Raw genomic sequence first — 47,825 nt, forward strand, 5'->3', positions numbered from 1 at the left:
CTCGCCGCGGTCGTTGCGGTTGCCGCCGCCGTCGCGACCGCCGTATCCGCCCTCACGGCGGGGTCCGCGGTCACCGAACTTGCGGTCGCCGCCGCGGTCGCCGCGGGAGTAGGTGTCGCGCACCGGTTCTCCGCTGGGCGCCTTGGCGCCGGTGATGCTGGCCAGCTTCTCCGAACCCGGGGTCACGGGCACGGCGGTGGCGTCGACGCCCGCCATCCCGGTCAGGCGGCGGAACGTGCGCTTCTGGTTGGGGAGCACGATCGCGACGACGGTGCCCTTCTCGCCGGCCCGCGCGGTCCGGCCGGCCCGGTGCAGGTAGTCCTTGTGGTCGGCGGGCGGATCGACGTGCACGACCAGGTCGATGCCGTCGACGTGGATGCCGCGGGCGGCGACGTCCGTGGCGACGAGGACCGGGGTGCGGCCGTTCTTGAAGCGTTCGAGGACGCGGGTGCGCTGGTTCTGCGCCTTGCCGCCGTGCAGCGCCTCGGCGGCGATTCCCACCGCGCGGAGGCGGTCGGTGATGCCCTCGCAGCCGAGTTTGGTGCGGGCGAACATGATCGTGCGGCCTTCGCGGGCACCGATTTCGGCGAGGACGTTGTCCTTCTGGCCGCGGTCGACGAGCAGCACGTAGTGCTCCATCGTGTCGACGCTGGCGCGACCGTCCTCGGTGGAGTGCTGGACGTGGTCGGGCAGGAACTGGCGGACCAGCGACTGCACCTCACGGTCCAGGGTGGCCGAGAACAGCAGGCGCTGACCGTCGGCGGGGGTGTCGCCGAGGATGGACCGGACCTCGGGCAGGAAGCCCATGTCGGCCATCTGATCGGCCTCGTCGAGCGCGGTGATCTCGATGGAATCGAGGATGCAGGTGCCCTGACGCAGGTGGTCGCCGAGGCGGCCGGGGGTGGCGACGAGGATGTCGACACCGCGGCGCAGCTGGTCGACCTGCTTGGTGAAGGGGGTGCCGCCGACGGCGGGACGGACGGTCAGTCCCATGGCGCCCGCGTACGAGTTGAGGGAGTCGACCACCTGGAACGCGAGCTCACGGGTCGGAACCAGCACCAGTGCGCGGGGGCGCTTGGGTGCGGGCCGGTCCTCGTGGCGGGACAGGCGGGTGAGCATCGGCAGACCGAAGGCGAGGGTCTTGCCCGATCCGGTCTGTGCGCGGCCGAGCACGTTCTTGCCGGCGAGTGCGTCGGGCACGGCCAGCGCCTGGATCGGCGACGGGACGGTGATGGAGTTGCGGGCGAGGGCCTGCACCAGGGGTGCGGGCAGGCCGATCTCCGCGAACGTCACGGTGGCCGTGTCGGCCTCCGTGGCGATCGGAGCTGGGGTTTCGGTGTCGTTCTGCTCAATGGGGGCAGACGACGTCTGGACAGCGTTGGTCACGCAGATACCTCTCCGGGCATAGGGCGCGTCGCGGAGCGGGGGCTGTCATGCAGCACGCACAAAGGGACGAGCCAGGGCACATGTCACCTGGTCAATCCATTCGCGGAAGTGCGGGGAATTGGGCTGTGTGCCGTTTCAGTGTTGATGGGCCGCAGTGGCGACCGTGAACCAGTGTACGCGACGGGGCGCCCAGTTATCGAACCCGGCGGGATGTGAGCTGGGCGACTATACGGCGCTGAACAACCGGCTCAGTTCGGTGAGCCAGGGGACGGCGACGGCGATGGTCGGCACCACGAGGATGGCCACCGACGCGGCGTAGGCGGCGAGCGCGACCGGGGTGCCCGCCTCCGAGGACGCCAGCCGCTGCACCCGCAGCAGGGTGCTGGGACCGCCCGCGGCCATCGCGCCCTTCGGGGCGATCGACCCGGAACAGGCGACCAGCGCGCGGGCCAGCGCGGTCGGCCCGGTGGCGCGGACCGCGGAGTCGTCGGCCAGCATCTCGACCAGCAACTGCACCGATCCGAGCGCGGACTTGCTGCGCACCACGGTGGGGAAGGCGGCGTTGACGGCGGTGAAGGCCTCGAGGACGAGGTCGTGGCGGGCGCGCAAATGGGACCGCTCGTGGGTGAGGATCGCGGTGATCTCCGCGTCGTCGAGGTTGGTGAACGTGCCCTGGCTCAGCACCACCCGCTGGCGCAGACCGGGCAGGCAGTAGGCGATGGGCTCGGTGACGTCGAGGACACGCAGATCCGGTGTGCGGGCGAGGGGGGACGACGAGTCGCAGCGGTCGAGGAGGTCGACCAGCATGCGGTGCCGGGCGCGTCGGCGCCGGGTGCGGACCCCGACCTGCACGATCGCGAAGATCAGTTTGGCACCGACCAGCAGGGTGAGGGCGAACACCACCACGTAGAGCAGCCACAGGGGCAGGCCCAGCGCGTCGATCTCGGCTACCGGCGCCGTGGTGGGCCGCCCGTCCGGTCCGGGGACGAGGAGTTGGCTGGCGATCGCGAGCCCGGAACTGAACGCGGAAAGGACCGCGGCCAGGGCGATTGCCTGCCACAGCACGAGAGCTGCTCGGGGGGCGCGATGCGGCCATCGGGCACGGCTCAACAGCGCAGGGACAGGCCCTGCGAGAAGAAGTGCGAGTACTCCGAATACCAGCGCGGTGGTGGCGTCCATGTCCTACTCATCATGCATGACGAACGTCAGCCGGCGCGAACGGTTCCCGACTGATTGTCTCCGGCGGATCGTTCCTTGGCCTCGAGTGCGGCGAGGGCCTCGCGCAGCGCGTCGGCCTCGTCGGCGCCGACCTGGCCCACGAAGTGCACGAGTGCCGCGGCGCGGCTTCCGGACTTGTCGGCCTGCTGTAGGGCGTCCACCATCAGGCTCGCGACCAGTTCTTCGCGCTGGTGCACCGGCAGGTACCGGTGGGCGCGGTCGTCGCGCTGCTGAATGACGAGGTGCTTCTTCGCCAGCCTCTGGAGCACCGTCATGACAGTCGTGTACGCGAGTTCACGGCGCGCTGCCAGTGCCTCGTGTACCTGCCGTACCGTCTGCGGTTCCGATGTGGACCACAGGTGATCCATCACTGCGCGTTCGAGTTCGCCGAGTCCAGCCATAAACCGATTCTACGGATACGACGACGCAGATACGTACTACTGGTAGTAGTAAAACTGCGTCACGGCGTGTGGTATTGGCCATAGTTCGAACGGGTGGTTTACGGTCGGGTGGGTAGCGGCCGACCCGCCGGGCAAGCTTTCGTTCTCGACATCGCGGAGAGTGGGGACCTGGGGGATGAAGACCGACGACAGCGCGGCGACCGGGCACGGTACGGCGGCCAAGGTCAGGGGTCAGACGGGGCGGGCCGCGGACTGGGTGCGGGGAGCGCCGGTCAGTTTCTCGCTCCTGCTCGTGATCTGGATTCTCGCGATCGCCACGTCCAGCGTGATCGGCGGCCCGTCCCACGACCTGTCCCAGCACGTGGCGATCGGGATCCGGGCCTTCCAGAACGGCTCGGTGTGGACGCTGCTGACCGCCGGACTGTGGGGCGACGACGTCCTGGCCTACCTGTCGACCACCGTCCTCGTCCTCGTCGCCGCCGCACCGCTGGAACGTCGCATGGGTTCGGCGCGGTTCGCGCTGGCCGCCGTCGCCACCCAGGTGCTGGGCGGGTTGCTGGCGTTGTCGGTGGCCGCGGTCGCGAAGGTCGTCGACGCGAACTGGGGTTTCCGGTTGCACGTGGGCATGGCGGTGGGCCCCAGCACCTGGATCGTCGGCGCCGCGATGGTGGCCAGTTCGAACATGGGCACCCTGTGGCGGCGGCGGATCCGCGTCGGTGTCCTCGCGTTCACGATCACCCTGGCCCTGTTCAGTGGATCGCTGCAGGACGTGGTCCGGCTCGCCGCCGCCGTGGTGGGTCTGGTGATCGGCCGCTGGATCGTCGGCCGGTCGGCGCGCGGCGAACGGATCGCGGGCACCCAGCGCGAGGGCCGGGTGCTCGTCGCGATCGTGGTGGCGGCCAGTGCGATCGGCCCGATGATCGCCGCGCTGTCCGCGGAGGCGGTCGGCCCCCTCGCCGTGCTGCGCGACCTGTTCCGCGGCGTCCCCTACACCGCTGGCGAGGTGCGCGACCTGTGCGAGGTGTCGGCGACGGACCCCGAATGCCGTCGCGGGCTGCTCGAACTGCGCCTGTCCGGGGTCGGCCCGACCCTGCTGAGTCTGATGCCGTCCCTGTTCCTCCTCACCCTCAGCGACGGTCTCCGACGGGGCCGTCGCTTCGCGTGGGTCGCGTCCGTCGTCGCCCAGGCGATTCTGCTGGTGTTGTCGCTGCTCAACTTCGCGGTCCGGTTCGTCGATTCGCTCGACGAGGACTCCCTGTTCTACGGTCTGGCCGACCCGAACCTGTACCGGACGCTGGTGCCGTTCCTGACGCCGTTGGCGATCCTGATCGTGCTGCTCGCCACCCGGCGGTTCTTCGACGTCGCCGCCCCGGCCGGAACCTACCGCCGGCTGGCGATCGTGCTGGTGTCGCTCCTGGCCGGTCTCGCCGTCCTCTACGTGCTGGGCGGATTGTGGGCGCGGCACGGGTTCGACCCCCGGCCGGGATTCACGACGCTGCTGGCCGACTTCCCGGAGCGGCTGATCCCGCCCGTGTACCTGCAATGGCTCGACCCCCGGCTGCTGCCGGAGAGCATTCCCGCGACGCTGCTGTACGAGTGGACCGGGGTGGTGTTCTGGGTGGCCCTGTGCGCGCTGGTCGCGGCGACGTTCCTCAGTCCCGCCATCGGATCGGACTCGGCGGCCGCCGAACGCGCTCGGGCTCTGCTGAAGTCGGGGAGCGGAAGCCCGCTGTCCTGGATGACGACGTGGCGCGGCAACCACTACTGGTTCTCCGCCGACGGCACCGGCTACGTCGCGTACCGGGTCCTCGCCGGGGTCGCCCTCACGACCGGTGACCCGGTCGGCCCGCCGGACCGGTTGCGCGACAACGTCGAACACTTCGCCGAATTCGCCTCCGCCAACGGCTGGATTCCGTGCTTCTACTCGGTGACCGGTGAGGTCCGCGACGTCACGGACGCCCTCGGCTGGAGCGGGATCCAGGTCGCCGAGGAGACGGTGCTGGACCTGGGCCGGATCGCGTTCACCGGCAAGCGGTTCCAGGACGTCCGGACCGCCCTGAACAAGGCGAAGAAATCGGGGATCACCGCCGAATGGGTCAGCTTCCCCAGCGCCCCACGGTCGATCACCGACCAGATCACCGCGATCTCCGAGGAATGGGTGGCCGACAAGGGGATGCCCGAGATGGGGTTCACCCTCGGCGGACTCGACGAGGTCGACGATCCGGAGGTGCGCTGCCTGATCGCCGTCGACGAGGACCGCACCGTGCACGGCGTCACGTCCTGGCTGCCGGTGTACCAGGACGGCCGGGTGGTCGGCTGGACGCTGGACTTCATGCGGCGCCGCGCCGAGGGGTTCCGTCCGGCGATGGAGTTCCTCATCGCGTCCGCGGCGCTGAAACTGGAGGAGGAGGGGGCGCAGTTCCTGAGCCTGTCCGGCGCCCCTCTCGCCAAGGTCGAGCAACCGGACACCGACGCCGACGAGCGGGAGCAGTCGGAGTCGTCGAGCCTGTCGGCGGTGATGGACAGCGTGCTCGACCTGCTGGGCCGGACCCTGGAGCCGGTGTACGGGTTCCGGTCGCTGCTGGCGTTCAAGTCGAAGTTCCAGCCCCGGTACGTGGCGATGCACATGACGTTCGCCGACCCGGCCGCCCTGCCGAGCATTGGTAACGCCGTCGGCAGGGCGTACCTTCCGACGGTGTCGCTGGGGCAGAGCTTCCGGCTGGTGCGGACGATGATCGGCGGCCGCCGATGACCGGCTACTTCGTTGCCGGCCCGCCCACCGCGCCGTACACGTGGCGGGTGCCGATCGGCACCACCAGCGGGCGATCCGACACCGGGTCGGCGATGACCGCGGCTTCGAGTCCGAACACCTCGAGGAGGAGTTCGGCGGAGATGATGTCCTTCGGCGCCCCGGCCGCGACGATGGTGCCGTCCCGCATCACGATCAGCTGATCGCTGTAGCGGATCGCGAGGTTGAGGTCGTGGAGCACCATCACCACGGTGCGGCCCAGCTCCTCGTGCATCCGGTCCACCAGGTCGAGGACCTCGATCGAGTGCGCCAGGTCCAGGTAGGTGGTGGGCTCGTCGAGCAGGAGGATGTCGGTGCCCTGCGCGAGGGCCATCGAGATCCAGGCCCGCTGGCGCTGCCCGCCCGACAGCTGGTCGACGGGGCGGTCGGCGAGGTCGGACACCCCGGTCAGGGCGAGCGCCTCGGCGACCTCGCCCTCGTCGTCGGACGACCATTGCCGGAGCCACGACTGGTGCGGGTGCCGGCCGCGGGCCACCAGGTCGGCCACCGTCAACCCCTCCGGGGCGACCGGCGCCTGGGGGAGCATGCCCAGGGTGCGGGCGACGTCCTTGGTGCGCATCGAGCCGATCGCCTTGCCGTCCAGTAGCACCGAACCGTTGCGCGGTTTCAGCAGACGTCCCAGCGCGCGCAGCAGCGTGGACTTGCCGCAGCCGTTCGGGCCGATCACGGTGGTGATCACCCCGGTCTTCACCGCGAGGTCGAGGTTGTCGACGATGACCCGGTCGCCGTATCCGAGACTCAGGTGTTCGGCGATCAGTCGAGCGTCAGTCTGCACGGTCATGCCGAGACCTTCCGATTGTTGCGAACCAGCAGATACAGCAGGAATGGGCCGCCGAGTGCCGAGGTGACGATGCCGACGGGCAGTTCGACGGGCAGGATCGTGCGGGCAACCACATCACTGCCTACCACGAGCACGGCGCCGGTGAGTGCGGACGCGATGAGCGGCGGCCCGGCGGAACGCACCAGCCGCAGCGCCACCTGCGGTGCGGCGAGCGCGACGAAGCCGACCGGCCCCGCCGCCGCGGTCGCGATGCCGGCGAGCGCGACGGCCATGAGCAGCAGTCGCGCCTGCGACCACTGCAACCGCACCCCCAGTGACACGGCGTTGTCGTCGCCGAGCCGGAGGGCGCCCATCGTGAACGACGAGATCACCGCGTAGCCGCCGACGAGGACGACGGCGATCGTGACGGGCCACACCTGACTCCAGGCGGCGCCGTTGAGGGAGCCGTTGAGCCACACCTGCGCGCGGGAGGCGTCGTTGATGTCGGCGGAGATGAGCAGCCAGCCGGTGACCGCGATCAGCATGGCGTTGATTCCGATGCCGATCAGGATCAGCCGGTAGCCCTCCACCCCGCCGCGCCACGCGAGGAGGTAGATGATCAGCGCGGTGAGGAGCCCGCCGAACAGGGCCGCGAGGGGGATGCCCAGGGTGGCGAGGATGCCGACGAAGCTGCCGCCGCCGCCGAGGACGATCAGCGCGACCGCGGCGGCGCTGGCACCGGACGTGATGCCGAGGATGTCGGGGCTGGCCAGTGCGTTGCGGGCGATCGACTGGGTGATGGCGCCGGCCAGGCCGAGGGCCATGCCGATGAACACCCCGGTCAGCGACCGGGGCAGGCGGAGGTCCATGACGATGAAGTTCTGCGCCTTCGTGCCGCCGCCGAACAGCACCCGCGTGACCTCGGGGATGGACAGCGGGTAGTCGCCGCGGCCGATGTTGAGGCACAACACGAGGAACAGTGCCACCAGCAGTGCCATGTTGACGGCGATGCCGAGGGGGCGCAGGACGAGGGAGACCGGCCCGCGCCGGAACGCGGGGCGGCTCGGCACGCGGGCCGGAGGCGTCCCGACGTCGGGGCGCACGTCGTCTCGAGTGCTCACAGGCTTGCCAACTTTCTGCGCCGAACCAACGCGATGAAGAACGGTGCGCCGAACACGGCCAGCACGATTCCCACCTGCAACTCACCGGGCCGGACCACGACCCGTCCGATGACGTCGGCGGTCACGAGCATGACGCCGCCGAGAAGCCCGGCGTAGGGGACCAGCCAGCGGTAGTCGGGGCCGGTGATCGCCCGCGCGACGTGCGGGACCACCAGGCCGATGAACGCGATCGGACCGCAGGCCGCGGTGGCGGCGCCGGTCAGCAGGGTGATGGCGACGACGCCGAGGGCGCGGCTCGCCGCGATGTTGGTGCCCAGCGACCGCGCCACGTCCTCGCCCAGGCTCAGGACGTTCAGTCCCGGGGTGCTGACCAGGGCGAGGATCAGCCCGATGATCAGGAACGGCAGCACCTGCCACAGCACGTCGAAGCCGCGGCCGGCGACGGACCCGACCACCCAGAACCGGTAGGAGTCGAGGCTGGACTGGTCGACGATGATGATGGCGTTGGTCATCGCCTGCAGGAAGAACGCGACGGCGGCGCCGGCCAGGGCCAGACTCAGCGGACTCGCCGCGCCGTTCCCGATCGAGGACAGCCCGAACACGATCACAGACGCGGCGAACGACCCGGCGAACGCGAACCACAGGTATTCGCTCGGCGCGCTGAACCCGAACAGGTACATCGACAGCACGACGAGGAACGCGGCGCCGGCGTTGAGGCCGAGGAGTCCGGCGTCGGCGAGCGGGTTGCGGGTGTGCCCCTGGATGAGGGCGCCGGCGACACCGAGCGCCATCCCCACGACGAGCCCGAGCGCGGTGCGCGGACCGCGGAGCGTGCGGACGATGATGTCGGTCTGGGAGCCGTCGGGTTCGAACAGTGCGTGGAAGATCTCCGCGAACGACAGCGGCCGGGCCCCGACCGCCACGCTGGCGAGCAGCACCAGGCCGAGCAGGATCACGAGGACACCCAGCCCGACGAGCCGGCGGCGGCGGATCGCCGCGACGGACACGTCCTTCTCACGGACGGCGAATCCCTCGTCGCTGGCGGTGTTCTCGCGGACGACCTCGGTGCCGGACCGACGGAACAGCCGCTGCAGCGACCGTGTCGGTCCGATCGCGTCGTGCGTGTCGGTGTCGCGGGTGACGAGACCGACCCACCCCTTGCCCGAACTCTGCCCGGTGTTGCCTTCGCGGAATCCGCGGTTCCACAGGGCGAGGCCCAGCGCGATCGCGACGGCGGCTCCGCCGAACACGACCCGGTCCGCCTGTCCGCCGCCGTTGTCGTCGCGCAGGGAATCGACGATGTACCACCCGAGTACGAGTGGGATGGCCACTATCCCGAGGTCGAGCAGTCCCGCGAGTGCCCGCAGATACAGCGGGGCGGGACCGCGCGGAACGTCGCGCTTTCCATAGGGCTCGTCGGTCGGCAGGTGCGGGATGTCGCTGCCGAACTGTCTCGTCGTCGTCACTGGCGGTGAAAGCTCCTGACGTGTGTGCATGGGGACCGGATCTGCACCGAATTCAACTACTTAGGTTACGGAACCCTATCTCCGATGCCGCATCCGGCGGGGCATCCCCACCGCCGCGGTCGGCCGGGGTGCCTCACATCACATGATGTCAAGTCTTGATATTTGGTTAGGCTCACCTATGTTTGGTGATGTTCCACCCCGACCGATTGGAGTGCACGGTGACTTCGACCCTGTCCGCCCCCGCGACCGCACTGGACGTGTCCTGCACACGACTTCGCGCACTGAACACCGAATATCCGCGCATGTACGCGGTCGCGACGATGGCGGACGAGGGTAAACGCAGGTGGTGGTCGCTCGCCGACGACCTGGACGGCGACCGGGTGCCCCGGATGTGGGCGCGTTCGCTCGAGGACGTACCCGATCCGGACGTCGCCGCGATGCAGGTGGCCACCGCGCTGATCCACGCGGTGATCGGGCGCGTCACCGCGCTCGTCGTGCTCGAGGGCCGCGCCTGGGACCCCGGGCTCGAGAACCTGTGGATCCACATGGACAGCGACGAGGGAATCGACTGGGCGGGCGTCGCCGACGACACCATGCGCGTCCTGCCGGACGACCCCTACGCCGGGACGCCCCGGACAGTCACCGTGCCGTGCGAGCGGGCCCTGCTGCTGTGGACGGTGCACCGCAGTCTCACGTCCCTGCATGCGGTGTTCGACGCCATCGCCCGGTTGACGCCGATCGACGCGTCCCGTTTCTGGGGGCTCGTGGGGGAGGCCGTGCTCGGGGCCGCGACGTACGTGCCGATTCTTGCCGGCGGCGGCGAGGCCGCCGCGCAGCGCCGCGGCCAGGGGATCCTGGACGCCTTCGTGGCCGCCGGGGTGCCGGTCCGCTCGAAGTGCCGCGTGACGCGCCCGCATTGCGGCCGTCTCGGTCAGGCACGGAAGCGCTTGCTTAATTAGGGAAGCCTTGCCTATACTCGTCAGAGGCGAGTTGAGCAGGACCACAACCCGCCGAGAACCGAACTACCGGACCGCGACGGAGTCCTGAGGGCTGCAGAGACTCCCAGGTCCATCCCACGGCGGGCCTCACGCTGCACAGCGTGAGGCCCGCCGATCTTTTTTTGCCCCACCTGCTCGTCCTCCGGCCCGCCGTGTCGTGTAGGCAGGAGATCGGGTGCGCCGCGAGAGCGCACAGCGATCCGATGGAGAGTGTGATGGTGGGTTCCGGGGAACAGCAGGCATCGAACGGCGACGGCCAGGTCGACACCGCCGCATTGACCGAACAATTGGGCAAGGGATTCGACGCCCTCATCGGACTGGAATACACCGAACTGACTCCCGACCGCGTGCGGGCACGGTGGACGGTCACACCGGACCTGCAGCAGCCCGCCGGAATCCAGCACGGGGGCGTCTACTGCTCCGTCATCGAATCGGTGGCCAGCGCCGCGGGCACGGTGTGGCTCGGCGGACGCGGACACGTCGTCGGCGTCAACAACAACACCGACTTCCTCCGCGCGACCCGGGAGGGAACCCTCACCGCCGAGGCCAGCCCCGTCCACCGCGGCCGCACCCAGCAGCTGTGGGAGGTCCGGATCACCGACGAACAGGATCGGCTGGTCTCCAAGGGGCAGGTCCGGCTGGCGAACATCACCGACACCGGCCGCCTCGGACACTGAGGCGCCGCGACCACGACGGAGGGGACGGACCATCAGGTCCGTCCCCTCCGTCTTCACGTCACGCGCGACGCAACGTCACCCCGCGGCTTTCCGCTGCCCGCCGCCGGAAGGCTTCTCGGCGGCCTCTTTCTCCCGTTCGTGCCGCTCCAACTGCTCCATCGCGTTGCGGGCGAACACCCACTGCTCGGTGGACGCCATCTGCGCGCGTCCCCGACCGAGGAAAGTGACCGTCCACGACAACAGCGTGGACAGGCGGCTGCGGAACCCGACCAGGTACATGAGGTGGATCGCCAGCCAGGCCACCCACCCGATGAAGCCGCTGATCTCGAGCTTACCGACCTTCGCCACCGCACTGAACCGCGAGATGGTGGCCATGCTGCCCTTGTCGAAGTACTTGAACGGCGGCCGATCCTCCGGCTTCTGACCGCGCAGGCCCGCCGTGATCTGCTTGGCCGCGTACTTGCCGCCCTGCATCGCGACCTGCGCCAGACCCGGCAGCTTGTCGAGCGACATCATGTCCCCGATGACGAAGACGTCGGGGTGGCCCGGCACGGACAGGTCCGGCTTGACCAGCACCCGGCCGGCCCGGTCGATCTCGGCGTCGGACTGGTCCGCGATCTGCTTGCCCAGCGGGCTGGCCTGCACACCGGCCGACCACACCTTGCACTGCGACTCGATCCGTCGCTGGGTGCCGTCCTTGTCCTTGACGACGAGACCGTCCACGTCGACGTCGGTGACCATCGCGCCGAGCTGGATCTCGATTCCGAGTTTCTCCAGCTGCTCACGGGCCTTGCGGCTCAGCTTGCCGCCGTAGACGGGCAGGACGTCGTCGGCGCCGTCCAGCAGGATCACCCGGGCCTCGCGGGGATCGATGTTGCGGAACGCCCCCGACAGGGTGCGGCGCGACAGTTCCGCGATCTGGCCGGCGAGCTCCACGCCGGTCGGACCGGCGCCGACGACCACGAACGTCAGGAGCCGGGCCCGCTCGGCGGGATCGCTGGACAGCTCGGCCTGCTCGAAGGCGCCGAGGATCCGGCCGCGGAGCTCGAGTGCGTCGTCGATCGTCTTCATGCCCGGCGCGAACTCGGAGAAGTGATCGTTGCCGAAGTACGACTGGCCCGCGCCGGCCGCGACGATCAGGCTGTCGTACGGGGTGACCGTGGTGCGGTCCAGGAACCGGGAGGTGATCGTCTTCGCCTCGAGATCGATCTTCTCGACATCCCCGAGCAGCACCTGCGTGTTCTTCTGCTTCCGCAGCACCAGCCGGGTGGCGGGGGCGATGTCGCCGACGGAGAGGATGCCGGTCGCCACCTGATACAGCAACGGCTGGAACAGATGGTGGGTGGTGCGCGCGATCATGGTGATGTCGACATCGGCATTCTTCAGCGCCTGTGTGCCGAACAACCCACCGAAGCCGGATCCAATGACCACGACGCGATGGCGGCGTGACTCAACCGACTGGATACTCATTCCGTGCTCCTCGAAAAATAGGCGACTTCTGTCACGGTAGTCGCCTTGTTCCCGAGCGTCTCAGTAAGCGTTGCTTCGGCACGTCCGCACACCAGAATCGATCCAGAAACCGGACGGGGCCGACGATGCGCGAAGGCGGGCAGCTCCTCGGTGAGGAACTGCCCGCCTTCCGGTGCGTATGCGGCTATCTGGCCCCGCCGATCCGCTTCCTCCCCGAGGGGGTCTCGGTGGAGTCCGGCGGAATGAAATCCGACTTGATCGAGAACACGAACAGTGCCGTCACGCCCACCACGACGACAAGAATGGTGAGGACTACGACCACGTAGCCGAAACCGACACCGATTGCTGTCAAGTCCATCAGACCTACCTCCTCAGTCGCTGCTCACGCTACTGCGGAGGGTAGCCGCTGTCACCGCGTCGGCGGGGAAGAACGATTCGATGGCCAGCTCCGCGACCGTCACGTCGAGGGGAGTGCCGAACATCGTGGTGGTGCTCAGGAACGCCAGCTCCGTGTCGCGGTGCCGGACGCGCAACGGCACGACGAGCGACCCGGGCAGGTCGGCGCTGTCGACGGTGCCGCCGGGGTAGCCGTCCAATTCGCCGAACAGGTCACGGAGTCGGTCGTCGCCGGTGACCGCGATCTGATGACGCAACCGGTGCAGAACATGCCCGCGCCACAACGCCAGATCGAGGATCCGCGGGGCCATCCCGTTCGGGTGCAGGCTCAGCCGCAACACGTTCACCGGCGGTTCGAGCAGCACCGCCGCGCACCCCTCGGTCAGGATCGCCACCGCGTCGTTGGCGTCCACCATGTTCCAATGCCGGTCGATCGCCACCGCCGGGTACGGGGAATGCGCGGTGAGGATCTTCCCGATGGCGTCCGCGACCGACGCCATCGGGACGTCCGACAGTCGATGCTCGGGGAAGGCGGGCGCGAAACCGCCCGCGAGGAGCAGCGAATTGCGTTCTCGCAGCGGAATGTCGAGATGCTCGCTGAGCCGCAGCAGCATCGCCCGGGTGGGATTCGACCGCCCGGTCTCCAGGAAGCTGACGTGCCGCGCCGAGATGTCCGCCCGGTTCGCCAGTTCCAGCTGACTGAGCCGCCGGCGTTCCCGCCACGTCCGCAGGTGGACACCGACATGCGACGTTCGCCGATCGTCGAGGGTGGTCATGCGGTCAGCCTAGGGCGGCCGGAACGCCGCGACCATTACCTCCGACGTCATGGCGCGACGGTCAGGTGAGGTGGTCGAACTCCCCGGTCACCCACGCGCAGTGACGGCCGGCGGAGTACGCGAGCGCTGCGCGGCCCTCGCTGTCGATTGCGTTGTCGAAGTTGCCGATGATGCGGTCGAACTCGAGGTGCGACAACTGATCCGCGATGCGCCGCACCACCGCCGCGGACAGCGGCAGCCGGTTTGGGTACGACCGCAGGAAGGACACGGTGCGGCGGTCCGGGTTGGGGAACACGCCGTCGCCGGTGAGGAGGACGCCGCGCCCGTCCGCGCCGGCCCGCCAGTGCGCGACCGCGCTGCCGGGGAAGTGTCCACCGATCTGGTGCAGCGTGAGCCCCGGCGTCACCTCGTGGGTTCCGGACCAGAACTCGACCGGCCCGTCGGACCGCGCCAGCCACGAGCGGTCCGCCTCTGCCACCAAGATGGGCACGTCGCCGAGCGCCTTCGACCATTGCGTCTGGACGCCGAACATGTGCGGGTGGCTGCCGGCGACGGCGATCACCGGGCCGTGCGCGGTGACGGCGTCGACGGCCGCGGCGTCGACGAAGCCGATCGGATCCCACAGCAGCGACCCGGCGGGGGTGCGGACGACGAGCGATTGCTGACCGATCGCGGTCTTCGGGTGCACGTACAGGCCGAACAGTCCCGGCTCGATCTCGTGCTCGACCGCGCGGTACCCCGTACCGGCCAGCGTCTCCACGGTGGTCCACTCCTGCCCGCCGAGCGGAATGTACTGGCGTTCGTCCGCGCAGATCGCGCATTCGTCGGGGAGCGGGGTGTTCGGGTCCTGTTCGACACCGCACGTGGCACAGAGATGAAATAACACCCCTCGATCATGCATCGTCATGGGACGCCCAGGAGCCGCAATCCGGAAGCCGTGAGGGCCGCGGAGAGGACGATGACGACGAAAGGCGCCTTCCGCCAGGCGAGTAGGCCCGCGACGACGACGCCGGTGGGACGCGCCACTCCGGCGAGTTCGTGGCCTTCGGTGAGGGCCGTGGTGCCCACGAGGGCGGTGAGCAGGACCACCGCGGCGGTCGCCATGGTCCGCTCCACCCAGGGCCTCGTCGCGAGCCGGGTCCGTAGCATCGGGCCCGCGAAACGAAAGGCGAACGTGCCCGCGGCTAGGATCCCGACGGACCCGAGCAGGACGAGGTGCCCGGTCACCGCAGCACCGTCCGGCGCACACCCGCGAGCAGTCCCACCAGCGCCGCGAGCACCGGAAGTCCGGCGGGCAGCAGGGGAGTGGCCGCCAGGGCGACGGCACCGCCGATCAGCGCCGGCACCCACACCTCCCGGTCGCGTAGCGTCGGCAGTACCAGCGCCAGCAACACGGCGGGGAACATGGCGTCGAGTCCGAGGGCGGCGGGGTCGCCGATCGCGGTGCCCGCCACCGCGCCGAGCAGGGCGCCGAGCGGCCAGCACACCGCGATGCCCACCCCGCACGCCCAGTACGCGGCACGCCTGCGGTCCGGGTCCGGCTCACCGAGCGCGAACACGACCGATTCGTCGTTCATCAGGTGACTGCCGGCGACGCGGCGGAGTCCTCGCCCCAGCACGTCACCGACCGCCAGACCGAACGGCAGGTGGCGCGCATTCACCAGCAGTCCGGCGAGCGTCGCCGCGATCGGACTGCCGCCCGCCGCGACGATGCCGACGAACAGGAACTCCGCGGAACCGGCCAGGACCAGCACCGACAGCACGACGGGCAGCCAGGGGGCCAGCCCCGACCCGACGGCGATCGCGCCGTAGGACATGCCGACGAGGCCGTCGGCCATGCATACCAGGGCGATGTTCCGGAGGAGCCGCGTGCCGAGTGTTCGCTGTATCGAACGCATGACTTCTATACTGAACATCAGGCGAAGCGTTCGTCAAGTCGAACGCAACGACGGAAATAATGAACACGGCTTCGGAAAGGGAACCATGGAAGGGAAATCCCCGCTGGGATACATCGGACCCTCGCTGCGGCGCGAACGCGAACGGTCGGGCATGTCCCTGACCGAGGTCGCCCGCCGCGCCGGCGTCGCGAAATCCACCCTGTCCCAACTGGAATCGGGTGGCGGAAACCCGAGCGTCGAAACCCTGTGGGCCCTCTGCGTGGCACTGGACGTGCCGATGTCGCAACTCCTGGACCCGCCCCGGCCGCGCGTGCAGGTGATCCGGGCCGACGAGGGACCGGAACTGACCTCCGACCGGGCCGACTACCGCGCCACCCTCGTCGCGTCCTGCCCTCCGTCCGCCCGACGGGACCTGTATCGCCTCGCCGTCGAACCCGGCCCCGCGCGAGAATCCGAACCGCACATGCCCGGTGTGGTCGAACACGTCATCCTCAGTGCCGGGCGCGCACTCGTCGGCGTCGCCGGCGACCCCGTCGAACTCGGACCCGGCGATTACATCGCCTACCCCGGTGACATCGCACATGTGTTCGAGGCTCTGGAGCCGGGCACCCGCGCGGTGTTGGTGTCCGAGCACAACTGAGCGCGTTCGCGACTGTCTCTGTGGGCGGAGTGTCGATTCGGAAGGGTGACGTTCGTATAGGAGGTGAGAGTCGGCCACAGCACATTCCGCGGCGCCGACCCATCCGATCCGAGGAGGAACCGACATGACCCAGTACCTGTTGAGCGTGTACCAGCCCGACGGACCCGCACCCGAGCCGGACGTCCTCGCGAAGATCGGCGACGATCTCGCCGCCCTCAACCAGGAAATGGTGTCCGCCGGGGCGTGGGTGTTCAGCGGGGGACTCTGCGCCCCCACCACCGCGACCGTCCTGCGAGCCCGGGGCGGCGACGTGCTCGTCACCGACGGCCCCTACACGGAGGGGAAGGAGCATCTCGGCGGATTCACCATCGTCGACGCCCCGGACCTCGATGCGGCGCTCGAATGGGGTCGCAAACTGACCCGGGCCACCACGCTCCCCATCGAGGTCCGGCCGTTCGCGCACCACGACGGAGCCGGCAGCTGACGTGACCGCGTCCCCCGACATCGAACACGTGTTCCGCGAAGAGCACGGTCGAGCGGTGTCCGTCCTGGTCGGCGTCTTCGGTGACATCGACATCGCCGAGGAGGCCGTCCAGGACGCGTTCGCGGAGGCGGTGCAACGCTGGCCGTCGTCCGGACTGCCCCCGAGCCCGGCCGGATGGATCATCACCACCGCCCGGCGCCGCGCGATAGACCGGCTTCGCCGCGAGGCGTCCCGGCACGACCGGCACGCGCAGGCCGCTCTGCTGCTCGCCCGCGATGAACCAGGGGAGGAGGGAGCCGTGCCCGACGACCGGCTACGCCTGATCTTCACGTGCTGCCACCCGTCCCTGGCACCCGCCGCCCAGGTCGCCCTGACCCTCCGACTCCTCGGCGGACTCGGCACGGGGGAGATCGCGCGCGCATTCCTCGTGCCCGAGCCGACCATGGCGCAGCGCCTCGTCCGGGCCAAGGGGAAGATCCGGGACGCCCGCATCCCGTACCGGGTGCCGAACGAGGCCGAACTTCCCGACCGTCTCCGTGCCGTCCTGGCCGTCGTCTATCTGATCTTCAACGAGGGGTACACGGCGAGCTCCGGGGATCAGCTGACGCGTGCGGATCTGTGCGCCGAGGCCCTGCGCCTCGGCCGGCTTCTGACCGCGCTGATGCCCGACGAACCCGAGGCCACCGGACTGCTGGCGTTGATGGTGCTGATCGAGTCACGCAGAGCCGCACGCACCGACGGTGACGGAAGATTCGTGCTCCTCGCCGATCAGGACCGCACCCGGTGGGATCGCGCCCTCGTCGCCGAGGGGCAGTCGCTGGTGCGGGAATGCCTGCGACGGAACAGTCCCGGCCAGTATCAGATTCAGGCCGCGATCAACGCCGTCCACAGCGACGCGCCGACCGCCGACGACACCGACTGGGGGCAGATACTGCAGCTGTACGACCAGTTGCTGGCGGTCGCACCGAGTCCGGTGGTCGCGTTGAACCGGGCGGTCGCGGTGGCCGAGGTCAGCGGTGCGGCCGAGGGGCTGGCGCTCGTCGACCAACTCGCCCTGGACGAGTATCACCCGTACCACGCGGTCCGGGCCGACCTCCTGCGCCGCCTCGGGCGCACCGGCGACGCGGCCCGTGCGTACGACGCGGCGATCGCGCGCACCGAGAACGCCGCCGAGCGCGACTTCCTGCGCACGCAGCGCGATTCGCTGGGGTGACCGTGCGCCGATCAGAGACCGAGGCCGAGTCCGAGGCCGGGCGGCAGGCACACCGATCCGAAACAGGTTTCCGTGTGCACCGCGACGGGGAGGGGTTGCGCGGTACCGGGTTTCGCATAGGCGGTCTCCGGCAGCGGCGACGAACCCCACACCTCGTCGCCGGGACCCGCGTTCTCACGGCAGATCCAGTGGATCAGGTAGTCGCCGTCGGGCACCGCCTCGAACACGAATTCGCGCGGCCCCGGCCCGATCACCACATTGGAGGCGTGGAACACCGCGACAGACTCGGGGTTCACGATGTCGTCCGCCGCATGCAACCCACCCAATCCGCACACGATGTCGTCGCCGCTGTCGTTCGTGAGCGTCGTCGTGACGGTGCTGCCGGCCACCGCAGCCTTCAACGCCACGTCGGGCGGGTCTGCCGCGGCGGGGGCGGCAAGGAACACGGTCAGAGTGCCGCCGGCGATCAGTGAGACCGCGATCCGTGCCATGCGTGTCATCATCGGAACCTCCGCTTTCGGCGGGCTCACCCGGAATCATCGAGGTGATACCCGCCGGGCACGCCGATAAACGGCAGCGGTCGTCCCCGCCGGTCAGTCCTCGGGAAGAGCGGCAAAAGCCTTCTTCGTCTTCAGATACCAGCCCATCCCCGACACGGGACGCTTCCACCTGCCCTGCATGCTCTCCAGGGCGCTCCGATGCGTTTCATCACCCTGCGCGACCATGTCCTTCAGATGGCTGTCCTGCGCTTTGATGACCTCGTCCGCCTTGTCTCCGTGGAACGGGGCTTCGCACGGTCCACCCATTTGCTTGCACGTCATCGTCTTCATCTTCCGTCACGTCCCTTCAGTGATTCTCGGCTGTCTCGATTTCCTTGGAAGCGGATCCGGATCGGGTCACCTCCAGAACATCTGGGGCCCATCACCCCAGCTCGAGTTCCTGATTGTCACTCTAACGACGGCTCCGTGACCGGCGCTTCTCGATTCCTGATCGGTTCCTCCACGGCCACCGCCGGCAAGAAGATTCGACCGAGATGTCACATTGTGCCCCGGTCCGGTGTCTTCATGCCGACAGAACGCAATCGGAGGAGGAATCATGGCCGGCAACATCAGGATCCCGAAAGCTGAACTGACTGGCATCTACGGCGCGATCGTCAAGCGGATGTCCCGCAAGATGCTCGGCGAGGTGGCCGAGCCGGTCGAGGTGGCGTGGCACAACCGGAAGGTGCTGAACTTCAGCTTCAGCGTCGGCCGCCAGGTGCAGAAGTGGGATCAGTGTGATCACAACCTGAAGTCGTTTGCCCACATGGCGGTGGCCAGCATGGTCGGCTGCAGCTTCTGCCTGGACTACGGGTACTTCCAGGCCCACAACGAAGGGCTGGATCTGACCAAGGCACGCGAGGTGCCCCGCTGGCGCCAGTCGGACGCGTTCACACCGCTGGAGCGGGACGTGCTGGATTACGCCGAGGCGATGACACTGACTCCGCCGACGGTCACCGACGAACTGTCGGCCCGGCTGCTCGACGCGCTCGGCCCGGCCGCGCTGGTGGAACTGACCGCGTTCATCGCGGTCGCGAACCTCATGACCCGCACCAACACCGCGTTCGGCATCGAATCGCAGGGCTTCGCGACGGCGTGTGGCCTGAAGCCGCTGACCGTACCGGCAGGAGGGTCGGGGGCGACGGGTCAGTAGCTCCGTCCGACGATCGCGATCAGCTCGTCCGACGGAAACCCGGGACCGGGCACGGTGCCGTCCGGCGTCTGCAGGCACCGAACACTGACAGTGTGCTCGTTCAGCATCCGCTCGCCGTCCTCGCCGAGGAGACTCCACGGGACGCGCGCGAACCCGATCTTCGCCGCCTCCAGCACTTCCGAGACGGTGGTCGCGTCGACGGTGCGGTCGGAAAGCCGGGCCCGTGCACCCTCGATCATGTCGGCGTGGATTGATTCCAGCAGCGTCGGAACGGTCGCCGCGACCGCGTCGAGCGGCATGGAGGACTTCTCGCCGACGTCACGCCGGGCGATCGTGACGCGCCCCGTCTCGAGGTCCCGCGGTCCGACCTCGATCCGCAGCGGAACGCCCTTGAGTTCCCACTCCGTCGCCCGGCGACCGAACCCGTGATCGGTCCTGGTGTCCAGCCTGGCCCGAACCCCCGCAGCCGTCAGCGCGTCGAGCAGGCCGGACGCCGCCGTCATGACGCGTTCGTCGTCCCGGACCGCGATCACCACGGCCTGAACCGGGGCCACCCGGGGTGGGATGCGCAGCCCGTAGTCGTCGCCGTGCGACATGATCAGGCCACCGACCATCCGGGTGCTCGCACCCCACGACGTGGTCCAGCACGTTTGCGCCTGCCCCGCGGTGTCGGTGTAGGTGATGTCGAATGCGGTGGCGAAGTTCTGCCCGAGTTCGTGACTGGTGGCCATCTGCAGTGCCTTGCCGTCGCCCATCATCGCCTCGCACGTCATCGTGTTGACGGCGCCGGCGAACCGTTCCCTCCGTGTCTTGACTCCCACCAGAACCGGGATCGCCAGAACGTTCTGCAGGAAGTCGCGGTAGACGTCCAGATGAATCTGCACGGCGTAGGCGGCGGCGTCCTCGCGGGTGGCGTGCGCGGTGTGGCCTTCCTGCCACAGGAACTCCGTGGTGCGCAGGAACAGTCGCGGCCGCAACTCCCACCGCACCACGTTCGACCACTGGTTCAGCAACATCGGCAGGTCGCGGTGCGACTGCACCCACTTGGACATCAGCTCACCGAACATGGTCTCGCTGGTGGGGCGCACGACGAACGGCTCGGTCAGGTCCTTGCCGCCGGCGTGCGTGACGACCGCCAACTCCGGGCTGAATCCCTCGACGTGCTCGGCTTCACGCTGCAGGTACGACTGGGGGATGAACAGTGGCAGGTAGACGTTCTCGGCGCCGGTGGCCTTGATCCTCGCGTCGACCTCGCCCTGCATCCGCTCCCACAGCGCGTACGCGTACGGCCGAATCACCATCGTGCCGCGCACCGGCCCGTTGTCCGCGAGTTGCGCCTTCTCCAGCACGTCCTGGTACCAGCGCGGAAAGTCCTCCTGCCGGGAGGCGAGCACCTGAGGACGCTTGCCTGTCGTCATCGTGTCGATGCTACCGACACCGCCGCGGCAGATCCGGTCTCGCGGACGTTGGTCTGTGGGTCAGGAGGGCACCGTCACGCGACGGTGGCGGGTGCCCTGCGTCGGCGCGCGGAGGTGAGTCTGCGGCCGATGATCCCGTGCCGGGGCGCGAAGAGGTAGACCAGAGCGAACGCCGCGCCCTGGGCCAGGACGACCATGCCACCGCTGGCGGTGTCGATGTGGTAGCTCAGATACAGGCCGATGACGGCGCAGGCCGCCGAGACCACGGGGGCGATGATCAGCATCCGGTGGAAGCTGTCGGTCAGCAGATAGGCGGTGGCTCCGGGAATGATCAGCATGGCCACGACCAGGATGACCCCGACGGCCTGCAGGGCCACCACCGCGGTCAGCGCGAGAAGCCCCAGGAGTGCGGCACCGAGCAGGCGGGGATTCAAGCCGATGGCGTGGGCATGGGTGGGGTCGAACGCGTAGAGGGTGAAGTCGCGGCGTTTGACGATCAAGGCGACGAACACGACTGCCCCGAGGATCGCGATCTGGACGAGATCGGATCGGCTGACACCCAACAGGTTCCCGAAGATGATGTGATTGAGGTCGGTTTGGCTCGGGGTAACCGAGACGAGCACCAGGCCGAGGGCGAACAGGGTGGAGAACACGATTCCGATCGCGGCGTCCTCCTTGACGCGACTGGTGTCGCGGACCACGCCGATCAGTGCCACGGCCAGGAACCCGAAGATCACCGCGCCGATGGCGAACGGGGCGCCGACGATGTAGGCCAGGACCACACCGGGCAGGACGGCGTGCGAGACCGCATCCCCCATCAGTGACCAGCCGATCAGCACCAGCCAGCACGACAGCACGGCACAGACCACCGACGCGATCAGGGTGGTGATCAACGCGCGGACCATGAAGTCGTAGCGCAGCGGGTCGACGAAGAAGTCGATGACGTTCATTGATTCTCAGGTCCTTGTCATCACGTCGAGGCCGAAGGCCGATGCCAGGTTTTCGGGTTGCAGAACGACCGTCGGATCACCGTGCAGGAGGACCGTGCGCATCAGCAGGATCGCTTCGTCGGCCAATGTGGGCAGCGCGTGCAGGTCATGGGTGGAGACCAGGATTGCGGCGCCGGCGGCGGCGAGTTCACGCAGCAGCGCGGTGATGGTGGCTTCGGATCTCTTGTCGACCCCGGCGAACGGTTCGTCGAGCAGAAGAATGGTGGCGCCCTGGGCGATTCCCCGGGCAACGAATGTCCGCTTCTTCTGGCCGCCGGACAGTTGTCCGATCTGGCGGTCCGCCAGATCGGTGAGTTCGACGCGTTCGAGAGCGTGATCGACGGCGTCGCGATCGGCTTTGCGGGGACGCCTGGTCAGCCCCATGTGCCCGTAGCGGCCGGTCATCACCACATCGCGCACCGACAGCGGGAACGTCCAATCGACGTCTTCGCTCTGCGGAACGTAGCCCAGCACACCGGTCTTGCGTGCGGTGGCCGGCGCGTTGCCGTTGATGCGGACAGTGCCGGCGTCGGGTTTGACCGTGCCCATGATCGTCTTGAACAACGTGGATTTGCCGGACCCGTTCATGCCGACCAGACCGCACACGCGTCCGGGCCGGAGGGCGAGGGAGACCTGGTCGAGGGCGAGGACGTCACCGTAGCGGACGGTGACGTCCCGAACCTCCACGGCCGGCTCGGTGGTCATGATTGCGTCCCGTTCAGCGCGGACGTGAGGGTATCGGCGTCGTGCCGGATCAAGTCCAGGTACGTGGGCACCGGCCCGTCCTCCTCCGACAACGAATCGACGTAGAGGGTGCCACCGAAACGGGCGTTCGTCGCTTCCACGACGCGTTGCATCGGCGCGTCCGACACCGTGGATTCACAGAACACGGCAGGCACCCGGTTCTGCTTCACGAACTCGATGGTCGAGGTGATCTGCTGCGGCGTGGCCTGCTGTTCGGCGTTGACCGGCCAGATGTACTTCTCGGTCAACCCGGCATCGCGCGCCAGATAAGAAAACGCGCCCTCGCATGTGACCAGCGCCCGCTCGTTGACCGGCAGTGCGCCCAGCTCGGCAACCAACTCGTCCTGCACCTGCTGTAGCCGAGCCTTGTAGGCGTCGCCGTTGGCGCGGTAGTCGTCGGCATGTTCGGAATCGAGCTCGCTGAACGCGGTGACCATGTTGTCGACGTAGATCTGCACGTTCAACGGCGACATCCAGGCGTGCGGGTTCGGTTTGCCCGCGTAGGCGTCTTCCCCGATGGCGATCGGTTCGACACCGTTGCTGACGACCACGTGCTCGACGTCCACCCCATCGACGAATTGGGCGAACCATGCCTCGAGGTTCATCCCGTTGTCGAGAATCAGGTCGGCCTCGGCCGCCTTCTTGATGTCGCCCGGCGTGGGTTCGTATCCGTGAATTTCTGCCCCCGCCTTCGTGATCGACTCCACGGTCAGGTGCTCACCCCCGACGTTCCCGGCGATATCGGCGAGAACGGTGAAGGTGGTCAACACCACCGGTTTGCCGTCCGCCGGCCCGTCGACCGCGCCGCACCCCGACAGCATCAGCGCCGCCGCAATCGCCGTCAGCACCGCGGCACCAGCAGCCGGCGGTCGCCGAAACCCCACCTTGAAGCCTGTTGTTTTCACGGGCGAATCATAATGTTCGGCCTGCCGAAACCACAAGTGCGGATATTCGGTGTTCGGCACGGAGGAGGGGTCCAGACCTGTGCTCGCTCCGTAGACGCGGGATCCGGCGCACAGGGAGCGGCCTCGCAATATGATGAGCAATGACGAAAAACGACCCGGCTCGCCACCGGACATCGTCGTGAACGCGATCCCGCGAACGGTCCTGTTCGGGATCGTGGCGGCGCTGACACTCGTGTGGTCACCGTGCGCGGCGGCAGAAGCCGTACCCGATTCCGCCATTCGATACGTCGCCCTGGGGGATTCGCGTGCCACCGGGTCGCTCGACGATCCGCTGTCACTACGCGACGGCTGCTTCCGCACCTCCGACGGCTACCCACAGATCGTTGCCGACACCCTCCACGCGGGGTCGTTCGTCGACCGATCGTGTGCTGGAGCGAAGACCGAAAACATCACGGAAAAGCCGCAACTCACCATCACCGGACCGCAGCCACCACAGATCGACGCGCTCGCGCCGAACACGACGCTCGTCACCGTCAGCATCGGCGGAAACGACATCGCGTGGTCTTCACTGGTCGAGCCGTGCTACACGCTGATCCCGGCAGCCGACGCGAACTGCCGCTCCGACGCCACCACCGCGCGGCGCGTCGACGCCGCACTCGCCGCACTCGGCCCGAAGGTGTCCGCCACCCTGGCCGCGATCACCGCGAAAGCTCCCACCGCCACGGTGTTCCTGGTGGGGCACGGCGGCATCTTCGGCGACCACGGCTGCTGGCCGTACATCCCCACAAGCGACGCCGACGCCGCATGGGTCGTGCAGTTCTTCGTGAGAATGAACGACGTTCTCGCCGACGCGGCACGCACGAACGGCGCCCACTTCGTCGACGTTGCCGGTGCGGCGCGAGGACACGACGCGTGCGCCGGATCCGATCGACGGTGGTTCGAAGGCCTCCTTCCGCAATCGCTCGCGATGCCGCTGCACCCGAACCATTCCGGACTGACGGCGATGGCAGCGCTCGTCGTCGCCGCCTACCGGTAGGGGACCGGGCCCCTACCGCGGAACCCCCAGGGGGTGATCCTGCACCCCCAGGCGGGTGGAGAACGACCCCCTCGGGGCGGTGTCAGCGGGCCCGTTCCTCGCGAAAGCTGGTGTTCGTCCGCACGACGCGGAACCACACATCGGACAGGAGCAACGGAATGACTTCGAACAAGACCCGCACTGCGGCAGCGGCCGCAGCCGGCGTAGCCCTCGGCCTCGGCGCACTGATGGCGCAGGCCGCGACCGCCAACGCCGCACCCCCTCCGTATGCACCCACACCCGCAGTGATCTCCCAGCAGGACGGGCCGCTGTACCACCCGGCGAACTATCCCCTCGAACCCGACGACGGCGTGATCTCCCACTCCCTCGACCCCGACATGCCCTGGATGTGATCCACCCCGGCGCCGACGACGGAGGTATGCGCCACCGGCTCACCCGTGCAACGCCTGAGTGAGCCGCGCTGCCTGCCGGGTGAGGTGGTGGCATTCGGCGAGATTGGGGGCGGACCGGGCAGCGTCGGCATACAACCGCGCCGCGGTCGGAATGTCGCCCGCCTTCTCGTGGAGGTACGCCGAGGCGGCGGTGTGGCGGGGCACGCCAGGGTCCACCGTGGCCAAGGCCGCGAGACCGGCCGCGGGACCATCGGCCTCGCCGATCGCGACGGCCCGGTTGAGCTGCACGACCGGACTCCCGGTGAGCCGCAGAAGCTCGTCGTACCAGTCGACGATCTGCACCCAGTCGGTCTCCTCGGCGCGCGGCGCGTCGGCGTGCAGGGCCGCGATCGCCGCCTGTGCCTGGAACTCACCGAGCCGGTCCCGGCCCAGCGCTGCCTGCAAAACTGCAACGCCCTCGGCGATCAGCGCGGTATCCCAGCGGGAGCGGTCCTGCTCGGCCAGCGGGACCAGGCTGCCGTCGGGCCGGGCCCGCGCCGCTCGCCGAGCGTGGTGCAGCAGCATCAACGCCAGCAGCCCCGCAGTCTCCTCGTCACCGGAGGTGCCGGCAGCCAACTGCCGGGTGAGCCGGATCGCCTCGGCCGCCAGGTCGACGTCGCCGGTGTAGCCCTCGTTGAAAACCAGGTAGAGCACCCGCCGCACCGTCGCCAGGTCACCTGGCTCCTCGAACCTCACGCCACCGACCGTGCGTTTGGCCCTGCTGATCCGCTGCGCCATCGTCGCCTCCGGCACGAGGTACGCCTGAGCGATCTGCCGGGTGGTCAAGCCACCGACGGCGCGCAGCGTGAGAGCCACCGCGGAGGCAGGGGACAGCGACGGATGGGCGCACAGGAAGAACAGCTGCAATGTGTCGTCCGCGGTCTCGGTGGGTCCGGGTGACGGCTCGACCGCGACCCGCTGCTCCCGGTCCCGACGCGAGGCCTCGGAGCGGTGCGCGTCGAGGAACTTACGCCAGGCAACCGTGACCAGCCAGCCCTTCGGGTCGGCAGGCTGCCGATCCGGCCAGCTCTGCGCGGCCTGGATGAGCGCTTCCTGCACAGCGTCTTCGGCGGTCGCGAAGTCCACTCCGCGATGCACGAGGACGCCGATCACCGCGGGAGTCAGCTCCCGCAGCAGCAGTTCGTCCATCACCCGATCCGCCCTTCCGATCCTGTCACTCGGTGACCGTCGGCGGTTCGCCGAGGAACGGGCGCACCTCCAGCCACTCGTGGATCGGCCTGCCGCCCGCTCCGGGGGCTGCCGACAACTCGCCAGCGAGTTCGAGCGCGCGCTCGTAGGTGTCGACGTCGATCACCATCCAGCCGGCAATCAGGTCCTTGGTCTCCGCGAAGGGACCGTCGGTGACGGGCGGTCGACACTCCCCGTCGTACCGGACGAACATGCCCTCGGGCGAGAGCGCCTGGCTGTCGACGTACTCGCCGGTGCCCTCGAGTCGAGCCGCGAAATCATTCATGTACTGCACGTGGGCTGAGATCTCCTCCGGCGTCCACTGGTCCATCGGGACGTTGTTCACGGACTCCGGGGCGCCTCGGTAGTGCTTGAGAAACAGGTACTTCGCCATGCCGGTCTCCTTGCTGTGGTGCGGCCACGGTGGCCACATCTGCCCCTGGGACGGAGCCGCCGGGCAGGTCTCGACATCCTCGCCACATCTTTTTCCAGAATCTTCTGCCAGTAGATCATCAGGCCGGGGCAACCGGTCGGCGACTCACCAGTGACCATGCGGCTCGGAACAGCTCCGTGAGTTCCGAGCCGTCTGGGGATGATCGCCGGCGCATTTCGGACGATGATCGTATCGAGGACGTTGACAGCGAAATGATGGGGGAGACCGAGCATCATCGACCGGCACGAGAGCGCCGGCGACACATGGATTCAAGGTGATATCAGATGAACACATTCGCATTACGCACGGCGATTGCAGCGGCCGCGATCGCGCCGCTCGTCGCTCTCGGTGCCGGTGCCGGTGTCGGTGTCGGTGTCGCATCAGCGGACCCGACGCTTCACGGAGACCCGGATACTCCCGGCACCCAGCTGAATATCCATTCGAACAGTCCGCACAGTTTCTCCTGTGGCGCCATCGGGGTCACGGGTGTGGGAATAGGATCAGCGTCTACATAGATCTCGTATTTCCTGCCACTGACGTGGCTGGTGTTGGAGATGTATGTTCTTCACGGCTACCCGTAACACCCTGCGGTGTTGCGGGTTTTACCGTGTCCCACACCGACGCTTGTGGCGCAGGAACAGTCTTTGTCTGGTTCACCCCCACCCGGGGTGTCGTGGCGGGTGCACTGCGACGGACACGGCGATGCCGCGGCCTGCGCGGAGTGGGACACATCTTGTCGCGGCATCGGCGCACCGGCGCATGCTCGATCACCCGGATCTGCGGATTCCGGCCGCGCTTCCGAACGGCTTTTTCGCGTCCCAGCAATGCTCGTTTGGCCAGGTTCACGGCCGCCACATGGTCACGGTTTCCGCCGATTTTGCACTGCTCACACCATGCCCGGTGGTAGCCGCCGGGGCGCGAGAGTGGTTCGTTGCAGCCCGGACACAACGCGGACGATCCGCGTGCGGGTACGGACACCACCGTCACACCGACACCGGCGGCGGTGTGGGTGAGAGCGTCGACGGCTTGGCGGCGGGCCGATTGCGCTGCCCGATTGTTGTTGACGCGCCCGTGCCCGCGGGTTTCGAGGGTGGTGAGGTCTTCGACCGCGATCACCGACGCCCCGGCCGCGGCAGCGAGGCCGGTAACCTGGCAGCCGAAGTGAAACGCCATTTCCCGGTTGATCTTTGCCCGTTTTACCCCGACAGCGGTGCGGTGCTCGTCGAGGACGACGATCTTCGTCTCCAACCCCGCGCGGACCTCGGGCGGGGCGGTGGTGGCGAGCCGGCGCAGTCGGGCCGCCTTGGCGTGCAGTAGTTGCCCTTCGGTTTGCAGGCGGGCCAGTTTGATCCCGAGGCCTCGGTCGTCGTACGTGAAACCCCGATAGTCCGACACCAGCCCCTCCGGGGTTTGGGTGGTGATTGCGGCGGCACCGAGTGTGGCCGGGGACCAGTCCACGCCCACCGCCGTCGTTCCCGAGGTCAGATCAGCGGCGGGGACTGCCTCGGTGGCGGCGCATCGCAACAGCAGACCTCGGTGGTCGAGATGAAGGGTCGGGAGATGCCACTCGCTGATCGGCCGCCGGTGCAGGTGCGGTGGGATCGCGGCGGTCAACCGGACTCGTCGCCACTGCGCGCGGCCTGCCGGGGCGGCGGCGGTGGGCAGTTTCACCGTCAACGTCATGACGGCGCCGGTGACGGTGAGGTGGGAGAGTTGTCGATCCGCTGCGGAAAGCCGAGCCATCGCCGACACCTTGGGTGGTGCCTGCACGTCGGTGATCCGCAGCCGCGCGTCTGCCGAGTCTGCCGCGCCGGCGGCGGCGCGTGCGCGCGCGGTGAGCTGCCGCACCACGCCCCGGGCGAATCCGGACGGGACGTACTCCGCAGCAGTGGTGGGTGCGGCGATGCGGCCGGTGGCCGGGTCGAACCGGGCCGACAGTGCGATGATCGCGGTGTCTCGGTAGGCCAGCGCCCGCAAAGTGCCGACTGCCTGCGCGGTCACCACCCGCGTGACACGCGACGGAACGTAGACACCGTCCGGGTAGTGCGGGGTCCAGCCCAGACGCGCAGCCGCGACGTGACCTTGCATCGGCAGTGTCCGGCCGTGGCTGTCACATCCGGCGGCCAGGACATCGAAGGTGGCCGGTTGCCACAGCCGCGCCAGCAGGTGCGCTTCGGCGCCCGAGATCAGGTCGAGCAGCCATCCGACACGCACGTCGAGGTCGCCCCGCCCGATCGGCTCACCGGTCTCGTGATCGACAGCCAGGTAGGGGCGGGTGGTGAACGAGAACTGCCGCAGCGCAGTGAAACCGGTATCGGCCATCAGCTAGCCCCTCTCCAACCGTGCTGCCGCATCGCCCGCAAGTCGACGTCGATTCCGCTTCGACCGCAATGGGTAGAAGCGGCCGGAAAACGAAGCGAGCAATGCCATGACGTCATCCCTCAGCCCCTCACCAGCGACGTGTCCCCATGCTCACGCAGGACCTCGACCTTAACGCCGACCACCGACAGGTCACGCCCGATCCACGCCACCGGAGAACCGCGCCAACCGATCCCGCCACCCCACCCGCACCACCGTGAAGCGACCCTTTGGCTGCGTCGTCGAGCATCCGATTCGGTCCCGCTCGAGTCTCTCCCGCAGACCTGAACCACGATCGGTGTAGACCCGGTACACGGTGCCGGTGTCACTCTCACGCAGCATCTTCTCCTGATCGGCGAGCGAGGATTCCCGGCCGGTCGAGCCGGACACCCGGCAGTACAACGCTTCCGCCCTGCCGGCCCCGAACACTCTCCGGTGTGGGTCGACCCAGGTAGACGTCGAGATCCTCCCGATCGAGGACTCGCTGACCGGAACCTGTACGCCGAGACGGTAACCGGGCCTCCGACGCGGCCTTCCGGACCCCCACCACCGACATGCTCGGGTATGCCGCCGCCTCACCGAACCCGCACGATCCGACAGCAACAGGAATGATCAGGAAGTATCAGGGATTACGGTAAGAGCGCATCTGAAAACTCGGGGTGATCGGCGTGTGACTGGTGAGGAATGGGTGAACTCCTGGTAGGTCAGTAGGTGCTTACGCCACGACCCGACCAGGAGTTCACTTGCCATCATCGCTCATCGCACTGTGTCCGTCATGCCCTACCCCGGATCAGGGGTTCGGGCATCGGTGCGCGGTGTACTCGTCATCCTCGGTGACCGACGCTCAATGGGCGATTCTCGAACCAATGCTTCCTCCACCCGGCAACACCACGGGCAGTGGTGGTCGTCCCGAAAAGCACTGCCGCCGTCTGGTACTTGATGCGATCTTCTATGTCGTTCGAGGTGGGATCGCCTGGCGGCAGTTGCCCGCCGAGTTCCCTCCCGCGACCACGGTGTACGCGATCTTCGCCCGCTGGGTCCGGGCAGGAGTGTGGCAGCGGATTCACGACGCGCTGCGCGACCGGGTACGGGTCCAGGGCGGCCGCCACCCGCTGCCGTCCGCGGCGATCGTCGACTCCCAATCGGTGCAGGGCGCCGACACCGTGCCCCGGTCGAGTCGAGGATACGATGCGGGCAAGAAAACGAATGGGCGCAAACGGCACATCGCTGTGGACTCGAGCGGGCTGTTGTTGGCGGTCGTGGTGACGATGGCCGGGATTCAGGACCGCGACGGCGCGTTCCGGCTGCTGGCTGCGCTGCACGCCCAGTTCTCGACGATCAGCCTGGTCTGGGCGGACGGCGGCTATGCCGGACGGCTGATCGACTGGTCGAAACGAGTTGTGTCACTGATGGTTCAGGTCGTCAAGCGCACCGACGATGTTAAAGGGTTCAGGGTTCTTCCCCGTCGGTGGGTGGTCGAGCGGACCTTCGCGTGGATCTGTAAACACCGGCGTTGCGTCCGCGACTACGAGACGCGGCCCGACCATCACGAAGCGATGGTCTACATCGCCATGATCGCGACCATGTCACGCCGACTCGCCCGCACGGCGTGACCCGAGCCAGAGTTTTCAGATGCACTCTAAGCCTCAATCCGTGGATCGGTGATCTCGGTGATTTTCGGGTCGATCTATTTGCTGATGCCGATGGGCGACGGCGTTCGGGCGTGGCTGATCTGCTGACCGGGTTGTCAGCTCGTCCACGTTGGGTGTTCCTGGGTCGGGGCCGTGTGGCCGGGGTGTTGGGGTCAGGCCGCTTGTGGCGGTTCGTAGTCGATGATGTTGTCCCAGAGGGTTGTCCAGTCCGCTTGTCGGGGCCAGTGCGCGGGTAGGTGGAGCACGGGTTTGCGTGCTGGCCGGGCGAATCGGGCGGGGACGTTGACCAAGTGCCGGCGCAGCGTGGCACCCCGGGCGACGGCGTGGCGGCCGCCGGCGAGGGTGCCGGCGGCGCGCAGCAGATTGTGAGCGATCGCCGCGCAGAGCACCCAGGCGCTGTTCGCGCCGAAACGCCCCGACGGGATGTGAGCGAGTGGTCCGTCGATCAGGTCCGCGAACACCGTTTCCACGATCGCGTGTTTGCGGTGGATGATGTCGGCGTCGACGGTGGGCAGGTCGGAATTGGTGAAGAACGGGTGATGCCGCCATATCGGGAACAACGCATCCGGGTGGTTGGCGTCCTTGACCCGGCGCACGATCAGGCGGGCGGTGACCTTGTGGCGTCCGGAGAACGCCGTGTACTCGACCTCGGCGACCTCGGCGTCGGAGATCAGCTCCCCGGTGTCGGGGTCGGTCACCGCACCGGGATAGTGCACCGGCGTCCACTCCTGCTCGTCGATGCTCTCGATGGCCCGGGTGATCCGCGGATTTCGGGTCATCACCAGGGAGAACTCGATACCCGCGGCGACCGCGGCCCCGATGACGGCCTTGTTACCGAACGCCGAATCGCCGCGGACCATGATCTTGCCCGTCGCGCCGCAGGCACGGGTGGTGCTGATTGCCGAGCGCAGTTGGGAGGCGGCGCCGCGGCCGGATCCGGTCTTGCCGGCGCGCAGCCGCATCTCCGCGATCACCGGGGCGCTGTTCGCGGTGGACAGGGTCGTGACCAGCGGGGACAGGCCCTTGCGGAGCAGGGCCCGGCCGGCGATTTTCGCGTGCCCGTAGGACGCTCCCTGTTTCTGGTGCCCGTACACCGGCCGCAGCAGTGAGTCGATGTCGAGGAAGGCTCGGCCGGCGATGCCGGGCAGCAGCGGGGTGCGGGCGGCGAGGGCGATCAGATGCCGGCGCAGCACCGCCCCGAGCTGCAGACTGTGCCCGAAGGTGAACTCGCGCAGAAAAATCCCCAATGTCGACGGGGCGTACACCTGGTCGAAGAGAATCGGGGTGCCGCCGGCGCGGATCGTGTCCACATCGTCGATGCTGTCCGCTCCGGTACACATCCCGGCGATGATCGAGGTCAGTTTCCCCACCGGGTTCGCGGCACCCGAGGCCACCCGCGTGGAGGCGAGGTCGACATGGCCGTCGATCAGCTCCGACAGGCCGGCCTGTTCGGCGAGTTCGAGGACCGGGACCAGCCCGGCCGCCGACACGAGATTGTATTCGTCGAACACCGCGGACCCAGCCGTGAACGTGTGCGATGATTGCACCGAAAGTGCCCTTCCGTATGTGGACGATCGTGATGTGAGAATCTTGATTGTCTCACTACGGGAGGCGCTTTCGTCATTCACACGCCGTTACGGCCTGCGTAGTCTCCACGGATCCAGGCTAAGAGCTGATTGCCCCCGCAAACGGCACTGGACCGGTCAACGGACCCTTCTTCGGCAGTGGCCCGGTCCAAGGTGGTTGCGTGGGCGACGACGGGGCGATCTCTTTCCCCGCCGGACACGCCCACTGACACCGGACCGATTCGCCTTGCGTGCGAGTTCCGCCGGGGACTGTCGCCAGGCGGTGACTATTCGAACACGCATGGCGCTCCTCACCTTTGTGTGGGTAGTTTGGCGTCGATTCCTCCGAGGTTCAGGTAGATCATTGATGTCAGCGTTCTGGCTGAGTGGTGCCCGTAGCCCGTGCGTCGATCAGTCTGCTCTTTGAGTTGATACCTTCGATGAGTCCGTTGGAGATACCGAGTTCTACTGCGGCGATGATTCCGTCGTAGTGCTTGTCGATCTGATGGGCGAGCATTGTGAATGCGGGGATTCCGCTGTTGGCGGCGTCGTCGATCCATGTGCGTAGATGGCGTTTGGCGCGTGAGGGTTTGACGGTGCGGAACAAGTCCCTCATTTGCTCTTTCAGTCTCCATGCTGCCCGACGTGCTGATCCTGATCTGTGAGGGTGTCGACCAGGGCGCGGCGCTGGTCGGTGAGTCGTTCGGCGCCGGTTCGCAACGCGATTCGGACCTTGCGCCAACTGCCACTCGAGAGCTCGATCCTGCGGCGGTTGGCCGAGGAGGCGTCGGCGAACACTCGGTCCAACGCCCGGTTCACCCACTGCATGACATGGAAGGGGTCGAAGCAGATTCGGGCGTTCGGCACGTATTCCTCGGTGGCGACGCGATAGGCCTTCGATCCGTCCATCGATACCGACTCGATCGAGTCGAGGTCGGACTCTTGTGCTGCTCATAGAAGGCCGCGGGAGATTCAGTGCTTCGGCCGGGTTCGATAGGCACCACGGTCTTGGTGTCGTGGTCGCCAATCACGGTCAGGTACTTGTGCGGGTGTCGGTAGCAGATTTCGTCGACGCCGATGCGGTAGAGCCGGTCGAGTCGTCGGGTGTCGAGTAATTCGTCGACGGTGCGGTTGATGACCGCGGGAATGTGGTTTGGCGCCGTACTGCTCGCCGGCGGCGACGCGATCTTGACGGCCTGGCTTGCACTGATCCTGCTGTGCGTGTGGGCAGCGTGGATCGATCACTTCACGCTGCGGTTTCCGTTGACGTTGATCCGGTTGACCACTGCAGTGGGCCTGATGTTCGGGGCATTCGCTGTGGCGGTGGATCAAGATCCTGCGGCAGGTGGGCGCGCTCTTCTCGCCGGCATGCTGGTGTTCGCGTTCAACCTTGCCTTCGCGATCGTCACCCGCGGCTACCCCGGGCTCGCCGACGTGCGTTTGAGTTTCATTCTGGGTGCTGCCCTGGGATGGGTCGGATGGATGAATGTGCTCTCAGGGATGTTGCTACCGAACGTCCTCGCGCTCGTGGTGATGCTGTGGGTGAAACTGATCGGACGACGGAAGGATCTGGGGGAGTTCGGTTTCGCCCCCTTCCTCGTCGCCGGAACCGCGCTGGCGATCGCGGTCCCCCCGATGTGGTGGATCGTCTGGATCTAAACGCCGCACGGAGTCCTAGGTTTTGCCTGGTGGTGGTGGCCAAGTTCAACCGCGCCGAGGTGCGATGCGGATAACTTGGTGGCGTGGTTCCTTCTGAGGGGAAAACCAGCCCCCGGGTCACCGCCGGGTCGCCGGTCTCCTCGGCGAGGGCGGCGCACAGTTCCGGGGCCGGTCATCATCAGCCCGAACGCGACGAACAGCTCGGCTTCGACCCTGTCGACGCGGGCACAGTCGAAGATTCCTGGCGCCAGCAGCCGGGAACCCCGGTCTACGGCAAGAATTTTGATCGGGAAGCTACGTTGAAGGCACTGGCGCAGGCAACCCGCGAGCGCGCAGACGAGTGGCGTGCTGCGGCAGAGTGAGCGCTCGGTATCGAGCGGCGGTTCCCGAATGGGAAGACGCCGCTCGGCCAGTGGGTTAGGTCTGGTGCGACGCGCGCGCCCAGGACGGCATTGGTATCGTAACCGCGGGCGCGCGGGCGCCCGATCGGTGCACGGCCAGCCGCTGGGCAGCGCGCGGGCGGTGGTCATTTCGGTGGCGTTGCGGGCGGTGGACCCGGATCGGGACCTGGTCGACGATTCGGTCCCGCTGGCTCCGGGGTGGCCTGCCTGCACATCACCACATCACGACCCGCGCTAGCCGGGGTGTCCTGATTTGGCTCGTTGACGCACAACTTGTTGGACATGCACAATCGCTGAACGCCACTTCCGGTGCCGTCGCCGCTCCGCAGCGCGTTCAAACACAAGGTCTGGCGCACTCGACTGCCCTTAATGCATACAGCTCCCAGGGACTCCACCAGCTCCCAGGCAAAAGTCGGCCGGATATCCCTTGCATGCGTCGGAGGCTGCATCCCGGACGCGCGGTGACGGGATACGTACCTCCGACTGAGGTGGCCTTCGGAGGCTGGCTACGCTGTCAGATCGATGATGAGCTTGCCCGGGTGGCCGTTGGAGAACGAGTCCACGAAGGCGGCCGGCAGCTGCTCGAATCCGGGCAATACCGATTGCACGGCCTCCAACTGTCCGGAACTGATGAGTTCGCCGAGCGTGGCTTCAACCTCTGCTGCGCGGTCCATGTAGTCGAGCACGACGAATCCCTGTGTGAGGATTCGCTTGGTGAGAAGCTGTCCGAAATTGTTTGGGCCGGACGGGCGTTCGGTCAAGTTGTAGCCGTCGATCAGGCCACACAACGCGATGTGTGCGTGGTTGTTCAGCCGGGCGATCGATGCCTCGAGCATCGGGCCCCCCGAGTTTTCGAAGAGGCGGTCGATGCCGTCCGGTGTTGCCGCCTCGAGCTGGTCCTTCCAATCAGGGGCCTTGCGATCGACGACGGCGTCGGCGCCCAGCCGGGCCACCATCGAGCACTTCTCGGCGCCTCCTGCGATGCCGACAACCTGTGCGCCCGCCTGCTTCGCGAGCTGGACAGCCACGTTTCCGACTGCGCCGGAGGCGCCGGAGATCAAGACGGTGTGCCCTGGTTCCGGCCGCAGGATGTCGCACACTCCGGCCCACGCGGTCAGGCCCGTCATCCCGAGGACGCCAAGGTAGTGCTCCAGGGGAACGTCCTCGCGTGGTGCGATCCGGTCCCAGTCGGTACCGGGCGAGCTGACGATCTGGCGCCGTTGCCAGCCGACGAAGCCACGAACGATGTGGCCCGCGGTGAAGTTGCTGTTGCGTGACGCCGTCACGCGGGCCAGACCGAAAGCGCGAACCGGCTCTCCGATGGCGACTGGCGGAAGATAACTCGGTCGGTCGTCGAGCCAGCCCCTGATGGCCGGATCGACCGAGATGAAGAGGGTCTCGAGTGCGACGTCGCCAGACTCGAGTTCGGGCAGGGTGACGTCCTCCACGCGGAAGTCCTCCGAGCTCACGTGGCCGTGGGGGCGCTGCGCCAGGACGATCTGTTGTGATGAATTCACGGTGTGCTACTCCTTCGTCACCAACGACGGTAGAAGTCATGACAAGGCGAAACTCGGCCCTATGCGCACGGGATTCGAAGAGCGCGCACAGCGCGCATCTCAATGCCGAATGCGATGCGCCTGAGGAAAGCAGGTGCGCGCAAACAGCCAAGACGTGATGTCCATCACTTCATAGGGTCGGTGGGAAATGGGTTTCGTGCCGAGGAGCCCTCCTAGAAGATCCGGAGTCAACGCAATGAATGACACACGCGCCGACCGACCTCTCAAAATTGCGGTCACGATCGATGACTTCGTCCTGTGGGACGGCGTTCCCATGCCGGACGACACGACTCCCACCGACATCACGCGGTCTGTGGCGAAAACGCTGAACGACTACGGACTGCAGGGGACCTACGGTTTCTCTCACACTTACCGGCTCGAGAACGAGCCAGAGCAAATGGAGGCGTTCGAGGCGTGGGCCGAAGCGGGCCATCACCTGGGCAACCACACTCATCAGCATGCGCCGCTGCGCTGGATGCCCGACGCGGCATTCCGATGCGATTTTGAGACGGCCGAGAAGTACATCGGTCATCTGATCGACGCCGCACCGTCGAAGTACTTCCGGTACCCCATGGACATGCCCTCAGGATCCGAACGACGTCGAGGGGAAGTCGAGAAGTACATCGCAGATCTCGGCTACCGCACTGCCCCGATCACCAGTTGGTTCAGTGATTTCGCGTTCATCATGCCGTACTTCCGCGCGATGACCCTCGGCGACAAGGCCGTGCAGAAGCAGGTACGCGACCTGCACGTGTCGACCGCGGTTGACATGCTCTACAAGCACGCGGATACCGCGCACACCCTGTTCGGTGCCGACGCGCCTCTCATCTGGCTCGTACACGGCACCACGATCTCTCGTGACACCCTCGCTCCGATCCTCGAGGCATTCCTCGAGCGTGGCGTGGAGTTTGTCACCCTCGATGAGGCGATGAAGCATCCGGTGAACTTCGGGAAGCCGCCGTGTAATGAGAGCTTCACCAACCAGCTACAGAGGTTCGCGCTTGCTGCGGGCTTGCCGAAACCTGAACTCGACGTCGAGCGGCTTGCCGAGATCCTGAACCTCGCGCCCATTCCCGGCCTCGACACGATGGCGACTTACGAAGAGCGCATGTTCAAGCCGCTGGCGAAGCGGGTGGGAGCTGAATATGACTGGGATTGGTCCTGAGTCGGCAATCCACATTCACAACGTCATCATCTGAAAGCAGGATCATGCTCAACCTGGCCACCATGCTTGCCGACACTGCTCGACGCACTCCCACCAGAACCGCTGTCATCGAAGGTGACCGAACCCTCACCTTCGGTGAAATCGACGCGGCCGCGAACAGTGTTGCCCGTTTTCTTCTCTCACGGGGGTTGCGCCCAAGCGACCGCGTTGCCCTGACGATCGCGAATGTCGTCGAGTTTCCGATCGTCTACTTCGGCATCCTCAAGGCCGGTGGAGCCGTCGTGCCGCTCAACACGATGCTCAAGCGCGAGGAGGTTGCCTACCACCTCCGTGACTCGGGCGCGACGGCGTACTTCTGTACCGTGCCGGGGCTCGACGACGAGGCGTGGCGCGGATTCCAGGACGTCGAGTCCTGCGAGCATCTGGTCACCCTTGGCTCGGCATTGCTCGATGAGCCAGGCGTGGGAACAACCTTGGCTGACGCATTGGCCGAACACCCCGCGGAAGAGGTCCTGCAGGTGACCGAGGCAACGGACACTGCGGTGGTCCTGTACACGAGCGGGACGACCGGCAAGGCGAAGGGGGCGGAGCTCACCCACGCCAACATGGTCCTCAGCGCCATCGGGCATAACCAACTGCTCGACGCCCGCGCCGACGACGTACATCTGGTCACTCTTCCGCTCTTCCACTCGTTCGCACAGACCGTCCAGCTGAACGCCGGTTTCGCAATGGGTGCCACCCTGGTCCTGCTGCCACGATTCGGCGCAGCCGAGGCTTTGGCGTTGATGACGCAGCACCGGGTGACGGTCTTCGCCGGTGTCCCGACGATGTACTGGGCTCTGCTCAACAAGGCCGCTGACGGAATGGACGTTGACCTCGCCGGTCTCCTGCGAATCGCGCTTTCCGGCGCAGCTGCCATGCCCGTCGATGTGCTGGAGCGGTTCCGGGATGTCTTCGGTGTCGGAATCCGGGAAGGCTACGGACTCTCCGAAACCAGTCCGACCGTCACGTTCAACCCGCTCGACCAACCAAACCGGTCGGGATCGATCGGCAAACCGATCTGGGGAGTAGAGGTGAAGCTCATCGGCGAGCACTGGAACGAGGTTCCCGCCGGTGAACCAGGAGAACTCGTCGTACGTGGATACAACGTGATGAAGGGATACCTGGGGCGGCCCGAGGCGACACAGGAAGTGATCCGCGACGGCTGGTTCCGCACGGGCGATATCGCAACGCGAGACGAGGACGGCTACTACTTCATCGTCGATCGCGCCAAGGACTTGATCGTGCGGGGAGGCTTCAACGTCTACCCGCGCGAGCTCGAGGAGGTGATCATCGGCCATCCAGAGGTCAGCCTCGTGGCCGTCGTCGGAATCCCCGATGAGCGAATCGGTGAGGAAGTGAAAGCCTTCGTCATCCGTGAGCCCGGATCGGAGTTGAAGGAGGAAGACCTGATCGGCTGGTCACGGGAACGGTTGGCGGCTTACAAGTACCCGCGCCTGGTGGAGTTCAGGGACACCTTGCCGATGAACGCGACAGGAAAGCTCCTCAAGCGGGCTCTGCGATGATCACGCCGTTGGCGTGGGCGCCGGCGCGCGCTAGCGTCGACTGTGGCACGAGTCGCAGTTTCGGCATACCGGTGCGAGAAGGTGTTGTGACGTTGTATTCCGTCGATACGTTGCGAAGCAACGAGCACGACCAGCGCGAGCGCGGTGATTGGTGGCGCGATCAGGTCTCGTCGATCCACTGTCCGATGGCCTTCTCCCTTGCGGACAGCTACCAGGGAACCCTTGAGCATCAGCATTCGGACACGTACCAGCTAATTCGTTGGTGGGGCGAAGCGGAGGTCCTCTCCCGCACGGCAGCGGACATCCGCCGACATCCACATGGCGCCTACGAACTGCTCATACCGGTCCGCGGTGAAGTGATCCTCGAGCAGGATCGTCGTGAAGCCACGATCACACCGGCGGTCATGGCTCTCACATCGCTGGACACCGCGACCGTTCTGCGCCATGGGGATGGCTTCTCCTCTGTTGCATTCGTGATTCCACGTGACCGGATCGAGGCGCGGGTGCCGACATTGCCGCACGCCGGCACCGTCCTCGATGCGACATCTGGACTGGGACGCATCGTTGTCGACGTGGTCAGTAGTCTGCGCAGGGAGCGGCACGAGCTCACCGGCAGTCAGTTCGACGCGATCGCCGACCGAATCGTGGATCTCGTGGCGCTCACCTACAACGCGGACACCGCCGCCCCTTGCGTCGACGTTCAGGAGGGGTTGGTCACCGCCATCCGGCGCTTTGTTCGGGAGAATGCGCACGACCCGAACCTCACAGGAGCCGTGGTCGCGACGCGCCTCGGCTGGTCGCTCCGGCACGTTCAGGCCCAATTGCAGCGGATTGGGACAACACCGTCGGACCTCATCCGAGAGGAGCGTCTGGCGTTGGCCCGGTTGCGTCTGCAGGACCGTGGCTGGAGCCACCAGAGCGTGACCCAGGTGGCATACTCCTCGGGGTTCGGCGACCTCAGCACCTTCAGTAACGCGTACCGGCGAGCCTTCGGTGAGCGCCCATCCGACACACGTTCCGCGGCATCCGAAAACGACTGAAACAGCAGACCCGCGGGTCGGCTCGAGCGTGACGACCCGGACCTGCCCGCGGGCCTGCTCATGCCTTGCGCGCGGTGCAAGCGGAATGCGCTGCCCCCCAAGAGATAACGCCAATACGGTCCTAGCGTAGAGAGCATGAATAGTGCAACGACCTCCGAAGTGCGACCGGGATTCGACTCCCTCTTCTCCGTCGCCGGGAGGACCGCCGTCGTCACCGGTGGCTCACGAGGGATCGGCGCCATGATCGCCCGCGGCCTGGCACTGGGCGGTGCCCAGGTAGTCATCACCAGCCGAAAGGAAGAACAGTGCCGCGCGACGGCCGAAGCCATCAATGCTGAGGCAGACGCTGCGGGAACGGCAGGACGCTGCACCCCCGTCGCCGGTGACCTGTCATCGGCCGAAGGGATGACCGGTCTGGTCGACTGGCTCGGCGAGCACCTGACAAGCATCGACATCCTGGTGAACAATGCCGGGGCCACCTGGGGTGCAGCACTTGAAGAGTTTCCCCTCATCGGGTGGACGAAGGTACTCAACACCAACCTTGTCGCTCCGTTCTACCTCATCACGGGCACGCTTCCGCTTCTGCGCAATGCGGCACGCCCCGACCGGCCCGCTCGCGTCATCAACATCGGCAGCGTGGATGCCTTGGCAACGCCGAGCTGGGAGAACTACTCCTACAGTGCGAGCAAAGCGGGGCTGCACATGCTCACCCGCCATCTGGCCAAGCAATTGGCGTCCGAGGGCATCACCGTCAACGCGATCGCCCCCGGCCCGATCCTGACGGACATGCTCGGACACGTCGCGGCGGATCCAGAGGTCGAGTCCGAGCTCCTCGAGCGCGTCCCACTGGGCCGCTACGGACAAACCGACGATCTGATCGGCACGGTCCGGTTCCTGGCCTCCCGTGCCGGCTCCTATCTGACCGGCAGCATCATTCCGCTCGACGGCGGGATCTCCGGCTGCGCCGGCTGAATGAGAACCAACCTGCACCTTCTTCCACACACAGCAATCACCGATTCGAGGAACAACCCATGCCTGAAGCCCGTTATCGCCGCCACCGCCGTTCACCGATCGGGAAAACGATCACGGGCTCATTGACGGACATTCGGCCCGATGACCTCACCGTCCAGATGGCCAAAATCACTCCACTCGCGCGCATCGTCAACGTGTACGCCCCAAGCCCGCACCGAGCGCTTCTCAGCGCCAACGTCAACGGTGGGGCCATCGCAGGAGGCCGAACCTGGGCAGACCCGCGCGGGGCCCGGCCTCGAAACCATGTGCGTAGCGGAGGACAGGGCATGGCCCTGCTCCTCGAACGGCTCTCCTGACCCGAAGTCACATCCAATCCCTGGAAGGAACCTCATTTCGTGAGCGCATCACCTCATCCCGAACGCCGCCGCACCGCCATCGTCACCGGTGCCGCACGGGGAATCGGCGCCGCCGTCGCACAGCGGCTCGCAGCAGACGGGCACGCTGTCGCCGTCCTCGACCTCGACGAAGCCGCCGCCCTGAACGTGGTCGACACGATCACCCAGGCCGGGGGCACCGCACTTGCTGTCGGCGCAGACGTCTCTAACGGAACTGCTGTCGAGAAAGCAGTGGACAAGATCACGGCAGAGCTCGGGGCACCGGTCGTTCTGGTCAACAACGCCGGCATCACCCGCGACAATCTTGTGTTCAAAATGTCGGCGACCGACTGGGATACCGTGATGAACGTCCACTTACGTGGCTCGTTCCTGATGACGAGAGAGGTCCAGGGACACATGACTCAGGCTGGTTTCGGACGAATCATCAACCTCTCGAGCGTGTCGGCGCTCGGAAACCGCGGTCAAGCAAACTACGCCGCAGCCAAAGCCGGGCTGCAAGGTTTCACCAAGACCCTCGCCCTCGAACTCGGCAAATTCGGCGTTACCGCCAACGCCGTTGCTCCCGGTTTCATCGAGACCGAGATGACCGCCGCGACGGCAGCCCGAATGGGAATGAAATTCGACGAACTCAAGAAGAGGGCGGCCGCCGACATCCCCGTCGCCCGAGTTGGGATCCCCGACGACATCGCACACGCGATCTCATTCCTTGCAAGTGAGGAAGCCGGATTCGTCTCCGGGCAGGTTCTCTACGTCACCGGAGGATCCAAGATATGAAGACGCTCAACGGAATCGACGAACTGCAGGCCGTGGCGAACACCCGGATCGGCCACTCGTCATGGCACAAACTCACCCAGGAGAAAATCGATGCATTTGCTGACGCAACGGGTGACCACCAGTGGATTCACGTCGATCCACCACGCGCTGCTGACGGACCGTTCGGCGCCACCATCGCCCACGGGCATCTGCTGACTTCGATGATCCCGATGCTTGTATGGGAGGTCTACGTCGTCGAGGGCGTTCGAATGGGGATCAACTACGGGTCGAACAAGGTTCGATTCCCAGCACCCGCACCCGTCGGCTCACGGATCCGGGCTGCGGTTGACATCGCAAACGTTGATACCGTTCCCTCGGGGGTCCAAGTCGTCACGGCCCTCACGATCGAACGCGAGGATGCCGACAAGCCGGTTTGTATTGCTGAGATCGTCAGCATCTACGTCCCGAATTAACGTCGCGAGATTTGCTTAATCCCCACTGGATAGATTGCACGATGACGAATGTCGATGGGGCTGCACCCGCATTGGTTGACATCTGACCTGCGGAGATCAGTCGTCACGGTGGAAGGATGCTGCAATATCGACGCTATTTCCTCGAAGTATTCCGTCGCGACGTGGTCGCCGTCGCGTGAGCCCTGACCTCGCTCGTTACCCCTCGACGTCCAGGTCGCGCCTGACGTAACAACGGAAGCTGACCGTCCTCCGCGGGTTCGGTTGAGTGGTCGCCGGCTTCCCAGTGTCGGTTGTTGCCACGGGAGGAATTGGCTCTGTCGTGTGGGGAGCGGGTTGCGGCTTGGTCACCCCGATCCGCGGCTCAGTGGACACTCAGCTCATCCCAGTCCTGGCAGGTAGGTGCGCGAATGCGCATCTTCCGGGCCGGCCATCGGAAAGGCCCCGCACTCGGTGCTGCGCTCGCTCTGACGCACTGCCCGGTGTGCGCCGGTCTCGTCATCGACCTTCCCCGCTCTGGCGCAATAGTTACAATCTCTGCCTAAAAAGTGCAGTGAAGTGTGTATTGCTGTGGCATGAGGTCGGATAGTCGGGTTCATGGGCTGCTCGTGGGCATCAACGGTCTCAAGCTCGCCCACCACATCGTGCGATCCGAACCCCTTGCCCCGCGTCTTGGTGGTCAGCTTGGAGCTGTGCTCGCTCCACCTGCAGAAGTCGCACTCCCTCGAGACGATGCTGTCGTTCCTCGTGTTCGGTGACGGATGCGCCGCAGTCCTGATATCGGCCGACGAGGAGGGCATCGCCCTGAACTCGTTCAACGCGGTCATGGTGCCGGACACGGCGGACCTGATCGCATGGCGGATCGGCGGTATCGGCTTCGACATGGTGCTTTCCGGCAAGGTTCCCGGCGCACTGTCCCGCGCACTCGACGAGCAAAATCTGAAGACGATCCTCGCTGGAGCGAACAAGGAATCGATCGACCTCTGGGCAGTCCACCCGGTTGGGCGCTCGATCCTCGACGCCGTCGAGGATGCGGTCGGACTTGCGCCGGACGCGCTCGCCGCGTCCCGGCACGTCACACGACGCAGCGGTGGTATTACGGGAGTATCGGCGAGATTCGGATCGGGCATCGTGTGCTCCCGGACGGCAGTCCGATCAGTGCCTGTCGGTGATCTGGGTCGGCTACCGTGGGATCTGTGTCAGCACGTAAATCAGGGCGTGCACGCAAGATGATGCCCAGCCCCGAGGTTGCGCTCGACTTCGCTCGGGAATGGGTGGAGTTCCTCGATCCCGACAACGCAGAGCATCTCATCGCCGCGGACATGACGTGGCTGCTCTCGCACTGGACCTGCGTATTCGGCACCCCGGCCTGCCAGGGCATCATCGCGGGCCGACCCGACGACGGCTGCTGCTCGCACGGCGCCTTCTTGTCCGACGAGGAGGATGTCGAGAGGTTGCACGAGTCCGTGAAGCTGCTCAGGCCTGCGGACTGGCAGTTCATGAGGCAGGGTCTCGGGAAGAGGGGATACATCGAGGAGGACGAGCTCGAGGACGAGCCGGCGCTGCGCACCCGCCGCTACCAGGGGGCGTGCATCTTCCTCAACCGTCCCGGATTCGCAGGTGGCATCGCGTGCGCGCTGCACTCGATGGCGCTCGAGCGCGGCATCGAGCCGCTCGAGGTGAAGCCGGATGTGTGCTGGCAGCTGCCGATCCGGCGCACCCAGGAATGGGTGGAGCGACCCGACGGAGAGCAGATCCTGAAGACGACGATCACCGAGTACGACCGCCGCGGCTGGGGTGAGGGCGGCGCGGACCTGGACTGGTACTGCTCCGGCTCGCCGGACGCGCACGTCGGCGCCAGGGCGGTGTGGCAGTCGTATGCGCCGGAGCTCACCGAATTGCTCGGTGAGGCCGCATATCGGGAACTCGCGCGGCTGTGCAAGCGACGCCAAGTCCTCGGCCTGGTCGCCGTGCACCCGGCGACCGCGATCGCCGAGAAGAATTCCCACTGATGGGTTGTTGGGGAGTGCGCGAACCAAAGTAGTTTGCACTTATAAGTGCAAATCGCTACGATTTGTGGCATAGGAGGTGCTTGAGATGAGCGCAGTAGTGACCGATCGGGCCGCAAAGACCACCCTCACGGTCACTTCCACGGAGGTCGAGCAGGCCGGCGCGGTCGATCCCCGCAACCTGGAGTCGGCGGTACCACCGGAGCTTGCGCGGATCCTTACCGCGGTTGTGGCAGTTGTTGCCGCTGGCGGCACCGTCACGATCGGGTCGGTGCCGAGTGAGGTCACCACCACGACCGCGGCCCAGATGCTGGATATATCCCGCCCGACGCTAATGAAGCTCATCGGCGAGGGCGAGATCCCCGCCCACAAAGTCGGTAGCCACACCCGGTTGAAGAGCAGCGACGTCATTGCTTACCAAGAGCGACTGCGTGACGCGCAGCGAGTAGCGTTCGATGACCTTCGCGCGTTCGAAGACGCAGAAGGCATGACGTACTGACCGGTGCTCCGCGTCCCACGGGACCCCTGCGTTTATCCTCGTCGGGTGAGTGCAGGGGTTCTGACGGATGCAAACGTCCTCTATTCGAGGACGCTGAGGGACTGGATATGTCTCCTCGCCATTCGGCGGGCGCCGATGTTCCACCTGAGGTGGACCGAGGACATCCTCGCTGAGCTGGTCTATCACATTCGGAAGAAGCACCCGCAGTACTCTGACGCGCAGGTCGGCGGGATTCGGGACCGAGTCATCGCGGTGTCCCCACGCGGCCGGATTAGAGGCTATGTCATCGATTCCGGCCTCACGTACACCGACGACTACGACGCCCACCTGCACGCCGCCGCCGAGCACGGCCGAGTCCAATATGTCGTGACCGACGACAAACGGTTCCTGGACTTCGCTGCAGCGAACGACGAGATCCTCGCCTACGAGGTGTACACGGCGGATGACTTCCTGATGCTGGTGAACCAGAGCTCACCTGCCGCGGTGCGCGAAGTGCTGCTCGAGCAGATCGACTACCACCGGCGGCGCGGCGGTGCGTTCAACCTTCCTGCCTCCCTGGAGGCTGCTGGGGCAACAGATTTCGCGCAGGTGATCCGCGAAATGATGCGCAGTCGAGCCGTCGCCGACGCGCTCGCACGTCCGCTCACCGCCACCGCGGAATGACCGCTACGGTCCGGCCTGGCATTAAGTGATTGCGTCGCGCGTAGATAGTGGCCGCTGGGCGACGAGATCAGCTCGGCCTCCCACCGAGATACTCCAGCGTGTGGCCACCTGGATCTCGCAGGCGATCGCGGGCGGCGCGGTACTGGTGCGACAGGACTCGTCGACCAGGAAGTGATTCGCGTTCAGATCGGGCGGGCTGGTGCCGCGGGGCCGCCCCAGCGCGCGCCTGCGCCGTAGGGTTCGGTACCGCTGCGACCCGAGTCCGGGAGACGCTGCACCGCCGAAATTTCCGGCACAGTCGTCGGTGAGTAGACGGTGGGCCGCAAGGCGCACGCCCGCTCGCCGCCCTGAACACAGAAATCGTCACAGCCGCCACACTAAATCCCCAGCCGCCGAGACAATTTCGGTATTTCGTTGGAGATCAACCCCTGCCATGGCGAGCCACGCTCGTCCTGCAGGAGGCTCGGTGAATGTGAGTTTGAGTTCCAAGAGGGTCGTGGTGGTCTGCCCACATGGACAATGTCTTTAGACAATTGAAATGTCAGTTCGGGTGAGCTTCCTCATTACCGAGACGGACCTGCCGTTACTGTGTGCGGTCGACGATTGCCGATGTAGAAGGAGAGCACGATGGCGGTATCACCGAGGAATTCCGAAGGTTCGGCGAAGAGGACGACCAAGGAGATCCGTGAGTGGGCGATCGGAGAGGGCCGTGAAGTGTCGCCCCGCGGTCGGATTCCGGCCGAGATCGAGCGAGCCTTCCATGACGCTCAGGCAGAAACGGCGCCAGCGAGGAAGGTAACCGCAAAATCGTCGGTCGCGAAGAAGACGGTCGCGAAGAAGACGGTCGCGAAGAAGACGGTCGCGAAGAAGACGGTCGCGAAGAAGGCGGCTGCGAAGAAGACGGCGGCGAAGACAACAGCGCCGAAGACGACGGCCGCGGAGGAGATCGCGACGAAGGCGCCGGCGAAGAGCGCGGCGGCGGTCAGCAAGGCTCCGGCGAAGGCGACGACCAAGGAGATTCGCGAGTGGGCGATCGGAGAGGGCCGTGAAGTGTCGCCCCGTGGTCGGGTTTCGGCCGAGATCGAGCAAGCGTTCCTTGACGCTCAGGCAGAAACGGCGCCAGCGAGGAAGGTAGCCGCGAAGTCGTCGGCCGCGGAGAAGACGGTCGCGGAGAAGACGGTCGCGGAGAAGACGGTCGCGGAGAAGACGGCTGCGAAGACGACGGTCGCGGAGAAGATCGCGACGAAGGCGCCGGCGAAGAGCGCGGCGGCGGTCGGCAAGGCTCCGGTGAAGGCGACGACCAAGGAGATTCGCGAGTGGGCGATCGGGGAGGGCCGTGAAGTGTCGCCCCGTGGTCGGGTTTCGGCCGAGATCGAGCGAGCCTTCCATGACGCTCAGGCAAAGGAGGTTCAGGCAGAAGCGGTGCCGGCGAAGAAGACGCCTGCGAAGGAGATGGTCGCGGAGAAGGCAGTCGCGGAGAAGGCAGTCGCGGGGAAGGCTCCGGCGGAGACGTCGGGTGCGAAGACGTCGGGTGCGAAGACTTTGGGTGCGAAGACGTCGGGCGCGAAGACGGCAGGGGCGAAGACGGCGGCTGTGGAATCGGCGGCGGAGACGACGGCCGTGAAGAAGAAGGCTGCGGGGAAGGCTCCGGTGAAGACGTCGGTGGCGAAGACGGCAGGGGCGAAGGCGGCTGCGGATGTGACGGCCGTGAAGAAGGCTCCGGTGACGGGAGCGGCGGCGGGCTCCGCTCCGGCGAAGGCGACGACCAAGGAGATTCGCGAGTGGGCGATCGGGGAGGGCCGTAAAGTGTCCTTCCGCGGTCGGATTTCGGCCGCGATTGTGCGAGCATTCCATGACGCTGCGGCGAAGTTGCCGCTCCCGCTCGGTTGAAACGGGTGGGGGGCCGCCGTTGAGCGTGACCGACCGACTCCTGTTGCCGCGGTACGCCGTCTCGGGTGATCACGTGTTCGGCACCGTGGAGGTCGACCTTCTTCGTTTTCGCCGGTGATCGGGATGTGCCCGCCCCGCCGGGGCGGAACCCGCCGGGGAGCTGGGTCCTACGGCGGCATTCACGCCATGGTCGTGGGTCCGCGCAGGCGTTCGGTTTCCGCCGCATGCATCTATACGGTGTTGACTCCGATGCGTCCGCCGTCGACGTCGAGGACGGTGCCGTGTACGAAGCGGGCGTCGTCGGAGGCGAGGTAGAGCACGGCGTGGGCGATGTCTTCGGCGGTGCAGGGCCGGCCTGCGGGTGTGGAGTGCATCAATGTGTCGGCGGGGGAGTCGGTGTCGGGTCCGGCGGGGCGGATGACGCCGGGGGAGACGGCGTTGACGCGGAGCCCCTTCGGGCCGAATTCCGCGGCCCAGGATCGGGTCAGGCTCTCGATCGCGGCCTTGGAGGAGGCGTAGATGGGCCGTGTGGGATTCCGAGGCGGGCCACCCATGAGCCGAGGTTGATTACGACGCCGCCACCGTTTTCGGTCATGTGTGGGGCCAGGGCCTGTACCAGGAAGATGGGTGTCTTGACGTTGACGGCGTAGATGCGGTCGACGAT

At 66.8% G+C, this 47,825-nt stretch carries 47 protein-coding genes and 3 pseudogenes; 23 read left to right on the top strand and 27 right to left on the bottom strand.

Annotated elements, in window-relative coordinates:
• From RJ1_RS33250 to RJ1_RS33260, 3 genes are all read right to left on the bottom strand, one after another.
• On the bottom strand, nt 1–1,386 hold a 1,386-nt coding region (locus tag RJ1_RS33250; protein WP_073366720.1), incomplete at its 3' end, for a DEAD/DEAH box helicase.
• 225 nt (nt 1,387–1,611) lie between these two features.
• Entirely contained in the window at nt 1,612–2,565 is a 954-nt protein-coding gene (locus RJ1_RS33255) for a M56 family metallopeptidase (protein ID WP_073366721.1), read from the bottom strand.
• 26 nt (nt 2,566–2,591) lie between these two features.
• Complete coding sequence (locus RJ1_RS33260; RefSeq protein WP_073366722.1) at nt 2,592–3,005, bottom strand: BlaI/MecI/CopY family transcriptional regulator; 414 nt, start codon at nt 3,003–3,005, stop codon at nt 2,592–2,594.
• A 175-nt stretch (nt 3,006–3,180) separates the two neighbouring features.
• Between RJ1_RS33260 and RJ1_RS33265 the strand changes: the two genes are divergently transcribed.
• Nucleotides 3,181–5,757: a bifunctional lysylphosphatidylglycerol flippase/synthetase MprF gene (locus RJ1_RS33265; protein WP_073366723.1), complete on the top strand. Its 2,577-nt coding sequence runs from the start codon at nt 3,181–3,183 to the stop codon at nt 5,755–5,757.
• A 4-nt stretch (nt 5,758–5,761) separates the two neighbouring features.
• Here RJ1_RS33265 and RJ1_RS33270 read toward each other — a convergent pair whose 3' ends face one another.
• From RJ1_RS33270 to RJ1_RS33280, 3 genes are read right to left on the bottom strand one after another with little or no spacing between them, the layout of a single operon-like run.
• Entirely contained in the window at nt 5,762–6,595 is an 834-nt protein-coding gene (locus tag RJ1_RS33270; RefSeq protein ID WP_073366724.1) for an ABC transporter ATP-binding protein, read from the bottom strand.
• Entirely contained in the window at nt 6,592–7,695 is a 1,104-nt protein-coding gene (locus RJ1_RS33275; RefSeq protein ID WP_073366725.1) for a FecCD family ABC transporter permease, read from the bottom strand. Before RJ1_RS33275 ends, RJ1_RS33270 begins: the two co-directional genes overlap by 4 nt.
• Nucleotides 7,692–9,161, bottom strand: coding sequence for a FecCD family ABC transporter permease (locus tag RJ1_RS33280; protein ID WP_073366726.1), 1,470 nt, complete (start codon nt 9,159–9,161; stop codon nt 7,692–7,694). Before RJ1_RS33280 ends, RJ1_RS33275 begins: the two co-directional genes overlap by 4 nt.
• A 185-nt stretch (nt 9,162–9,346) precedes the next feature.
• On the opposite strand from RJ1_RS33280, the gene RJ1_RS33285 reads away from it, so the two are divergent.
• Nucleotides 9,347–10,120, top strand: a complete 774-nt coding sequence (locus RJ1_RS33285) for a hypothetical protein (protein WP_073366727.1) — start codon at nt 9,347–9,349, stop codon at nt 10,118–10,120.
• Between the two features lie 254 nt (nt 10,121–10,374).
• Nucleotides 10,375–10,836, top strand: a complete 462-nt coding sequence (locus tag RJ1_RS33290; protein ID WP_073366757.1) for a PaaI family thioesterase — start codon at nt 10,375–10,377, stop codon at nt 10,834–10,836.
• A 75-nt stretch (nt 10,837–10,911) separates the two neighbouring features.
• On the opposite strand, the gene RJ1_RS33295 is transcribed toward RJ1_RS33290, so the two are convergent.
• From RJ1_RS33295 to RJ1_RS33320, 6 genes are all read right to left on the bottom strand, one after another.
• Entirely contained in the window at nt 10,912–12,306 is a 1,395-nt protein-coding gene (locus tag RJ1_RS33295; RefSeq protein ID WP_073366728.1) for an NAD(P)/FAD-dependent oxidoreductase, read from the bottom strand.
• A gap of 184 nt (nt 12,307–12,490) precedes the next feature.
• Entirely contained in the window at nt 12,491–12,664 is a 174-nt protein-coding gene (locus tag RJ1_RS33300; RefSeq protein WP_073366729.1) for an adenylate cyclase, read from the bottom strand.
• A 13-nt stretch (nt 12,665–12,677) separates the two neighbouring features.
• Nucleotides 12,678–13,478: a helix-turn-helix domain-containing protein gene (locus RJ1_RS33305; protein ID WP_073366730.1), complete on the bottom strand. Its 801-nt coding sequence runs from the start codon at nt 13,476–13,478 to the stop codon at nt 12,678–12,680.
• 61 nt (nt 13,479–13,539) lie between these two features.
• Nucleotides 13,540–14,364 carry an MBL fold metallo-hydrolase gene (locus RJ1_RS33310; protein ID WP_073366731.1) on the bottom strand — a complete coding sequence of 275 codons (825 nt, stop codon included), beginning with the start codon at nt 14,362–14,364 and terminating at the stop codon, nt 13,540–13,542.
• Nucleotides 14,365–14,381: 17 nt separating this feature from the next.
• On the bottom strand, nt 14,382–14,705 hold the full coding sequence (locus tag RJ1_RS33315) for an AzlD domain-containing protein (RefSeq protein ID WP_073366732.1): 324 nt from the start codon (nt 14,703–14,705) through the stop codon (nt 14,382–14,384).
• Nucleotides 14,702–15,376 carry an AzlC family ABC transporter permease gene (locus RJ1_RS33320; protein WP_073366733.1) on the bottom strand — a complete coding sequence of 225 codons (675 nt, stop codon included), beginning with the start codon at nt 15,374–15,376 and terminating at the stop codon, nt 14,702–14,704. Before RJ1_RS33320 ends, RJ1_RS33315 begins: the two co-directional genes overlap by 4 nt.
• 85 nt (nt 15,377–15,461) lie before the next feature.
• Between RJ1_RS33320 and RJ1_RS33325 the strand changes: the two genes are divergently transcribed.
• The 3 genes from RJ1_RS33325 (at nt 15,462) to RJ1_RS33335 (ending at nt 17,713) form a co-directional block, all read left to right on the top strand.
• A complete protein-coding gene (locus RJ1_RS33325; protein ID WP_073366734.1) occupies nt 15,462–16,016 on the top strand; it encodes a helix-turn-helix domain-containing protein in 555 nt (184 codons plus the stop codon).
• A gap of 124 nt (nt 16,017–16,140) precedes the next feature.
• On the top strand, nt 16,141–16,500 hold the full coding sequence (locus tag RJ1_RS33330; protein WP_073366735.1) for a YciI family protein: 360 nt from the start codon (nt 16,141–16,143) through the stop codon (nt 16,498–16,500).
• A 1-nt stretch (nt 16,501) separates the two neighbouring features.
• The gene (locus RJ1_RS33335) at nt 16,502–17,713 is read left to right on the top strand and encodes an RNA polymerase sigma factor (RefSeq protein WP_073366736.1); all 1,212 of its coding nucleotides are present in this window, start codon (nt 16,502–16,504) and stop codon (nt 17,711–17,713) included.
• A gap of 11 nt (nt 17,714–17,724) precedes the next feature.
• Here the strand turns inward: RJ1_RS33335 and RJ1_RS33340 are convergent, their stop codons facing one another.
• Together RJ1_RS33340 and RJ1_RS33345 are read right to left on the bottom strand one after the other, a co-directional pair.
• The gene (locus RJ1_RS33340; RefSeq protein WP_073366758.1) at nt 17,725–18,213 is read right to left on the bottom strand and encodes a hypothetical protein; all 489 of its coding nucleotides are present in this window, start codon (nt 18,211–18,213) and stop codon (nt 17,725–17,727) included.
• A gap of 93 nt (nt 18,214–18,306) precedes the next feature.
• Nucleotides 18,307–18,534, bottom strand: coding sequence for a hypothetical protein (locus RJ1_RS33345; RefSeq protein ID WP_240319665.1), 228 nt, complete (start codon nt 18,532–18,534; stop codon nt 18,307–18,309).
• 274 nt (nt 18,535–18,808) lie between these two features.
• On the opposite strand from RJ1_RS33345, the gene RJ1_RS33350 reads away from it, so the two are divergent.
• Nucleotides 18,809–19,405, top strand: a complete 597-nt coding sequence (locus tag RJ1_RS33350; RefSeq protein WP_073366738.1) for a carboxymuconolactone decarboxylase family protein — start codon at nt 18,809–18,811, stop codon at nt 19,403–19,405.
• Here RJ1_RS33350 and proS read toward each other — a convergent pair.
• From proS to RJ1_RS33370, 4 genes are all read right to left on the bottom strand, one after another.
• Nucleotides 19,399–20,823: a proline--tRNA ligase gene (gene proS / locus RJ1_RS33355; RefSeq protein ID WP_073366739.1), complete on the bottom strand. Its 1,425-nt coding sequence runs from the start codon at nt 20,821–20,823 to the stop codon at nt 19,399–19,401. The two genes, RJ1_RS33350 and proS, sit on opposite strands and share 7 nt — an antisense overlap.
• Before the next feature lie 74 nt (nt 20,824–20,897).
• Entirely contained in the window at nt 20,898–21,773 is an 876-nt protein-coding gene (locus RJ1_RS33360) for a metal ABC transporter permease (protein ID WP_073366740.1), read from the bottom strand.
• Between the two features lie 6 nt (nt 21,774–21,779).
• Entirely contained in the window at nt 21,780–22,517 is a 738-nt protein-coding gene (locus tag RJ1_RS33365) for a metal ABC transporter ATP-binding protein (protein WP_073366741.1), read from the bottom strand.
• Entirely contained in the window at nt 22,514–23,440 is a 927-nt protein-coding gene (locus tag RJ1_RS33370) for a metal ABC transporter substrate-binding protein (RefSeq protein ID WP_174695051.1), read from the bottom strand. Before RJ1_RS33370 ends, RJ1_RS33365 begins: the two co-directional genes overlap by 4 nt.
• Nucleotides 23,441–23,594: 154 nt before the next feature.
• Here RJ1_RS33370 and RJ1_RS33375 point away from each other — a divergent pair, with 154 nt between their 5' ends.
• Both RJ1_RS33375 and RJ1_RS33380 read left to right on the top strand, forming a co-directional pair.
• On the top strand, nt 23,595–24,497 hold the full coding sequence (locus RJ1_RS33375) for an SGNH/GDSL hydrolase family protein (RefSeq protein ID WP_083400699.1): 903 nt from the start codon (nt 23,595–23,597) through the stop codon (nt 24,495–24,497).
• 158 nt (nt 24,498–24,655) lie between these two features.
• A complete protein-coding gene (locus RJ1_RS33380; RefSeq protein ID WP_073366761.1) occupies nt 24,656–24,889 on the top strand; it encodes a hypothetical protein in 234 nt (77 codons plus the stop codon).
• A gap of 39 nt (nt 24,890–24,928) precedes the next feature.
• On the opposite strand, the gene RJ1_RS33385 is transcribed toward RJ1_RS33380, so the two are convergent.
• The 4 genes from RJ1_RS33385 to RJ1_RS46935 all read right to left on the bottom strand — a co-directional run bounded on the left by RJ1_RS33385 (nt 24,929) and on the right by RJ1_RS46935 (nt 29,297).
• On the bottom strand, nt 24,929–26,077 hold the full coding sequence (locus tag RJ1_RS33385) for an RNA polymerase sigma factor (protein ID WP_073366742.1): 1,149 nt from the start codon (nt 26,075–26,077) through the stop codon (nt 24,929–24,931).
• 25 nt (nt 26,078–26,102) lie between these two features.
• The gene (locus tag RJ1_RS33390; protein WP_073366762.1) at nt 26,103–26,510 is read right to left on the bottom strand and encodes a YciI family protein; all 408 of its coding nucleotides are present in this window, start codon (nt 26,508–26,510) and stop codon (nt 26,103–26,105) included.
• Between the two features lie 546 nt (nt 26,511–27,056).
• Nucleotides 27,057–28,871: a zinc ribbon domain-containing protein gene (locus RJ1_RS33395; protein ID WP_073366743.1), complete on the bottom strand. Its 1,815-nt coding sequence runs from the start codon at nt 28,869–28,871 to the stop codon at nt 27,057–27,059.
• Between the two features lie 189 nt (nt 28,872–29,060).
• Nucleotides 29,061–29,297, bottom strand: a complete 237-nt coding sequence (locus RJ1_RS46935) for a hypothetical protein (RefSeq protein WP_162850309.1) — start codon at nt 29,295–29,297, stop codon at nt 29,061–29,063.
• A 425-nt stretch (nt 29,298–29,722) separates the two neighbouring features.
• On the opposite strand from RJ1_RS46935, the gene RJ1_RS33410 reads away from it, so the two are divergent.
• Nucleotides 29,723–30,520: an IS5 family transposase gene (locus tag RJ1_RS33410; protein WP_083400406.1), complete on the top strand. Its 798-nt coding sequence runs from the start codon at nt 29,723–29,725 to the stop codon at nt 30,518–30,520.
• A gap of 191 nt (nt 30,521–30,711) precedes the next feature.
• On the opposite strand, the gene RJ1_RS33415 is transcribed toward RJ1_RS33410, so the two are convergent.
• Nucleotides 30,712–32,106, bottom strand: coding sequence for an IS1380 family transposase (locus RJ1_RS33415; RefSeq protein ID WP_073366745.1), 1,395 nt, complete (start codon nt 32,104–32,106; stop codon nt 30,712–30,714).
• 388 nt (nt 32,107–32,494) lie between these two features.
• Nucleotides 32,495–33,155 (bottom strand): annotated as a pseudogene (locus RJ1_RS49020) (ISL3 family transposase).
• A gap of 73 nt (nt 33,156–33,228) precedes the next feature.
• On the opposite strand from RJ1_RS49020, the gene RJ1_RS33425 reads away from it, so the two are divergent.
• Together RJ1_RS33425 and RJ1_RS33430 are read left to right on the top strand one after the other, a co-directional pair.
• Nucleotides 33,229–33,783, top strand: a complete 555-nt coding sequence (locus RJ1_RS33425; protein ID WP_073366746.1) for an A24 family peptidase — start codon at nt 33,229–33,231, stop codon at nt 33,781–33,783.
• A gap of 197 nt (nt 33,784–33,980) precedes the next feature.
• Nucleotides 33,981–34,145 (top strand): annotated as a pseudogene (locus RJ1_RS33430) (NADP oxidoreductase); the annotation flags it as partial.
• A gap of 545 nt (nt 34,146–34,690) precedes the next feature.
• On the opposite strand, the gene RJ1_RS33435 reads toward RJ1_RS33430, so the two are convergent.
• Entirely contained in the window at nt 34,691–35,701 is a 1,011-nt protein-coding gene (locus tag RJ1_RS33435) for an NADP-dependent oxidoreductase (RefSeq protein WP_073366747.1), read from the bottom strand.
• 187 nt (nt 35,702–35,888) lie between these two features.
• Between RJ1_RS33435 and RJ1_RS33440 the strand changes: the two genes are divergently transcribed.
• The 11 genes from RJ1_RS33440 to RJ1_RS49025 all read left to right on the top strand — a co-directional run bounded on the left by RJ1_RS33440 (nt 35,889) and on the right by RJ1_RS49025 (nt 47,161).
• Nucleotides 35,889–36,905: a polysaccharide deacetylase family protein gene (locus RJ1_RS33440; RefSeq protein WP_240319663.1), complete on the top strand. Its 1,017-nt coding sequence runs from the start codon at nt 35,889–35,891 to the stop codon at nt 36,903–36,905.
• A gap of 44 nt (nt 36,906–36,949) precedes the next feature.
• Nucleotides 36,950–38,470: a long-chain-fatty-acid--CoA ligase gene (locus RJ1_RS33445; RefSeq protein ID WP_073366749.1), complete on the top strand. Its 1,521-nt coding sequence runs from the start codon at nt 36,950–36,952 to the stop codon at nt 38,468–38,470.
• Nucleotides 38,467–39,510: a helix-turn-helix transcriptional regulator gene (locus RJ1_RS33450; protein ID WP_240319662.1), complete on the top strand. Its 1,044-nt coding sequence runs from the start codon at nt 38,467–38,469 to the stop codon at nt 39,508–39,510. The genes RJ1_RS33445 and RJ1_RS33450 overlap by 4 nt, the downstream gene beginning before the upstream one ends.
• 135 nt (nt 39,511–39,645) lie before the next feature.
• Entirely contained in the window at nt 39,646–40,482 is an 837-nt protein-coding gene (locus RJ1_RS33455) for an SDR family oxidoreductase (RefSeq protein WP_073366750.1), read from the top strand.
• Nucleotides 40,483–40,877: 395 nt separating this feature from the next.
• Nucleotides 40,878–41,651: a 3-oxoacyl-ACP reductase FabG gene (gene fabG, locus RJ1_RS33460; RefSeq protein ID WP_073366751.1), complete on the top strand. Its 774-nt coding sequence runs from the start codon at nt 40,878–40,880 to the stop codon at nt 41,649–41,651.
• Nucleotides 41,648–42,103, top strand: a complete 456-nt coding sequence (locus tag RJ1_RS33465) for a MaoC family dehydratase (protein ID WP_073366752.1) — start codon at nt 41,648–41,650, stop codon at nt 42,101–42,103. The genes fabG and RJ1_RS33465 overlap by 4 nt, the downstream gene beginning before the upstream one ends.
• A gap of 657 nt (nt 42,104–42,760) precedes the next feature.
• Nucleotides 42,761–43,333 carry a beta-ketoacyl-[acyl-carrier-protein] synthase family protein gene (locus tag RJ1_RS33470; RefSeq protein ID WP_240319661.1) on the top strand — a complete coding sequence of 191 codons (573 nt, stop codon included), beginning with the start codon at nt 42,761–42,763 and terminating at the stop codon, nt 43,331–43,333.
• A complete protein-coding gene (locus tag RJ1_RS33475; protein ID WP_073366754.1) occupies nt 43,330–44,112 on the top strand; it encodes a DUF3109 family protein in 783 nt (260 codons plus the stop codon). The genes RJ1_RS33470 and RJ1_RS33475 overlap by 4 nt, the downstream gene beginning before the upstream one ends.
• Before the next feature lie 85 nt (nt 44,113–44,197).
• Entirely contained in the window at nt 44,198–44,608 is a 411-nt protein-coding gene (locus RJ1_RS33480; protein WP_073366764.1) for a helix-turn-helix domain-containing protein, read from the top strand.
• A gap of 45 nt (nt 44,609–44,653) precedes the next feature.
• Nucleotides 44,654–45,271: a PIN domain-containing protein gene (locus tag RJ1_RS33485; RefSeq protein WP_240319660.1), complete on the top strand. Its 618-nt coding sequence runs from the start codon at nt 44,654–44,656 to the stop codon at nt 45,269–45,271.
• 627 nt (nt 45,272–45,898) lie between these two features.
• The gene (locus RJ1_RS49025; protein WP_073366756.1) at nt 45,899–47,161 is read left to right on the top strand and encodes an Lsr2 family DNA-binding protein; all 1,263 of its coding nucleotides are present in this window, start codon (nt 45,899–45,901) and stop codon (nt 47,159–47,161) included.
• Nucleotides 47,162–47,391: 230 nt separating this feature from the next.
• Here the strand turns inward: RJ1_RS49025 and RJ1_RS33495 are convergent, their stop codons facing one another.
• Both RJ1_RS33495 and RJ1_RS49030 read right to left on the bottom strand, forming a co-directional pair.
• Nucleotides 47,392–47,658, bottom strand: a complete 267-nt coding sequence (locus RJ1_RS33495) for an SDR family NAD(P)-dependent oxidoreductase (RefSeq protein WP_369691065.1) — start codon at nt 47,656–47,658, stop codon at nt 47,392–47,394.
• Nucleotides 47,635–47,825 (bottom strand): annotated as a pseudogene (locus RJ1_RS49030) (SDR family NAD(P)-dependent oxidoreductase); the annotation flags it as partial. The pseudogene RJ1_RS49030 and the gene RJ1_RS33495, both read right to left, overlap by 24 nt.

It is taken from the genome of Rhodococcus jostii NBRC 16295 (assembly GCF_001894825.1).
GTDB lineage: Bacteria > Actinomycetota > Actinomycetes > Mycobacteriales > Mycobacteriaceae > Rhodococcus_F > Rhodococcus_F jostii.

Excerpts from the sequence above, each read along its gene's own strand:
- RJ1_RS33255 (WP_073366721.1), bottom strand. The coding sequence starts at position 2,565 with ATGGACGCCACCACCGCGCTGGTATTCGGAGTACTCGCACTTCTTCTC.
- RJ1_RS33260 (WP_073366722.1), bottom strand. The coding sequence starts at position 3,005 with ATGGCTGGACTCGGCGAACTCGAACGCGCAGTGATGGATCACCTGTGG.
- RJ1_RS33265 (WP_073366723.1), top strand. The coding sequence starts at position 3,181 with ATGAAGACCGACGACAGCGCGGCGACCGGGCACGGTACGGCGGCCAAG.
- RJ1_RS33270 (WP_073366724.1), bottom strand. The coding sequence starts at position 6,595 with ATGACCGTGCAGACTGACGCTCGACTGATCGCCGAACACCTGAGTCTC.
- RJ1_RS33290 (WP_073366757.1), top strand. The coding sequence starts at position 10,375 with ATGGTGGGTTCCGGGGAACAGCAGGCATCGAACGGCGACGGCCAGGTC.
- RJ1_RS33295 (WP_073366728.1), bottom strand. The coding sequence starts at position 12,306 with ATGAGTATCCAGTCGGTTGAGTCACGCCGCCATCGCGTCGTGGTCATT.
- RJ1_RS33300 (WP_073366729.1), bottom strand. The coding sequence starts at position 12,664 with ATGGACTTGACAGCAATCGGTGTCGGTTTCGGCTACGTGGTCGTAGTC.
- RJ1_RS33305 (WP_073366730.1), bottom strand. The coding sequence starts at position 13,478 with ATGACCACCCTCGACGATCGGCGAACGTCGCATGTCGGTGTCCACCTG.
- RJ1_RS33320 (WP_073366733.1), bottom strand. The coding sequence starts at position 15,376 with ATGCGTTCGATACAGCGAACACTCGGCACGCGGCTCCTCCGGAACATC.
- RJ1_RS33325 (WP_073366734.1), top strand. The coding sequence starts at position 15,462 with ATGGAAGGGAAATCCCCGCTGGGATACATCGGACCCTCGCTGCGGCGC.
- RJ1_RS33330 (WP_073366735.1), top strand. The coding sequence starts at position 16,141 with ATGACCCAGTACCTGTTGAGCGTGTACCAGCCCGACGGACCCGCACCC.
- RJ1_RS33340 (WP_073366758.1), bottom strand. The coding sequence starts at position 18,213 with ATGACACGCATGGCACGGATCGCGGTCTCACTGATCGCCGGCGGCACT.
- RJ1_RS33345 (WP_240319665.1), bottom strand. The coding sequence starts at position 18,534 with ATGACGTGCAAGCAAATGGGTGGACCGTGCGAAGCCCCGTTCCACGGA.
- RJ1_RS33350 (WP_073366738.1), top strand. The coding sequence starts at position 18,809 with ATGGCCGGCAACATCAGGATCCCGAAAGCTGAACTGACTGGCATCTAC.
- proS (WP_073366739.1), bottom strand. The coding sequence starts at position 20,823 with ATGACGACAGGCAAGCGTCCTCAGGTGCTCGCCTCCCGGCAGGAGGAC.
- RJ1_RS33360 (WP_073366740.1), bottom strand. The coding sequence starts at position 21,773 with ATGAACGTCATCGACTTCTTCGTCGACCCGCTGCGCTACGACTTCATG.
- RJ1_RS33365 (WP_073366741.1), bottom strand. The coding sequence starts at position 22,517 with ATGACCACCGAGCCGGCCGTGGAGGTTCGGGACGTCACCGTCCGCTAC.
- RJ1_RS33375 (WP_083400699.1), top strand. The coding sequence starts at position 23,595 with ATGAGCAATGACGAAAAACGACCCGGCTCGCCACCGGACATCGTCGTG.
- RJ1_RS33380 (WP_073366761.1), top strand. The coding sequence starts at position 24,656 with ATGACTTCGAACAAGACCCGCACTGCGGCAGCGGCCGCAGCCGGCGTA.
- RJ1_RS33385 (WP_073366742.1), bottom strand. The coding sequence starts at position 26,077 with ATGGACGAACTGCTGCTGCGGGAGCTGACTCCCGCGGTGATCGGCGTC.
- RJ1_RS33390 (WP_073366762.1), bottom strand. The coding sequence starts at position 26,510 with ATGGCGAAGTACCTGTTTCTCAAGCACTACCGAGGCGCCCCGGAGTCC.
- RJ1_RS33395 (WP_073366743.1), bottom strand. The coding sequence starts at position 28,871 with ATGGCCGATACCGGTTTCACTGCGCTGCGGCAGTTCTCGTTCACCACC.
- RJ1_RS33440 (WP_240319663.1), top strand. The coding sequence starts at position 35,889 with ATGGGTTTCGTGCCGAGGAGCCCTCCTAGAAGATCCGGAGTCAACGCA.
- RJ1_RS33445 (WP_073366749.1), top strand. The coding sequence starts at position 36,950 with ATGCTCAACCTGGCCACCATGCTTGCCGACACTGCTCGACGCACTCCC.
- RJ1_RS33450 (WP_240319662.1), top strand. The coding sequence starts at position 38,467 with ATGATCACGCCGTTGGCGTGGGCGCCGGCGCGCGCTAGCGTCGACTGT.
- RJ1_RS33455 (WP_073366750.1), top strand. The coding sequence starts at position 39,646 with ATGAATAGTGCAACGACCTCCGAAGTGCGACCGGGATTCGACTCCCTC.
- RJ1_RS33465 (WP_073366752.1), top strand. The coding sequence starts at position 41,648 with ATGAAGACGCTCAACGGAATCGACGAACTGCAGGCCGTGGCGAACACC.
- RJ1_RS33475 (WP_073366754.1), top strand. The coding sequence starts at position 43,330 with ATGATGCCCAGCCCCGAGGTTGCGCTCGACTTCGCTCGGGAATGGGTG.
- RJ1_RS33480 (WP_073366764.1), top strand. The coding sequence starts at position 44,198 with ATGAGCGCAGTAGTGACCGATCGGGCCGCAAAGACCACCCTCACGGTC.
- RJ1_RS49025 (WP_073366756.1), top strand. The coding sequence starts at position 45,899 with ATGGCGGTATCACCGAGGAATTCCGAAGGTTCGGCGAAGAGGACGACC.